This is a genomic window from Paenibacillus taichungensis (assembly GCF_013359905.1).
GTDB lineage: Bacteria > Bacillota > Bacilli > Paenibacillales > Paenibacillaceae > Paenibacillus > Paenibacillus taichungensis.
On the sequence record NZ_JABMCC010000104.1, the window covers coordinates 115,343 to 173,013 of the forward strand.

38 protein-coding genes (2 of these 38 running past the window's edge) are annotated in these 57,671 nt (G+C 48.5%); 8 read left to right on the plus strand and 30 right to left on the minus strand.

What is annotated here, in order from left to right:
* The 3 genes from HP548_RS08865 to HP548_RS08875 all read right to left on the minus strand — a co-directional run.
* A protein-coding gene (locus HP548_RS08865; protein ID WP_076287547.1) for a response regulator crosses the window boundary here: on the minus strand, window positions 1–804 show its 5' portion. It extends 297 nt beyond the left edge of the window; only the first 804 of its 1,101 coding nucleotides appear in the window; it begins with the start codon at window positions 802–804; its stop codon lies beyond the left edge, outside the window.
* Window positions 801–2,591: a sensor histidine kinase gene (locus HP548_RS08870; protein ID WP_076287546.1), complete on the minus strand. Its 1,791-nt coding sequence runs from the start codon at window positions 2,589–2,591 to the stop codon at window positions 801–803. Before HP548_RS08870 ends, HP548_RS08865 begins: the two co-directional genes overlap by 4 nt.
* 130 nt (window positions 2,592–2,721) lie before the next feature.
* Complete coding sequence (locus HP548_RS08875; protein WP_175381431.1) at window positions 2,722–4,725, minus strand: beta-galactosidase; 2,004 nt, start codon at window positions 4,723–4,725, stop codon at window positions 2,722–2,724.
* Between the two features lie 246 nt (window positions 4,726–4,971).
* On the opposite strand from HP548_RS08875, the gene HP548_RS08880 reads away from it, so the two are divergent.
* Window positions 4,972–5,946 carry an AraC family transcriptional regulator gene (locus tag HP548_RS08880; RefSeq protein WP_175381432.1) on the plus strand — a complete coding sequence of 325 codons (975 nt, stop codon included), beginning with the start codon at window positions 4,972–4,974 and terminating at the stop codon, window positions 5,944–5,946.
* 41 nt (window positions 5,947–5,987) lie between these two features.
* On the opposite strand, the gene mobA is transcribed toward HP548_RS08880, so the two are convergent.
* Window positions 5,988–6,584: a molybdenum cofactor guanylyltransferase gene (gene mobA, locus HP548_RS08885; RefSeq protein WP_246318005.1), complete on the minus strand. Its 597-nt coding sequence runs from the start codon at window positions 6,582–6,584 to the stop codon at window positions 5,988–5,990.
* A 96-nt stretch (window positions 6,585–6,680) separates the two neighbouring features.
* On the opposite strand from mobA, the gene HP548_RS08890 reads away from it, so the two are divergent.
* Window positions 6,681–7,907, plus strand: coding sequence for an MFS transporter (locus HP548_RS08890; RefSeq protein ID WP_175381434.1), 1,227 nt, complete (start codon window positions 6,681–6,683; stop codon window positions 7,905–7,907).
* A 390-nt stretch (window positions 7,908–8,297) separates the two neighbouring features.
* On the opposite strand, the gene HP548_RS08895 is transcribed toward HP548_RS08890, so the two are convergent.
* Window positions 8,298–10,037 (minus strand): glutamine--tRNA ligase/YqeY domain fusion protein, encoded by a 1,740-nt coding sequence (locus tag HP548_RS08895; protein ID WP_076287543.1) that lies wholly within the window; start codon window positions 10,035–10,037, stop codon window positions 8,298–8,300.
* Window positions 10,038–10,297: 260 nt separating this feature from the next.
* Between HP548_RS08895 and HP548_RS08900 the strand changes: the two genes are divergently transcribed.
* Together HP548_RS08900 and HP548_RS08905 are read left to right on the plus strand one after the other, a co-directional pair.
* Window positions 10,298–10,555, plus strand: coding sequence for a DUF2164 domain-containing protein (locus HP548_RS08900; protein WP_090808970.1), 258 nt, complete (start codon window positions 10,298–10,300; stop codon window positions 10,553–10,555).
* A gap of 31 nt (window positions 10,556–10,586) precedes the next feature.
* On the plus strand, window positions 10,587–11,135 hold the full coding sequence (locus tag HP548_RS08905; protein ID WP_076287542.1) for a GNAT family N-acetyltransferase: 549 nt from the start codon (window positions 10,587–10,589) through the stop codon (window positions 11,133–11,135).
* A 186-nt stretch (window positions 11,136–11,321) separates the two neighbouring features.
* Here the strand turns inward: HP548_RS08905 and HP548_RS08910 are convergent, their stop codons facing one another.
* Complete coding sequence (locus HP548_RS08910) at window positions 11,322–12,110, minus strand: SDR family oxidoreductase (protein WP_175381435.1); 789 nt, start codon at window positions 12,108–12,110, stop codon at window positions 11,322–11,324.
* 24 nt (window positions 12,111–12,134) lie between these two features.
* Entirely contained in the window at window positions 12,135–12,638 is a 504-nt protein-coding gene (locus HP548_RS08915; protein ID WP_175381436.1) for a GNAT family N-acetyltransferase, read from the minus strand.
* 237 nt (window positions 12,639–12,875) lie between these two features.
* On the opposite strand from HP548_RS08915, the gene HP548_RS08920 reads away from it, so the two are divergent.
* A complete protein-coding gene (locus HP548_RS08920) occupies window positions 12,876–14,153 on the plus strand; it encodes a methyltransferase domain-containing protein (RefSeq protein WP_175381437.1) in 1,278 nt (425 codons plus the stop codon).
* A gap of 127 nt (window positions 14,154–14,280) precedes the next feature.
* Here the strand turns inward: HP548_RS08920 and HP548_RS08925 are convergent, their stop codons facing one another.
* Window positions 14,281–17,682 carry a GH36-type glycosyl hydrolase domain-containing protein gene (locus tag HP548_RS08925; protein WP_175381438.1) on the minus strand — a complete coding sequence of 1,134 codons (3,402 nt, stop codon included), beginning with the start codon at window positions 17,680–17,682 and terminating at the stop codon, window positions 14,281–14,283.
* Between the two features lie 258 nt (window positions 17,683–17,940).
* Complete coding sequence (locus HP548_RS08930; protein ID WP_076287537.1) at window positions 17,941–18,957, minus strand: LacI family DNA-binding transcriptional regulator; 1,017 nt, start codon at window positions 18,955–18,957, stop codon at window positions 17,941–17,943.
* Between the two features lie 457 nt (window positions 18,958–19,414).
* On the opposite strand from HP548_RS08930, the gene HP548_RS08935 reads away from it, so the two are divergent.
* The 3 genes from HP548_RS08935 to HP548_RS08945 all read left to right on the plus strand — a co-directional run bounded on the left by HP548_RS08935 (window position 19,415) and on the right by HP548_RS08945 (window position 23,958).
* A complete protein-coding gene (locus HP548_RS08935; RefSeq protein WP_175381439.1) occupies window positions 19,415–21,064 on the plus strand; it encodes an AraC family transcriptional regulator in 1,650 nt (549 codons plus the stop codon).
* Window positions 21,065–21,160: 96 nt separating this feature from the next.
* Entirely contained in the window at window positions 21,161–22,168 is a 1,008-nt protein-coding gene (locus HP548_RS08940) for an ABC transporter substrate-binding protein (RefSeq protein WP_175381440.1), read from the plus strand.
* Between the two features lie 77 nt (window positions 22,169–22,245).
* Window positions 22,246–23,958: an ABC transporter ATP-binding protein gene (locus tag HP548_RS08945; RefSeq protein ID WP_175381441.1), complete on the plus strand. Its 1,713-nt coding sequence runs from the start codon at window positions 22,246–22,248 to the stop codon at window positions 23,956–23,958.
* A gap of 52 nt (window positions 23,959–24,010) precedes the next feature.
* On the opposite strand, the gene HP548_RS08950 is transcribed toward HP548_RS08945, so the two are convergent.
* The 21 genes from HP548_RS08950 to HP548_RS09050 all read right to left on the minus strand — a co-directional run.
* A complete protein-coding gene (locus HP548_RS08950) occupies window positions 24,011–25,591 on the minus strand; it encodes a hypothetical protein (protein ID WP_175381442.1) in 1,581 nt (526 codons plus the stop codon).
* 196 nt (window positions 25,592–25,787) lie between these two features.
* Window positions 25,788–27,080: an extracellular solute-binding protein gene (locus tag HP548_RS08955; RefSeq protein WP_175381443.1), complete on the minus strand. Its 1,293-nt coding sequence runs from the start codon at window positions 27,078–27,080 to the stop codon at window positions 25,788–25,790.
* Window positions 27,077–28,834 carry a sensor histidine kinase gene (locus tag HP548_RS08960; protein WP_175381444.1) on the minus strand — a complete coding sequence of 586 codons (1,758 nt, stop codon included), beginning with the start codon at window positions 28,832–28,834 and terminating at the stop codon, window positions 27,077–27,079. The genes HP548_RS08955 and HP548_RS08960 overlap by 4 nt, the downstream gene beginning before the upstream one ends.
* Before the next feature lie 92 nt (window positions 28,835–28,926).
* Window positions 28,927–30,576 carry a type 2 periplasmic-binding domain-containing protein gene (locus HP548_RS08965; RefSeq protein WP_175381445.1) on the minus strand — a complete coding sequence of 550 codons (1,650 nt, stop codon included), beginning with the start codon at window positions 30,574–30,576 and terminating at the stop codon, window positions 28,927–28,929.
* A gap of 27 nt (window positions 30,577–30,603) precedes the next feature.
* Window positions 30,604–31,473, minus strand: a complete 870-nt coding sequence (locus HP548_RS08970; RefSeq protein ID WP_175381446.1) for a carbohydrate ABC transporter permease — start codon at window positions 31,471–31,473, stop codon at window positions 30,604–30,606.
* A 15-nt stretch (window positions 31,474–31,488) separates the two neighbouring features.
* Window positions 31,489–32,454: an ABC transporter permease gene (locus tag HP548_RS08975; RefSeq protein WP_062836891.1), complete on the minus strand. Its 966-nt coding sequence runs from the start codon at window positions 32,452–32,454 to the stop codon at window positions 31,489–31,491.
* 444 nt (window positions 32,455–32,898) lie between these two features.
* Window positions 32,899–34,446 (minus strand): response regulator, encoded by a 1,548-nt coding sequence (locus HP548_RS08980; RefSeq protein ID WP_175381447.1) that lies wholly within the window; start codon window positions 34,444–34,446, stop codon window positions 32,899–32,901.
* A gap of 267 nt (window positions 34,447–34,713) precedes the next feature.
* On the minus strand, window positions 34,714–35,628 hold the full coding sequence (locus tag HP548_RS08985) for a class I SAM-dependent methyltransferase (protein WP_175381448.1): 915 nt from the start codon (window positions 35,626–35,628) through the stop codon (window positions 34,714–34,716).
* A 210-nt stretch (window positions 35,629–35,838) separates the two neighbouring features.
* Entirely contained in the window at window positions 35,839–37,062 is a 1,224-nt protein-coding gene (locus tag HP548_RS08990; protein WP_076287726.1) for an MFS transporter, read from the minus strand.
* A gap of 218 nt (window positions 37,063–37,280) precedes the next feature.
* Window positions 37,281–39,344: a molybdopterin-containing oxidoreductase family protein gene (locus tag HP548_RS08995; RefSeq protein WP_175381449.1), complete on the minus strand. Its 2,064-nt coding sequence runs from the start codon at window positions 39,342–39,344 to the stop codon at window positions 37,281–37,283.
* A gap of 473 nt (window positions 39,345–39,817) precedes the next feature.
* Complete coding sequence (locus tag HP548_RS09000; protein WP_175381450.1) at window positions 39,818–40,672, minus strand: formate/nitrite transporter family protein; 855 nt, start codon at window positions 40,670–40,672, stop codon at window positions 39,818–39,820.
* A gap of 213 nt (window positions 40,673–40,885) precedes the next feature.
* The gene (locus tag HP548_RS09005) at window positions 40,886–42,247 is read right to left on the minus strand and encodes an FAD-dependent oxidoreductase (RefSeq protein WP_175381451.1); all 1,362 of its coding nucleotides are present in this window, start codon (window positions 42,245–42,247) and stop codon (window positions 40,886–40,888) included.
* Between the two features lie 374 nt (window positions 42,248–42,621).
* The gene (locus HP548_RS09010) at window positions 42,622–43,104 is read right to left on the minus strand and encodes a glutathione peroxidase (RefSeq protein WP_076287522.1); all 483 of its coding nucleotides are present in this window, start codon (window positions 43,102–43,104) and stop codon (window positions 42,622–42,624) included.
* Between the two features lie 186 nt (window positions 43,105–43,290).
* Window positions 43,291–44,103, minus strand: a complete 813-nt coding sequence (locus HP548_RS09015) for a ferric iron reductase (RefSeq protein ID WP_175381452.1) — start codon at window positions 44,101–44,103, stop codon at window positions 43,291–43,293.
* A 90-nt stretch (window positions 44,104–44,193) separates the two neighbouring features.
* Window positions 44,194–45,081: an ABC transporter ATP-binding protein gene (locus tag HP548_RS09020; protein ID WP_063566910.1), complete on the minus strand. Its 888-nt coding sequence runs from the start codon at window positions 45,079–45,081 to the stop codon at window positions 44,194–44,196.
* A gap of 438 nt (window positions 45,082–45,519) precedes the next feature.
* Entirely contained in the window at window positions 45,520–48,690 is a 3,171-nt protein-coding gene (locus HP548_RS09025; RefSeq protein ID WP_175381453.1) for a GAP1-N2 domain-containing protein, read from the minus strand.
* Window positions 48,690–49,949, minus strand: coding sequence for a TRAFAC clade GTPase domain-containing protein (locus tag HP548_RS09030; protein ID WP_024632789.1), 1,260 nt, complete (start codon window positions 49,947–49,949; stop codon window positions 48,690–48,692). The genes HP548_RS09025 and HP548_RS09030 overlap by 1 nt, the downstream gene beginning before the upstream one ends.
* Before the next feature lie 44 nt (window positions 49,950–49,993).
* Window positions 49,994–50,641 (minus strand): beta-mannanase, encoded by a 648-nt coding sequence (locus HP548_RS09035; protein WP_175381454.1) that lies wholly within the window; start codon window positions 50,639–50,641, stop codon window positions 49,994–49,996.
* A gap of 20 nt (window positions 50,642–50,661) precedes the next feature.
* Window positions 50,662–51,945, minus strand: a complete 1,284-nt coding sequence (locus HP548_RS09040; RefSeq protein ID WP_163758177.1) for a vWA domain-containing protein — start codon at window positions 51,943–51,945, stop codon at window positions 50,662–50,664.
* A 226-nt stretch (window positions 51,946–52,171) separates the two neighbouring features.
* Window positions 52,172–54,703 carry a transcription initiation factor TFIID gene (locus HP548_RS09045; protein ID WP_175381455.1) on the minus strand — a complete coding sequence of 844 codons (2,532 nt, stop codon included), beginning with the start codon at window positions 54,701–54,703 and terminating at the stop codon, window positions 52,172–52,174.
* Window position 54,704: 1 nt separating this feature from the next.
* Window positions 54,705–57,671, minus strand: the 3' portion of a protein-coding gene (locus tag HP548_RS09050; protein WP_076287516.1) for a tubulin-like doman-containing protein. 423 nt of this gene lie beyond the right edge of the window; only the last 2,967 of its 3,390 coding nucleotides appear in the window; its start codon lies beyond the right edge, outside the window; it ends in the stop codon at window positions 54,705–54,707.

Sequence of the window (57,671 nt, forward strand, 5' to 3'; positions counted from 1 at the left end):
GCAGTGCTGCTCGATGTATTGCTTCACCTCATCCAGGTTCAGCTTGTTCTTGAATTTGCGCTGCGCAATCAGCTGCTCCAACGAAGTATAATAAGGCGCTGATATCCAGTCCACTGCTGATGTGATGGACGCCAGAGCAGTTGGCGGCGGGAGTACAGCTGCTACAGGTTGCTCGCATAAGCCGTTGGAAACACAAAGCTCGCCCAGCAGCGTCTGCAATTCATATGCGATCCGCCCCAGCTGTTGCGGTCTTCGGATATCACTGGTATCAAGTCGGTGCTCCAGCTGCCCGAACAGCTCATGCAATCCCTGAACGTTCAAGTCGTTAAAACGTAGGCGTGCCTGCTGCTGGAACAACGAGAACTCGCCAGAAAAAGCGGAAGGATAAGGTTCCCATGACTCCGGCCCGGACTCGGTCTTTTCCAATTCACGTTTACACTTGGCCAGAACGTTATTCAATTCATCGGGATTTACCGGCTTGAGCAGATAATCAGCGGCACGGTGACGAATCGCATGTTTCGCATAATTGAAATCATCATATCCACTAACCACAATCACTTTGATATGCGGATATTGTGCACTTAGCGTCTGAAGCAGCTCCACCCCGTCTTTACCCGGCATACGCATGTCTGTAATGATAATATGGGGCTGATGCTGCTCGACCAACCGGATCGCCTCTCCGCCATCCTCTGCCTCACCTGTTACCACCATGCCAAGCTCATCCCACGTGCCCAAATTGCGCAAAATATCTCTGTTCCATGGCTCATCGTCCACTAATAGCACTCTATAATGATCTTTGTTCACGTGATCTCGCCTCCTGTATGGCAAGGAATTCGAACAGTGACACTCGTTCCCTGTCCTTCCCCACTCTCCATGTTCATACCGTATGCAGGCCCAAAGTGCATCACGATGCGTGATGCGGCATTGACCAGGCCAATGCTGGTGCTCGAGCTCCATACTCTGTCTCCTTGCTGGGACAGCTTGGACAGTCTCGATTGCATCTCGGCCAACCTTTCTTGATCCATGCCCACCCCATTATCGGAAATGCGGATGGTTACCTCATGATCTAGCCGGACAACTTGAATGTTCAATTTCCACTCTCCCTGCTTTTTCTCCAGACCATGGACAAATGCATTCTCCACAATCGGTTGCAGGGACAACTTCGGAATGTAGCAGTCACTGAGCCCGCCTTCAATCTCCAGTTTATATTCAAGTCTGCTTCCAAAACGCTGCTTCTGGATGAGCATATAATGCTCCAGTTGGTCCAATTCGGACTGCAATGGCACGAGACCATCCGGCGCTCTGACAATATAACGGAACATCTCACTCAATGCACGAATAACTTTGTAACTGTCTGCCGGCTTCTGTGAGTACACCATACCTCCGATCATCTGCAACGTATTTTGCAGAAAATGCGGATGAATCTGAGACTGAAGCGCTTTGAGCTCGGCCGTCTGTTTCTCCAGATTCATGAGGTAGTTATCCCGGATATGCTCCCGAATGCGACTTGCCATACCATGCAGATTTTTCTCCAGCAGGCCAATCTCATCCACCCGACCACTGCGGACCACTTCCTTGTCCTTGATCAACTGGATTCCTTTCATGGAATTCGCCAGTCTGACAATCGGTTTAGATGTTCGCCAAGCCACAAATGCTGCCAACAACACCGAAACCACGGTAGCCAGCCCACCTACAACAAGACCATATTTCATCGTTTCCAGTGCACTCTCATTGATAACATGGGAAGGAACAATTTTGATCAGACGCATCCCTGACGGATCAATGGCATGATAGAATACATATTCCTTGGCTGTTCGAATGAAACCGGAACTGTCCTTCGTAGCTGCAAGCTTTTCCAGTGCCTCTGCTGAAGGCTGTATCTCCTTGTTTGGCTGATAAACCGGGCTTCCTGTACTATCCGCGATGTACACCGCATAATCGCCCCGGCTGTCCAGCAATTCCAGCGTTTGATTGAATTCGGCCCACTTGACTTCCAGACTGATTGCGCCGATCTGCGCCTGATCCTCAAAACGGTTCATGCTGCGGGTCATATGAAACTTTTCCGGATCATTCGAATCATTAATAATCGTAAAGTCCTTATGCTGCTCAAAAAGTTCATGGTATGCCGCAGGAATGTCCGGGACCGATCGAATTCGGCTTTCCATTGAGTTGAAGGTGAACAGCGTGTCCAGTTCCTTCAGGTATAATTCCACGCCAAATACATAGTTACCAGCTGAATAATATACACTGTTCAGCATGTTGAACATAGCCTTCTGCTCATCGAATCGACTGGCAGCTGGAGCATCCTGATTCAATGCCAGATACTGATGCAACTCATCACTGATCTGAATGGAATAGATGAGATTGTTCATCCGCGCGAATTGTTCACCCAAATAGATGGAGGCCCAATTCATATTCGCACGGTTGGTCTCCATGACCTCTTCTTCCATGGAAGAACGGGTATTTTCGGCTGCTACAACTGTCATGGCAATTACGGGCAGAATGGCCAGAAACGTCATGGTGAGGATTAATTTGTTGCGAATGCTGCGTTTGAACGGATCAGTAAGCTTCCGATATAATTCGGTAAACACGAGGCATCCACTCCTGAGCTATGAGCTAAAATAAGATAAACGCCCCAGCATGAAGCCGAGGGCGCTTTGGTCTTGGTATTCTTTTTATAATCATTGAAAACAGACTTGTCAATTCATTTATGATTTCCCATTATTGCTCAATAATGCAGAACCCCCATGGTTCAAGCACCATAGTCTGCTCTCCGGACACCGCTGTTCCTGCCAAAAGTTCCGTTCCGTCCCCGTAAGCATTTATGAACGAAGTCGCCTGATCGGAGTAGTTAAAGAAATACCGAATCGTCTTCCCTTGATCATTCACTCCGTTCTTAACGATAATTGGAAAAGCCAATTCCTGATCGGTTCCCCACAGTCCGGCTTCCTTCATGACACGCTCCAACACGTTGCGGATCACCGCGGAGCTGGTATAACATCCAACGTACGTTGCTTTGCCCTTGCCATAGGCATTCTGGGTAATTGCAGCATATTCTCCCCAGTGAGGGTGATCATACCAGGCCAGCACTTCTGCAGTTGTTGGTGTAATCAGTTCCATCCAGGTGTGAATCTGATTCTGTTCCTCTCCAACCTCGAACGGATCATCTCGAAGCGACACATTTTTCGGCTCAACGAACAGGTTGTAACTGATGCCACAAGCCTCACTGATCAGTCCAGGCTGGCGGGTAGAGCGGACCTTAATATGCTCATTGGCGAATCCGCTCTTGAAGGAGTAAACGACATGCCCACCATCCTGTACAAATTGGTTCAGCCTCTCAAGCAAGGCATCAGAAGCTGCGTACAAAGCAGGCACAACAATCACATCATAGCCTTCATAACTCTCCACGGACGGATCAATCAGATCACAGCCAATATTCATTTTGTATAATTCGTCATACATCCAGCGGATAACGTCGTTGTATTTTTTGTCACTCGTAAAATTAAATCCGAACCACTTGATCGACGTCAACGCCTCATTGCTGAACAGCACGGCTACCCGATTCGTTTTCTTCAAATTCACCAGTTGCGGGCTAAGTCTGGCAAAATCCCGGCCTATCGTTTTGGCCTCGTTGTACACTGGATTGGGTTCAAAATCATGGCTCAGCAATCCTTTCCAATACGTCTCGAACGAATTATGCAAGGAATGCCAGTGCCAGTAAGCAACCATGTTTGCTCCCGAGGCCAGGTGGCTAAACGCCTGAAGGCGAAGCTGTCCCGGATAGGGAACCCAATGCCAGAAAGCCTGCGCTTCCGTCTCCAGTACAAGATAGTTCGATTGTTTGGTGGAACGTGCCACGTCACCGCCGAATGAAATCTCAATGCCGGTCAGATCATCCTGCGACGGATGGTAGATGTCCACACTAGTGATATCAAAAGGTTTGGATGCGGCAAAATGGTCCACATCCCCCTGAATGCCGTACGAGTATCCACGCCAGTCGAAGTCAAAGTTCTGGGTGACAAACTGACCTTCCTGTTTGTACTCATTTACAATTCCGACCTGCCACGCCAGAAAGTTGGTTACCAGTTGGCGCTGGAATTTGGCAAATTCAGCTCCCAGACTGCCATTGATTGTACCAACAACAGACGGGAAATCCTCCCAGCTATTGATACGGTTACTCCAATAGTCGAGACCAAATTCCTTGTTCAGATCATCCAATGAGCTGAACTTGTTACGCATATATTTGACGAATTGCAATTGTACATTATCTCCGGCAGTGTTGTAATGCTTCGTTTCGTTATCCGTCTGATAGCCAATCACGGCAGGGTGTTTGCTGACACGGGAGATCAGCTTGCGAATGATGCGTTCCGCGTAGAACAGATACGTTGGATGTGTGATATCCATGATCTGCCGTGCTCCATATTTTCCCGTTCCCTGTGCCGTTGTTGCCAGAACATCCGGGTGCTCCTTGACCATCCACGTCGGAACGGCATACGTAGGTGTACCCACAATAACCTGAATGCCCGCTGCATGCATGGCATCCAGTACACGATCTACTGAGGAGAAGTCGAATACGCCATTCTGTGGTTCATGCGTACTCCAGGTTGATTCCGCAATCCGCACCACGTTGATGCCTGCATCTTTCATCATCTGAATATCCTTGTCCAATCGCTCATAAGGCATATATTCGTCATAGTAGGCTACCCCGTACAATAACTTGTCCATGTTAAAATCCCCTTTTCATCCGGAAGTATGAAGCTCTTGGCATTTATACAAAATGAAATGATGCAATTGAAAAATGATAACGTTTACATTATTATCTATTGAAGTACATCAGAGACTTAGCAATCTGTCGAACGCTCTCCTGTTCTGCGATTTTCAATGTTGGCGTTAAACTGATTATAATGAAGTATACTATGCGTGCCGATTGTACAAGGCGAGTTGTTTTTACCCTTTTCCGAGGTGAATGTCATGGATATCCGATCGCAGCTTCGAGAAATGCCACATCATACATTGGCTCACTGGTTGCCTATTATCGACTGTAACATTAAATTCTATGGAGCGCACAGCCAACAAGTTCCATACGGTTGGGCGATGCCGGAAGAATGCCATCCGGGCTTTGAAATTATGCTGATTATAAAGGGGACTCAGGAGAGTGTAATTCACGGGTATACCTATACGGTTGAGGAAGGTTCGATTCTGCTGATTCCACCAGGATTCAAACATACAAACCAATGTGTATCATCAGAGGGCATGACATATTTCAGTGCTCATTTCAATGTAGATGATCCCGTATTTACCCTGAAGCTGATGTCACATCACAGCCGAATCTATGAGGCAGGCACCACAGATAACATGCAAATGCGCCCTGTCCTGGAGAACTGGATGAACATGATCAGAACATCAGAGGCATACACTTCCACAGACAAATTTATCATGCAGGCACGCATGTTTGAATTGTTTGCCCTGCTGTCCCAGGCAGCTGACCGTGAACCGCTGCCTACCCGATCTGATGCTTCGCCTAATGCTCCAGCTCCCGCAGCCATGCATTATGCAGGGGCCATCGCAGAAGCCATCAAACAGGCGTTCCATACGCAGCTCCGAATCAAAGAGGGCAATGTATCCACCGTCAAAGTGGAGCAGATCATATCCTCATTTGGTATCAGTCCGGGATATGGGCTGCAGATCTTCCGCAGGGTGTACGGACAATCTCCACGGGCCTATTTATCCAGCCTGAAGCTGCAGGAAGCCAAAGTGCTGATCGAACAGCCGCAGCTCTCTTTGGGGGAAATCGCATGGAAGCTGGGCTATACCCATCTGTCGCACTTCAGTCGGCAATTCAAGCGATGGACTGGCCAGAGTCCACTTCAATATCGTAACGCCGTTCAGGATCTATCCAACGAATCGGGTCCAGTGGACCAGAGTTGGGAGATCAAACCGGACTGAGAAAGGTATGAGATAATGAATGAACTGATGGGCTGGCCGGATTATCGGTTACGAATATGCTCGTACTCTTCCGGGGTATTCATATTACTAAGCTGAATGGCCACATCGTGGACACCAGCGCTTTCCAACTCATCGACGTCGACATATCGGCAGCCGATCTCTTCAAGCCATTGGGTTACTTTCAATTTATTATCTATTAAGCGCTGTTCAAGTTGGGGAAGAACACGTCTATGATATGCACCTGCAAGCGGATGAACATGCCCTGCCAGTCGCGGAACGATCGCGTGATGCTCTTGACCTGATTCGACGAGCCACTTCATACCTTTGAAAAAGGATGGCTCTAGCAGTGGCATATCACAGGCGCAGATGAGGTTCCAGTCTGTTCCCGAGGCTCCCAGCGCGGCATGCAGCCCTGCGAGCGGCCCTTTTCCGGGGTAATCATCCTGAACGCAGTCGTAGGGCAATGCGTTGTATGCAGCTGTGTTGGTTCCTGCGGAAACGATAATACCATTCACAGCTGGTGCCATCGCTTGGATGACCTGCTCCAGCACGCTGTAACCATTCCATTCCAACAATGCCTTATTAGAACCCATACGGCGGGATAAACCTCCAGCCAATATAATACCTGTCCATTCCATCGTGCTCACGGTAATCCTCCTCGTTCAATAAACTTATTCTATACATTGAATACCCTTTCAACAAATGATACATTGAAGAATATTATTCTGAAAGGAATGGCTCTATTGGATAGATATGCACCCGGAAGAGGCAATCCCTCTTTGGTTTCGCTGAAACTATATAACTTTTTCATTTATGGAGCCATTTCAATCTTCGCCGGTTTTCTTCAGTTGTATTTGCAGGAAATCGGGATGACCAAATTGGAGATTGGCAGTCTGATGGCGATTGGTCCGTTTGTATCCTTGTTTGCTAATCCGTTCTGGGGCTTCTGGAGCGATAAATCACGCAATATTCGCATTATTCTGATGATGATGATGGGTGGCACCTTTGTGCTTGCTCAGGCCGTATTCTATGCGCCTACGTATGCCTGGATCTATGCAGCCATGATCTTTTTTTATTTTTTTCAAAGTCCGTTGTTTGCCCAAACCAACAGCCTGATTCTCGGTTATATCGATGGCACGAATCAGAAATTCGGTACGTTTCGGCTCTGGGGGTCGCTGGGTTGGGCTCTGACTGCTGCGGCTGCCGGACCGCTGATTGACCGCTTGGGAGCAGGCAGTGTATCGATTGTATTTGCCTTCATGATTGTCATTGCCTTTGTCTTTGCCTTGTTTCTACCTAGACAGCCGATCGCTTCAGATACACCTGTTGTGAGCTTTCGACGTTTCGGCAAGGTGATGTTCAATCCGTACTTTATGATCTTTATCGGGCTTGGGGTACTCGTTTCCGTACCCAACGCCATGAACAGTACATTTATGTCATTATACATCGTGGAAATGGGGGGCGATAAACAGATGGTTGGCTGGGCCATCTTCACATCATCCATCCTTGAAGTGGGTGTATTCTTGCTCCTGGACCGTTTTCTCAAACGCAAAATGGGCATGCTTCTCTCGTCGCTCATCCTGATCAGTCTGCTGTTCGCCATCCGCTGGCAGCTCATGGCCCTGGCGAACAATCCGTTAGAGATTGTGTTCATTCAGCTCATGCACTCCATTACGTTCGGCGGGTATTTCTATGTAGGGACTCAACTGACGATGCTGTTCATTCCAAGGCCGTACCGTTCCTCTGGTCAGGCCGTGTATACGATGGCCTGGGGCGGCCTCTCTGGTGTCATTGCCGGTCTGTTCGGCGGCTGGCTGTTCCAGAGCTTTGGTGCTGAAGTGATGTATAACATCGGGGTATTCTTCTCCCTGATCGGTGCTGTTGGCTTTGCAATCATGTGGTTCTCGAACCGCCGCAACGGCTATCAGCCAACTGTGCTGACGGAAATGGGTGAAAGATAATCTTTTGTTGGCAAAGGTTGAACCTTTCAAGATTTACACTGGAGCACTACGAGGACAGAACAATCTTTCGATCGCTGTTATCCCCCGATTTTTTTGGATTCCCTTTTTCAAAGGGTAAAATCCAGGGATAAAGGCGAACGCTACGCTTCTCCAGCTTTATTCTGTCCTCTCCGTTATGGTGTAAATAAAGTTCAAACAATCAAACAAAAGATTAAGAATAGTAGTAGTAAAAAGAAAGGCGTCTCCGTTGGCTTATTGCCCTGGAGACGCCTTTTACGTTTATAGATTGAAGTTTATTGATTTAGGTTTACAGCTTTGGCGTATAACCCTAACTTGTTTTCTCACCCTAAACCTCTAACTTTATCTATTGTTCTACCTCTATGCTTTACCTTAAGCTTTTGGCAATTGGAACGAGCTTTTCAGGGATACAACCCGGTTAAATACCGGACGGCCTGGCTCGGAATGTTTCGGATCAACGCTGAAGTAACCGTGACGGAAGAACTGGAATTTATCCTGTGCTTTCGCTTCCTTCATCTCTTGCTCCACAAACCCTTGAACGACTTCAAGAGAGTTTGGATTCAATTGATCCAGGAACGTTTTCTCCGGTTGCTCTTCCACAACCTCCACCTCAGCGCCTGCCACGGCAGCTTCTGGCTCGATATCGGCTTCCGGTGCTTCTGCGGCGATCAGAGGTTCATACAGACGGAATTCAGCAGGCACCGCTTGAGTCGCTTCTACCCAGTGGATTGTACCTTTAACTTTACGGCCTGTGAATCCACTGCCGCTCTTCGTTTCCACATCATAGGTACAATGGATTTCAGTCACATTGCCTTCTGCGTCCTTAATGACATCGTTACATTTAATGAAATACGCATGTTTCAGACGAACTTCGTTGCCAGGGAACAAACGGAAATATTTGTTCGGCGGATTCTCCATGAAATCGTCTTGTTCAATATAAATCTCACGAGAGAACGGAATTTGGCGATTACCCATCTCAGGGTTCTCCACATTGTTCTCTGCTTCGAGCCATTCCACTTGCCCTTCAGGGTAGTTGGTAATGACCACTTTGAGCGGGTGCAGGACAGCCATTGTGCGCGGAGCTTTCAGTTTCAAGTCTTCACGTACAAAGTGCTCCAGCGTTTGCAGGTCGATAACGCCTTGGCTTTTGGAAATGCCTGTTTCGAATACGAAATCACGAATGGCTTCCGGTGTATATCCCCGGCGGCGCAGACCCGAAATCGTTGGCATGCGCGGATCATCCCATCCATCCACATGTCCTTCATCCACGAGCAGTTTCAGCTTCCGTTTACTTGTCACCATTTGCGACAGGTTCAGGCGGCCAAACTCATATTGATGAGGTTGGTTCTCCATCTCACATTCGGCAATAACCCAATCATAGAATGGACGTTGGTCCTCAAACTCCAGGGAGCAGAGGGAGTGGGTTACTCCTTCAATTGCATCTTCAAGTGGATGTGCGAATGCGTACATCGGATAGATGCACCATTTGTCACCCGTATTATGATGATGTGCATGAGCAATACGGTAAATGACCGGATCACGCAGATTGATGTTCGGTGAAGCCATATCAATCTTGGCACGCAGCACTTTCTCACCGTTCTGGAACTCGCCTGCACGCATCCGTGTGAACAGGTCCAGATTCTCTTCTACAGTGCGGTCACGATACGGGCTGTTCTTGCCCGGCTCGGTGAGCGTTCCGCGCATTGCACGGATTTCGTCAGCGCTTTGGTCGTCGATATAAGCTTTACCTTTTTGAATCAGCAAGACCGCGCGGCTGTACATTTCATCAAAATAATCGGAAGCAAAACGTTTCTCGCTCCACTCATAGCCGAGCCATTTCACGTCTTCCTGAATCGATTGAACATACTCTACATCTTCCTTGACCGGATTCGTGTCATCGAAGCGCAGATTTGTTTTGCCGCCAAATTCGCCACCCAGTGCAAAGTTAATCCAGATCGCTTTGGCATGGCCGATATGCAGATAACCGTTCGGTTCCGGAGGAAAACGGGTAATGACTTCCTGGACTTTCCCTGACCGGAGATCTTCGGTAATAATATTTTTGATAAAGTTAGGTGGGGTTGTACGATTGTCCACAGGTATCAAACCTTTCATGAATTGATTGGAGCTTTCAGGAATTGCAGCAATTCCGGCTAAAATTCCTTTATAACGAAGTCATTTCCTGAAAAAATCTATTTTCTTGGAAAGTTTCGTACGCGTTTCATTTAAATATACCTTTAACGAGGGAGGAGTTCAATAAATAACGCCCCAAAATCAGGATCAGTTACACACAAGATAGGCCCAAAACCATTTTGACGGGTTCGCACGAATCATGTAGCATGATAGAAAAACAGAATTTAAGGGAGGGTTTCCCATTGAACGCGCTAAAACTGTCCAAAGAACAACAGGATGAAGCCATACGTACCATCCAGTCGTATTTCGAAGAGGAACGCGGTGAAGAACTGGGCGATCTGGCAGCTTGGGGTGTGCTGGATCTTTTCATGACCCAGTTGGCTCCCTTCATATATAATCAGGCACTGGGTGACGCCCGTACTACGGTGAATCAACGCATGGCCTCGATGGAAGAAGACCTGTTTGCATTGGAGCGCAAGCTACCGAAGAATTCCCGATAATACATTATTTCAAAGAAAGAAGGTTGCACTCATGTTTACCTATTCATTGGATGAATATACCGAACTCCGCCCACTTGCCATGGAGCACACCAAACCGTTGTTCGAACTCACGGACCGCTCGCGGGATCAGTTGAGGCATTGGTTACCGTGGGTGGACAACGTGACCGAGATTGAGCATACTTCGAATTTTATCAGCAATGCATTGAAACAGGGCGCTGACAACGGCGGGTTCACCGCAGGTGTCTGGCTGAAAGGCGATCTTGCAGGCATCATCGGCTTCCACGAAATCAACTGGACCAACCGCTCGGTAAGCATCGGATACTGGCTTGGCAAAGGTTTTGAAGGTCAAGGCTTGATGACCAGCGCATGCCGTGTTCTGGTCGACTACGCTCTCGTCACCCTGGATCTGAACCGTGTCGAGATTCGTTCAGCAACCAACAACAAGCGGAGCCGGGCCATCCCTGAACGGCTTGGATTCGTCCTTGAAGGCGTTATTCGTCAGGCTGAGAAACTGCCTAAGGGCTATGTGAACCATGCGGTGTATGGCATGCTGCAGCATGAATGGGAACTTTTACGCTAAATTAGACTTACATAATTTGAATGGTTGGAGGACTAGCTTCCATTACGAATGACGGCCCTCCACAATGCATACATCAACCCTTAAAGCCCCTCCTACTCCACAACATGTGGAGAATAAGGAGGGGCTTATCTTATTTTGCGCATTTGTGCATCCATATAAATTCGAATCTCTAGATCCGACTTCTTCTTAGAGCGCACGTACCATGCCACCATCCACCACAAGGGATGTACCTGTAATGTACGTATTCGCTCCTGATAAGAGGAAGACAACCGCTTTGGCAAACTCCTCGGGTTGACCATAACGTCCCAGTGGAATTTCCTTACGGAATTGTTCGGCAACCTCTTCCTCACTTATTCCGTTCTGCTCTGCACGCGCAGCATCCAGTTCAAGTATCCGATCCGTACCGATTCTACCCGGTGCAACCGTATTGATCAGAATGCCATATGGCGCAAGTTCCTGTGACAAGGTCTTGGCTAATCCGAACACACCCGTACGGAACGTATTGGACAGAATCAGACCGGGAATCGGCTGCTTCACAGAGGTGGAGGCAATGTTCACGATATGTCCGCCGTTCTCCTTCATGTAAGGAAGCGCACCGCGAATCAGTCTGACGTAGCTAAGTACATTTAATTCAAATGCACGTTCCCAATCTTCATCCGTCAATGACTCGAATGTTCCTGAAGGCGGGCCACCTGAATTGTTCACCAAAATATCAATCTGCCCAAACTGTTCGCCTGTCTTGCGAATCAGGGCATCAATATCTTCCTTGCTTGTCACATCGGTTGCACAATATTCGATACGTCCGCCGCCACCCAGCGCCAGCAGCTCCTGCTTCACCGCTGCAAGCTTCTCTTCGCTCCGGCTGGCGAGCATGACATCAGCGCCTTCTGCCGCCAATTGAGCGGCTACAGCTTTGCCCAGTCCTCGACTGGATGCAAGCACCAGCGCCTTTTTACCCCGAAGTCCCATGTCCATTGTTGTTCCTCCTTCTACTCTGTTCTATCCTTTGGCCTGGATGAAATAACTCATAAGAATATCGTCCACATACTTGCCTGCGATATAAAATTCCGACACGAGTCTGCCTTCCGTCACAAATCCGCACTGTTTATAAAAAGCAATCGCTCCTGGATTGCTGGATAACACCCGCAACCTAAGTTTGATGATGCCTTGTTCAAAGGCATGCTGTTTCATCGCATCCATCAGGGCTGTAGCAATACCACAGCGTCGATCATGGGGATGAACAGCGATGTTAATCTCGTATACATGGCGGTTAACAGGCATTCCTGTCGGCAGATAAAAGCCTACATAACCACATACCCGCTCTCCCTGAACGGCAATCAGCTGACTGCCTGGCGGACAATGCTGCAAATATTGTTGTCTGGATCGCCACTGAAACGGGGCCGGAGAGGTATGCTTATCCCATACCAATGCATCCAGTTCCATCAATTGGGCGGCATCCTTGATCTCGGATGGTCGAATGGTATACGTATGGCTGATAAGCATAAAAATTCAACCTTTCGTGCAATAGTCGATAACACTGCGCACAGCAGCGTTAGAAAAAATGTCTTATACCTTATTCATTTCAACATTTAGCAATTGAATACGATGCAAAATGCTCCTTTGCTTTATATTGTAGCATAGCCTCAGACTTGACTAAAATTTCACCCAGTGGAAAGAAATGAACACTTAACCTTGCCGTAACGTCATCGTTTATACTGAATTGATAAGGAGGTGCACGTGATGAACATCAAAGAAGCCGCGGACAGACTCGGCATATCGGCGAGAGCTATTCGATTCTATGAGGAAAAAGGACTGATCTCCCCCGTCAAACAGACCAGCAACGGATATCGTACATATACCGAGAATGACATCTGGCGTCTGCAGACCATTGCAGCCCTGCGTGAGATCGGAATGTCACTTCAGGATATCACCCAAGCGCTCGGAGAGATTGACCAGGGCAATCAGCAGCGGCTAGAAGAATATCTGGAGCTGCAGCAGGCGGTCATGTATGCCCAGTGGGTCGAGCTAAAGCGCATGCTGGATACAACCCAGCGCATGATTGATCTCAACCGCCAGGACGGGCCACTGGATGTCAGCCATCTGCATGATCTTGCAGACAGTTCGCGTCGCCTCAGGGAAGCTCGTCAGAACTGGCATGACCGCTGGAATTACGATATGCAAGCAGCCATCCACGATCAGCGCGTACAGGCGGCGAATGACCGTCTGCCGAGACAAACTGACTCAAACATCAGCATTGATTCGGGACCTGAAGCCATGCAAGCAACGGTTGAGTCGGATCGAGAAGACGGACCAGATCATAACGGCGATGAAGTTCGCAGCCAGAAGAATAGCCGGACAGCACACAGGTCAAACAGCGATACAACGTATCCAGAAGACGTAGGATCAGGATTGGAAGAATTGGGAGTAAGAGTAGGTGCAGGACCGTTCAATATATATGACAACTATGATGAGGCGCTGGAGCAGATAGCAAGCTGGATATCTCCTGTTGCTGGCGAAAAAGGACTTGATATCGGTACAGGCACGGGAAATTTGGCTGGCAGACTGTTAGAGCGCGGCGCAGCGATGACTGCCATCGATCAATCCCGGGAGATGCTGCGTACATGCCGCACCAAATATCCCGAGATGCATGTGAAGCTTGGCAACTTTCTGGCGTTGCCTTTCGCCGACCAGTCCTTCGATTTTGTCGTATCCAGCTTCGCCTTCCATCATCTGAGCCCAGACCAGCAGCAGTTGGCGTTACAGGAAATGCAGCGGGTGTTAACTGCACGTGGACGGATCTGCCTGACAGACCTCATGTTTGTTGATGCAGCTCACCGCAAGACGTATATCCAACAGGCTGAGGCAGCAGGTCATGAGGACCAGTTACAAACAATAAAGGAACGTCATTTCCCGCTGCTGGACGGCCTGTGCGGCTCGCTGGAGGACGCAGGCTATGTGACGAAACATATACGCCATAATGCGCTTCTGCACACGTTGCTGGCCGTTCCATTGCGTTAGAATGATCATCGTATCGTAACGAGTTCCCCCTGATCTGCCAATAAACCTTCTCAAATAAAAAAAGGTCACCCTGCCTGTTAAGGAGGATGACCTTCCACTCTAGTGAAACATCGAGCTTGTATTGAATTTACATATAAATTTCAACAATCGTGCGCTCCGAAGCATTACGCGCTTGTTTGAACTCATCCAGCGCGATACGAGCTCCACCTTGACGGTAACGGTTCGCCGTTTGCTCGGTGCGGATGTCCTTGCCATTTACCGTTACACGGTTAACCGAACCTTCGTTCAGATGGTAGATAAATGTTACTGGCTCTCCTGCATATTCGAATTCGAATTGCATGCCATTCAGCTCAGCCGGCAGTACCGGGTCAATAACCAAATCTCCGCCTTCCTGACGAATGCCAAGTGCGTTGGAGATCAGTTGGTTCATGTAGATTCCAGGGCCGCTGGAGTAGATTCTCCATCCACCTTTCACCTGTACTGTTCCTTTGCGTAGTTGGTCAAAGTGCTCCTGCGCCTCGTAGCGCGTGTTGAACTTGCCGTCGGAACTGCTGAAATACGCGTTCGCCTGACGAATCTCGGCATTAGGTACAACTTCGCCGATGCCAACCGGGTTGATCATGGCAAGACCATTCCACACCTGATCCGTCTTACCGAGCTTCGCCATCGCTTCAACGTAACGGATATGAGCGTGTACATACTGCAAACCGATCTCGCGACCGAAGTTGGACGCTTGCTCTGCCCGTTTGAAGTGAGTGCTCACACCACCTGCATATTGAGCTGGACGATTCATCAGACGTACCCCGTCCGGGCACAGGAACTGTTCACGAATCAGCGCATAATGCGATTCTGCCTGTTCTGCATTCAGCAATTCACCGATCATGCTGCGCGTCATCGGCAGAAGGCGATACTGAATGCCTGTCTCCGTATCTGTTGGGTGAAGCATCAGCTTCGCCTGATCCGCTTCTTCCATGTATACGAAACCTGGGATCACATCTGTACCCAACATGTAACGATTAAAGTCTTCACGGATGCCTTGAGCCAGAACATCCAGTTCTTGTGCAAATCCAGCATCTTTATGCTGCAGCGCCTGTGCGAGCACATTTACGGACTGATAAGTCAAAGCAACGGTCCAGCTGCTCACCATATATTGTTTGAGCTGTGCATTGGCTGGCTGGAGCGTATCATCCCAGTCCCCATCACCGTAAGAAGACAGGAATGTGTCGTGCAGGAAGTGTGAGCGGATATATTCGATCTCTTTTTTCGCGTGATCCAATACAGTCGCTGTTTCTTCCGTGAACCCGAAGCTATGCTTAACGGTATACGGTACTTTCTCATCCAGAATCGCATAGTCACGAGTCGCTGTCAGGTAGTCCGCCAGCACTTTCAGCGGCCATACGATGATATCACCGTGGCTCTCTTCCTGCTGAATTGCAAAGTATTTATCAAACATGAACCATTGCGGCCAGTTGCCATCATCTTCATATTGGTGGGTATATACCATTTTGATGATATCGCGAACCTGCTCATATTTTTGCGTTGCCATGAAGTATTCAACCGGACCTTGGCATACATCCCGAGTACCCCATGCTGCGCCGCCGTACTGCTCCAATCCGTGAGGTACGGAGTAGTGAACCAGCATGTTGTGTGTGTACCACCAAGCCAGTGCGTTCACTTTGAACAGATCCTCTGCACTTTGGCCTTCCCCACGAGACAAACGGAAACCGTTCATTACGCCTGCGAAGAATTCGCGGTACGCCTGAACTTCCTCTTCAAAAGTAAGGCTGGATCCTGCTGCTACAGAACCGTCTGCTTCGTTAGCTTGACCTTCCAATACGCCTTGTACCTTCAGCGTCCATTCTGCACTCTCTTCCAGACTAAGTGTAACCAGCGATGCAGATCCACTGCGGATGCCACTCGCCAGCAACGTTTCGTCCCCAACATTTACGGCTGCTCCATCCACCGACATGCGGTATTGCAGGTCAGGATACGTTCCAGCACTAATCGCTTGCGGATCAGCCTTGAAGATCAGCGTGTTGCCATCTTGCGTCATATGCAGCGGATACTCGTATTCATTTACATTCATCGTAATTTGGTTGGTTACCAGGTAACGATATGCTTTGCCACTTGTCGAGCGTACGTTCATGCTCACTTCAGTGGTGTGTGCTCCAGTGTAGTTGGTCACGATAATGGTATCCGATTCGGTTTTGTAGATCCAACGTACATAGTTGAAGCCAATCTCGAACAGCGAAGGCATCGTCAGCAGACGATATTGTCCATCCATTTCCACATAAATGCGTTGTCCAGCCGTCTTCGGCACGTTCAATGCGTTGCGGGCATTACTGATCATTTTATTAAAATTGGTGTTACCAATAACGAGTTGTGAGTTGAAAATACCGTACATATACGATGTCGTCGTAATAACCTGCGCACCAAGCTGTACATTGCCACCACTCATCAGGATATGGCCGTGCGGACGCTCTACGAGCAATTCTTTCGCTTTCAGGACGATGTGTTCATAACTGCCCGTGAAGAAGGATAACAGCGAATCACCGCTACGCTCTTCCTGATGGCGATCAGGGAACAGATCATTAATCTCATCTTGTGTCAAATCAAGCGCAGCAAGTGGTTCACCCAAGAAGGATGACAGTTTCACCTGTTCCAACGTCTCGCCTTGCTCCACAGTCAATGCTTGTACTTCGTTCCATGCTGCAGTCACTTCATCCCCGAATTCCAGTGCGGAGATTCCGGCAGGATGATCTGCTTTGGCCAGTCCGTAGAAGACCACTTGGGCTTCCCCATCCAAGCTTACGCGCTCCGATTGCAATGCTGTGTAAGCAAATTCATACTGGTACGTCTCATTTGCCAATGTATTATGGCTCAGGCTCTCAGGCTGGTTTGTTTCCTTGTAGGAAAGACCGAAGAATTGGAATCCATCTGTCGAGTAACCAACTGCCTTAGTCAGAGAACCTTGTTGCATGTAAGGGAAAGCACCGCCCTGAGGCTGGTTTTGACGCGAACATACCACATATCCCTTCGCTTCATCTTCGAACACCGTATGGTCAATATATTGTGACAGATAGGCTTCATTGCTACGTACTGCACCCGGATCAGCAAGACCTACATCTTGTCCATATACCACGTCAACGTTATGTTGTTGTCCTGTGAGCTTCACATCCCAGAACCAGACGCCTTGCGTTGTGGCTGTAAACACAACCTGATAGCCAATGCCTTGTTCTTTGCCTTCAAGCTGTACTGTACCTTCCCAGATCAGTTGATTGCTTGAATTCGCTTTGCTTGTAATCACTTTGCTGTTCGAACGCACACCCAGCAGTGGGAACGAGCTGATTTTCTCTCCCTCGTGTACACGCAGATACAGGTTATTCAAAGATCCATCGATCTGGTTGCTAAGCAATTGATTCAACATGGTCGTACCAGATTTAGCTTGGTACAGGTCCCCACTGTTCAAAAAGGTAAAGGATAAATCCCCGGCAGTCAGCCGGATTGGTTCATTAATCATCGTTGTCATACTATTCACTCCTTCAATTAGTATAAAATCGAAACGTTTCGATAAATCTGAAAAAGAATAGGGGTCCTCTGCGAAATGACCTTTGTCTGGCCAATTCGGACGGTGATCCCCATCATTCAACTCTTAATTCAAAGAGGGCCAATCCCTTTTACAACCACGCGAGTTAGAAAAGAACAACTTCACAAATCTATACAGACCGGATATGGTATGACTTCTGTAAGCAGTATCCAAACCATATCCCATCAGACGAGTTACTTCCTAGGCCGGCTGAATTCCTGACTCAACCTGTACCGATCGTACAGACTCGCGTTCAACCAGATCAATGGTTAACGTATACGATGTATTCACAGCTTCACCGTTCAGCATCTGGAAGAGCAAATGCCCTGCCAATGAACCTGCTTCATGCTTGGGCTGCCGCACCGTCGTAAGCGGAGGATGAACATATTCGGACAGTTGAATATCATCAAATCCGATGACCGAAATATCATTCGGTACCGAAATGCCGCTCTCTTCAAATGCTTTCAATCCACCAATCGCCATTTCATCATTCCCGTAAAATACAGCAGATGGAAGCTCGCCCTGCATAACCATCATCTTGGTTGCACTATATCCACCCTCACGTACAAAGTTACCGCTTAGACGCCATTTGGACTTCTCTTCAAGGCCCGCCTCCTGCATTGCTCGCAAATATCCTTGATAACGCAGAGCATTATCATAAGAATTGGATGGCCCGCTGATATAGGCGATGGTCTTATGCCCCTTCTGAATGAGGTGACGTGTAGCGAGGTAACCACCTTGCTCCCCGTCCACCAGAACGTTGACCAGATGGCTACTCGACAGCTGCCGATCCATCACAATGATAGGGAAACGTTCACCTGCAGATTCCACCAGGATATCATCATGGATGTTATGGGCCAGGATGATAGCGCCATCCACTCTTTTTTCCCGCAGGAAACGAACCGCTGTGGAGTCACGTCCTCCCATAGAGCTGCAAGCAATCAGATCATATCCGTTAGCCAGCGCTACGTCCTGTACGCTGCGAATCAATTCGGAGTAATACGGACCCGACAGATCAGTAAGAATCAACGCAATCGTGTTCGTCCGGCTCCGTTTCAGGTCCATGGCAAAGCCGTTTTTGCGATAATTCAGTTCCCGTGCTGCCGCCAGCACTTTTGCCTTGGTCTTGGCACTTACCTTGCTGTCCCCATTCAGTGCATAGGAAGCGGTCGAGAGCGCCACGCCTGCCAGCTTTGCCACATCCTTAATCGTTGCCATTCCACGTTCGCTCCTTCTAACTTTCTTGTTACCTATCATTTTATACTGTAAATGGTTGCAACAACCACACATTCCTATGCATTATCCATTAGAAATGGCATCAATTCTCATTTATCGAAACGTTTCGAAGTGTTTTCAAAAAAAATTTCTCTTCACGTCTTTTAAGCATCACTGCTGAATCATATACCCTTTTATTGTACATATAGCTTAGTCGATTGACAACATTCCAATATTAGACAAGAGGAAGAATTCATTATAAATCACAATGAACACGCCTGTAAACCATAGATTGAAACGTTTCGACATTTTCATTATAGTCGGTGTTGATAGCGATTTCAACCTCTTTATCCATTTTTCACAGAAATATGTGAAGTGAATGATTCGAAGGGTCCTCATTACACCTTTGTGGTATTATACTGCTTATTAGTCCAATCCTCTATAAGGAGTCCATTATGTTATGAGCAATCTGGATCTAAGCTTTCATAAATCATCCGTGAACAATCCCGGCCGCTTGCAGCAAATCACAACCGTGCCTCCCGCAATGTTCAAACTGTGTCATCTGGTGCAGCTCCATGATCGGGAAGCCTTCTCCCGTATCGATGAACTGTGGAGCAGCAAGCACGTTCTTTATGTCATCACCTCTGGTCAAGCAAGACTGATCAGTTCGAATGGTCAATTGATGGTAAATACCGGATCAGCTGTCGTTCGCCAAGCTGGAACTCTGCTTCAGCATGAAAGCAAGCGCGGCTCCCTTTCCCCGGTTCAGGGTATTGCAATAGCCTTTGATTTTGCAGATAACGAACAAAGGCTCTGGCCATTCGGACATCCTGTTCCCGTTACAAGCCGCCTTATTGCCGAGCTGATCTCCGAATTGGTTCAGTCCAGCTCCAAACGCGATGAGTCGGGACCATTCAAACCTCATATGCTGTTTTATCAGCTGCTGGATACGTTGCGAGATCACGCTGTGCGTTTGGCTCATGAAGATCATTCCTGGCTGGACATTGTCCTCGCCCGTATCCATGAAAGAGTTACTCATTCTTTTACACGTGAGCAATTAGCGAGAGAGGTTAATGTGAGTCCAGAGCATTTTTCACGAGAATTCAAGAAATACACCGGATTTACATTCGTGGAGTATGTTACCCGGTTAAGAATTCGAATTGCCCAGGAGCACCTGCTGTTTGCCAATCCCACATTGCAAGAGCTTGCGCAGTTGACGGGATACAGGGATACCTTTTATTTAAGTCGAAAATTTAAACAAACGGTAGGTTGTGCACCGACTCTCTATCGGAAAACGCCAAAAAAAATTGCAAGTCTTACATACAACTATACCGCTTCCTTGCTCGCACTGGGCCACATCCCGCATCTGGGTGCCGTTGCAGAATGGATGAAAAGTAGACTTATTGAAAATGGACAAGACCAATTTGATCAGTGCTATGAGCATGATCTTATTAATCATCCGGATCTAATCGCAGACGCTCATCCCGATGTCATCCTTGGTTATGCACCTCATTCCGGCATGGATGAATTACGGCAGATTGCACCAACGATTTTGATGCCTTTTGAAGAACTTGACTGGCAGGAGCAACTCATTCATTTGGGACGCATCACAGGCCTGGAAGCCAAAGCTCGTGCGCTGTTAGACCAATATGATACGCTTCAGCAAGAGGCCAATCGTACACTTGATCAAATGATGGGTGTGCGTGGATCAGCAGTATGCATATTCATGATTGGTGAGAGTGGAGCGTACATCTATGGTCACGGATGGGGTAGAGCTTCTCATATTTTGTATCACTCGCTTGGCTTCGCCCCTCCTGCAAGAATGGAAAAGGATGGTCAGCTGCTCACAGGTTACATCCATGTTCCGCTAAATGAAATTCATTTGTACGCTGCAGATCATATTTTTATTGACTATGCCAGGGAGCCATCGGAGCAAGATGCTGTGGACAAGCTGTTCGCTCAGGAGTCCTGGAACAACTTGAGTGCGGTCCGAGAAGGGCGACTGTACGAGATTGAAGCGAATATGTTTTATGGATTCGACCCCATCTCGATTATGGAGCAATTACAGCACATCATGCACAAACTGACATCACATCTGTCCATGCATTAGTCATCATAGATGTCCATGTACAAATGATACGTCATCCTCTATGTTAGTAATGAGAATAATAATCATTATTGATTAAATAACAGGGGGAACAATTATATGTTTGCTGCAAAAAAACGCTTTTCGGGCTTGCTGCTCATGCTCGCCATCATCATGATCCTGGCTGCCTGTAACAGTGGTACGGGTTCCGGCACAACGGAACCAACAGCGGCGGGTTCAGAATCGACAACAGCTTCGACCGAAACAAATAACGACTCTTCCGGTGCTACGCGGATCTACAAGTCATTAAGTGGAGATGTGGAAATTCCGGCTGAACCGAAACGGATTGTTACGGATATGTACGTAAGTGATCTGCTCGCACTCGGTATAAAGCCTGTTGGCGCTGTTCAATATTATCTGGAAAACCCGTTCTATGCAGATCAGGTGGAGGGCATTGAAAGTATCGGTGATCGGGCAGCGGTCTCGATGGAGAAGGTCATTGCCATGAACCCGGATCTGATCATTACCTACTCCGACCAGGCCAGCGAAATTGAGAGTTATCAAAAGATCGCACCTACCGTAGTGATTCCTTATGGTACATTCACCAATGTACATGACGAAATTCGGGGATTCGGAGAGCTGATGAACAAATCCGAAGCAGCCGAAGCTTGGCTGAAAACGTACGACGAACGGATTGAAGCCGCTCGTGCTAAGGTGAAAACCGTCATCAAACCGGAGGAAACCTTCTCCATCCTTGAAGTATCCGACAAGAGTTATTATGGATATGGAGACAATTTTGGTCGAGGAGGACAAGCGGTCTACAGTGCTTTGCAACTTGCCCCACTCGAGATCACCAAAAAAGAACTGATGGGTGATACCCAGTGGAAAGAGATTTCGCGTGAAGTTGTTGGTGATTATGCAGGGGATCATATCTTCTTGACCGTTGGGGAGAACAATAAAAATTATCAAGGCGACACCATCTGGCAATCCCTGCCGGCAGTGAAAAACAATCAGGTGTACGAATTGCTGGAAGACCGTTACTGGTACTTCGACCCGATTGCGATTCAGGGTCAGGCTGAAGAATTCGCTGATATGATCGTAGAACGTGCACAGCAAAATCGCAAATAACATATGAAAGATGCAAGTGTCTGGTCAGGCTATGGAACCTGTCCGGGCATTTGCGTTATATGGAGGAGGAGTTACATATGCTTCGCCGTTTTATGGCCTATTATCGTCCTTATCGGGGACTCTTTATATTGGACTTCTCCTGTGCCATTCTGGCTGCACTGCTGGAGCTTGCGTTTCCCTTGGCTGTAAACAAAGTTGTCGATCAGCTGCTTCCCGCAGGCAACTGGTCCATGATTTTATCAGCCTGTGCCGGATTGCTGGGCATCTATCTGCTCAGTTCCTTTTTCCATTATGCAGTCACCTACTGGGGGCATAAGCTGGGTATTAACATCGAATCCGATATGCGGCGGGAACTGTTCCAGCGTGTGCAGAAGCAATCCTTCCGCTTTTTCGATAACAACAAGACTGGGCACCTCGTCTCTCGCATGACCAACGATCTGATGGATATTGGTGAGATTGCCCATCATGGACCCGAGGATCTGTTCATTGCCCTGATGACGCTGGCCGGAGCCTTCGGCATAATGCTTGGTATCAACTGGCAACTGGCTGTCATGACCTTCATCATCGTACCGCTAATGATCTTCCTGTCTCTCTATTTCAGCCGCAAAATGTCCAAAGCGTTCAAGCGTATGTTTGCGGATATTGCAGACTATAACGCACGCGTAGAGAACAATGTGAGCGGAATTCGTGTAGTACAGGCTTTTGCCAATGAAAAGCATGAAGTGAAACGTTTTGTCGAAAATAATGAACGCTTCCGTCTTACCAAACTGATCACCTACCGGATTATGGCATGGAATTCCTCGCTCAGCTTCATTCTGATGAAATTTGTCTCGCTGTTTGTACTGGTGTGCGGTACGTGGTTTGTCATTCAGGGCAGCATGACCTACGGAGAATTTATCGCCTTTGTCATGTTATCCAATGTGTTTCTTGGACCGATTCAACAGATTAACTCCGTCATCGAAACCTATCCCAAAGGCATTGCCGGATTCAAAAGATATCTGGAGCTGCTGGAAGCCGAGCCCGATGTGGATGATACACCACAAGCCAAATCCATCCCACATGTGAAAGGCGACATCGCCTTCCATGACGTTTCATTTGCTTATGGGGAACACAAGCCAACCTTGGATCAGGTCAATCTGGAGATTAAGGTAGGACAAACGGTAGCGCTGGTTGGACCTTCGGGTGCAGGCAAATCTACGCTGTGCAGTCTTATTCCACGCTTTTACGATGTGGATGCGGGGCATATCTCTATTGATGGGATTCCGGTAAAAGATATGACACTGGAGTCACTTCGCTCCCATATCGGGATTGTACAGCAGGATATTTTCCTGTTTGATGGGTCAATCCGTGAAAATATTGCCTACGGCAAACTGGATGCACCTGATGAAGAAATCTGGCAAGCCATCCGCAGGGCCCAACTGGAAGAGCTGGTACAATCCCAACCAGATGGACTGGACACCATGATCGGTGAACGTGGCGTGAAATTGTCGGGTGGACAGAAGCAGCGTCTATCCATCGCAAGAATGATCCTGAAAAACCCGCCTATTCTAATATTGGATGAAGCCACTTCCGCACTCGATACCGAGACGGAAGCCGCCATTCAGCTGGCCTTATCCGAGCTGGCGCAGGGACGTACAACATTAGTAATTGCCCATCGACTGGCGACCATTAGACACGCGGATCGCATCGTAGTGGTGGAGAATGGCAGCGTCACTGAACAAGGAAGTCATGAAGAGCTACTCGCGCGCAAAGGCTCGTACAGCCGACTGCATCAAGCCCAGTTTGGATAAATACAACGACAAAACAACCTTCCCTCAGAACTAGAGGTGAAGGTTGTTTTATTCATTTCAGGTATCCTTTTGATTTCCAGAATCGCTTCGCAAATGATTCAGCAGCGTACGGCAGCTCCCCATTCAGTAAATCCTCATTTGCTTGAATGAGCACTTGGCGTCCACGTTCGAGCAATTGAACGGCATGTAGTAATTGAGAGCCGCCTATATAATGAAGTTCAAGCAACACCGGTTCTTCTTCCTCACCCTCGTCCTTCTGAGCCGAGTATTCGATCAACACACTTTCCGTGCCGTCCTCATGTTGGTGCAGGGTATAATAGTATTTCTCCACCTGCGTCTCCCCTTGAGTATCCTTATACTCTCTTCCAATACGTAGCATAGCTGGCTGGGGAACACCATCACTCAGCTGACCTGCTTGTCGAAATGCATAATACAAGTCTCCAATCCACAGCCCATGCCGGTCGTCATCATAATAATCGTCATATGGCTCCACGATCGGCAAAGCTAATAAATCACGGATCAGTTGATGCGAAATTAAGGAACGGGCATACTGATAATTCGATACAGACTGCAACAAGGTGCTCCATCCTTGCTCGCTTAACTGCTGCATATCAGCAGGTGAGTTCTCCGAAAATACGTTCCATTCCGAATTCTCATTGTGCAGATAACGATATGCACCTGAGATCATCCAGACAGGTTTACCCGGTTGTAGGATATGTTTATCAGGAGAGTTGGAACCTTGATTTGATGGCTCCATCTTAAGCAACAATGCACAGTTATGGTCATCCTGAAAATACAGACTGCGGAAATACCCCTCCGTGTGCTCATCTCCATAGACCGATACTCGGCAAAATTGCTCGTTCAACCAAAATTCATAGCTGTTGAGTAACTCATCCTCCTCTCTTACAGGCAACAAAGATGGATGAGTAAGACGCTCTATGTTCTCAGCGGTAATACGATGATCTTCGAACCAATCCGGCACATCTGGCTCTGATTCATCAGCGTGAATGTACTTTCGGTTGATTACAGGTCGTCCTTGCTGCAGCCTCTTTAACATTTCTTCTCGCCAAGGAAACGGCTCTGTATCTTCATCAATCACACATTCAGGAACCAATAACGCCAACATGTCAAAGCCCCGCCATGGTCCGAGATCCTCCCATTCTTCAAGCTGACGCTTCACATTACGCTGTCCTTGAACCTGAATCATATATTGCTCCGTACTTACCAGCAATCCACCTTCTACATTCCCTCTCACTGTCAATTCTCCATGGTTATAATCCCCCCAGAACATATCCTCCACATAGAGATTACCTGTAATATATATTTCCTGCCCACCCACGATCATATAGGGCGTTATGAGATTCCCAAGTACAACCAGATTTGAACTGGCCGCGTCGGAACTTGTATTTCCAATATAACGATCCACTGTCAGATTTCCTTCAACCAAGATCAAAAAAGGTCCTTCATCCAACAACAGTTCACTGATATGAAGGTCACCAGAATGTAACCATACTTCCTCGGCTTCAAATTCACCGTTGTGCGCTTCATTCTGAGTGTACATCCAACTTTCCTGAGGCAACTTCGTTTGTATATCTGCAAAAGACACCTTGTGACCTATCTGATGTATGGACATGTCCTGACACTCCTCATCCAATAATATATGGATAGAATCTATCTGATCTACAGATAGACGACTACCCATTTTTATTATACTAGAGGAAATATACACCATTCCATAACAAAAACCCTTACTCGAGTAGAATGAAGGTTGAGCTTGTGAACGACAACAGCCCCAAGGCCATTATATACATATATGATCTAGTCCATTCTTATAACTGCCCACCCAGGATGACATTCGCCCGCTCACGGAATTCCTTCGCCGCCTGCTCCGGCGTAATTTTGCCAAACAGCAAAAGATCATACAACTCACGCAGCACCGCAGTAACCTCGGGTGCACCTACAGGATCAGGCGGATCCATCTGGCTGCTGTGATCCGCAACCCAATCCACATAGTCAAACACCTGCGCCAGCTCTGGTTCAACCAGCAGCTTCATCCGCTCTTTGACACGGGATGAGACGGGCACCCCCCGCTCGCCTTTGAGCAGCAGATTGGCATCCAGATCATTAACGAAAAAGCTGATGAACTTGGCAGCCTCCTCCTTATGTCTGGAATTGCCCGCAATGGAGAAAAACATGCCTGGCTTCAGGAACAACCCTTCTTGGCTGTTTGGCCCAGGCATCGGGGAGATGGTTAAGGGTTTGCCATAACGCTGAGCGGTGCTGATAAATTGGTTGGAATACCCCCAGCTAAACAAAGCCTCTCCCAGATAAAACGGGTCGTTATCAGGCTGGCCAATATCTGAGGTCCAAATATCCGGTGCAAAAATAAGCTTCTTCTCTGCGAGCTGCTGCATCCTACCAAAGTATTCAATAAACAGCCCATCATCCTCATACCCCAACCTCTTGCCATCCTCCGCGTACAGCTTGGAACCATACTGTCTCAAGTAATACGCAAAAAACTGTTCGGGCGTAAAATAGGTTCCCAGATAGATGCCTTTCCCGAGCAATTGCTCGCCCATCCGGTCAAAATCCGCCCATGTCCACGTATCCGTTGGCAATTCAATATCATTAGCCTTCAACACTTCCGGATCATAGATGCTGAGCATGGCGTTAACCCCCAAACTGAGACCATAGGTTTTTCCATTCAGGCTACCACTCTCTAGCTGTTCCTTCTCAATATCTGTCGTGTCAATCAGCCCGCTCTGCATGTACGGGGTCATATCCTCCAACAGTTGCAACGAACTGTATTGGGACAGATAGGAGATGTCCATCTGAATAATGTCGGGCAACGCATTGCCTGCTGCATGTGGGGCAAGTTTTCTCCAATACTCGTTGAAACTGCTATATTCGTACTCAATGTTCACATGTGGATTCAACTTCTCATACAGGTCGATAACGGCTATCGTTGCATTGTTGCGGAACTCCCCACCCCACCAAGCGATGCGCAGCGTAATCGGCTCTTCGTCCACAATCATACCTGGTCTTTGATTCAGCTGGTTCACGCAGCCAGGAAGAGTCAGCATAAGGCAGATCATGCCTATGGTTCGCAATAATCTTCTCACAGCCTCTCCTCCTTACCTGGTGATGGGGGTGGCAGCAATACCGTTACTCTCGTTCCAATCCCTGGCTTGCTCTCCAGCAGTACATCATATTCTTCGCCAAAAGCCAGACGCACCCGCTCCCTGATATTCAGCAGGCCAATGCCTGTTCCTCTGGTTTTCACTTCTCCGCGAAGCACTTGCTCCACATATTCGGGCTCCATACCGGGACCGTGATCCTCCACGATAAGGGCCAGCTTGCCACCTGATATCTCGGCAGACACTCGAATGAGACATGATCCAACCTGTGGTTCCAATCCGTATTGAATGGCATTTTCCAGCAGGGGCTGTAGGGTCAACTTGGGAATGGCACACCCCAGATAGTCAGCGGGCACATCCAAGCGGAAATCCAGTCGCTGCCGGAAACGGTAGGTTTGAATGGTGATGTAATGATTGACGATCTCCAGCTCTTCGGCAATGGTAATGATATTTTGCTTGAAGCTGATGGAGGAACGTAGCAAATATCCGAGTGATAGCACCATACTGGAGATTTGCTCCTGCCTGTTCTTTTTGGCGAGCCAATGGATTGAATCCAGCGCATTATACAGAAAGTGAGGATTGATCTGCGCCTGAAGCGCCTTGAACTCGGTTTCCTTAATGACCAGCTGGCTTGCATAATTTTCTTTGATCAATGTATTAATATGTGTAATCATCAGTCGATACGTACGCTGTAGTAACCCCAGTTCATCCATGTGCTGGTGTGTGGGAATGGTCAGATTGGCATCTATGTTCTCCAGATCCCCATACTGCACTTCCTTCATCTGACTGATGAGCTGCCTGATCGGCCTCGTCAGACTGCGTGCGAACACCATACCAAGCGCGAGAACAACCAGAATGGCGATAAGATAAACGACGATCAGTATATTTTTCAACCATATAATACGTTCAAAAATTTCATCATAAGAGGCCATATTGTAATAAACCCAGCCGGTATAAGAGGATTTCTTCTGGGAAAGGAATATCTCCCTCCCATCCAGATTTTTGATCTCATATCCCCCACTGCCTGGAAGTGGATTCAGTCCGGCGGACACCGCTTCCGGAAGCTGGCGATAAGGATAGACCACCTCACTGCCTGCTTTTAAAATAATGTCACTGTCCTGGCTATCAATGCCCGCATACTCCTCAACGAGTCGCTCGATATTAATACGCAGAAACAGTATGCCTACCGGTAACAGAGTCATCGGTTCGTAGGCTCGCACTTGACGCACCATAACCAGCATCGGATCATCATCATCCGGGTATAGCCACCTTACTGCACCATTCGCCTGCTCCGCAGCCTCAATCATCCGATCATATTTTTCCGGGGATACGGTTAGTGTTTCGCCGTACTTATTCACTCTTCCCCTCGAATCAATCAGATGAACGGACTGCACATATCGTGCAGCCCCACTAATATGCTCCCATAGCCGGTCTGTGATCTTCTTCCGTTCAATAAAGCTTGAATATGCGCTATCATCATCCAGCAAGGACTTCAAGGCCCTTTGAATTTGAGTATCGGAGATCATGTTTAATGATAACGCTTCCAACTTCTGAAGTTCAACATCCACTGTAGACGAGGAAAGGTTCAGCAGTCGGGACGACTTATCAAACAGCTGTTTGTCATACACCGAGTACGTATAATACAAGGAACCAAACGCCAGGATGATAATAAACGCCATCATGAACATAATCATCAGAAACATTTTCATTTTGATGCTCAGTTTGCGGTAGGCTGTCATGACCAAAGCGCTCCTTTGAACCACGTGATACTACTAGGTATATCACATGCAGGAAGGTTTTCCCAAAGTTTTAGCGCTCGATTTCTCACGTATTATTTGGACTGATATCGATCATAGGCCGCCTGATGAACCTCAATCGCCCGGTCAATGCCCATGCTCTTGATCGTTTCGGCCATGGTGTCAAATTCGGTGATTGGCTTCTGTCCGCTAATGATCGCAGTCATTGTCTCATTCAAGTACGTATTCACCTGGCTCATAATGGATGTACTTGTGCTTACCTCATCTGTTGACAAACGAATTGGCGGAAGCGTCAAGGCAGAGCTTGCTTTCATCCATTCCGCATTCGCTGCACGCTGTCCATCGTCAAAAAGTAATGCATCCAGATAACGGCTATCCTGATTGATTGGACCGTCCATAATGGATAAAGCGTAGGAAGCCAGTGCCTGGTCATAGGTCAGACCGTTCGGATTATTAATGATGGTATCTGAGAATTTGACACCGTCCCCGTCGCGAACATAGCTGTCATTTTCGATACCGAAGTTGAACAGATCACTACCCTCTTCGCTATAGTTGTAGTCCATCCACTGCACAATATATTTCAGTTTGTCTTCGTCTGCGGAAGCCGTAATGGCCTCACCATAACTCAACACTTTGGTGTCCATATTAAATGTCGCATAGGAAGTCCCATCCGGAGACACAGGCCACGGCACACCAGTCACATTAAAGCTCGGATCGGTATCTCTCATCAGATTAAAATATTTACCCATACCGCTGAACACACCGCCCTGATATGCTCCTGCGAGATTGCTGGTGATCTTATAGTCGAACGCCTTGCCATCATTGGTCATAATCTCAGGATCAATTAGCCCTTCCTTATACCACTTGGCCATCGTCTCCAAAAAGTCACGGTAGCCCGGCTGGATGGGTCCAAACTCCACCTGGTCTCCATTCAGCTGGAAGCCCCCAATCACGCCAAAGGCCGCAGCAAAATCATGGAGCTTGGTCAGGTTGCCCGGCCCCCAGTTTCCGGTGAACGGCAGCTCATCTGGCTTGCCATTACCGTTAGGGTCCTGTTCCTTGAATGCCTTGAGGACAATATACCACTCATCGATGTTGGTAGGTACCTTAAGGTTGAGTTTATCGAGCCAATCCTGGCGGATAATCAAACCGGAGGTGGCATTCAGCTTCAAAGCATCCAACTTCAGGAGCGGGAACATATAGATCGTTCCATCGTCGAGAGCAATCTGCTTCTTCACCTCCGGATCGGATTCAATAATCCGCTTCAGGTTCGGTGCATAACTGTCAATCAATTCATTCAACCGGATGATCCGGCCGTCCTTGATCATTTTTTCCGGTCCGCCAACCGCATCTGCCCAGTTATAATAAATAACGTCCGGCAGCTCCTTCGTGGAGATCAGCAGATTGAACTGGTCCCGCTGTTGTCCAAGCGGAGGATGCGTGAACTTCACTTTGATACCTGTAAGCTTCTCCTTTTCCTTATAAGCGGCCATATCGCCAAAATTGTTCAAGGAAGCTGTCAGTTTGGCATCATTGGCGCGCCAGTAATCAATGGTAAATGGCTCACTTGTAATCGGTAGCGGTATCTCAGTCAATGCCTGAACCGCAGGTTCTGTCCCCTCCGCTGGTTCTGCATTTCCTGGCTCCTTATCACCCGTACAGCCTGCCAGTAAAGACATGGTTAGTAACGATGACAACAGGATGGACCCCATTCTTTTATTCACGCAATTCGCCTCCATAGGATACATTTTTTATTGTTTCACAGCACCGATTAAAGCGCCCTGAACAAAATAACGTTGGATGAACGGATATACCAGCATAATCGGCAGGGTAGAGATAATGATGGTTGCATATTTGATGTTCTCCCCAATGGCAAAGCCGGTATCGGCGCCAGCGCCCATGGCCTCCGTACTGCTGCTGATCAGAATATCACGCATAATAATCTGGATCGGATATAGCTCCTGACTGCGCAGGTAGAGCATCGGTCCGACATAATCATTCCAATGGTCAACCGCATAATACAGCATCATGACCGCCAGGATCGGTTTCGACAAAGGCAGTACAATCCGGAAAAGAATCAGAAAGTCATTGGCACCATCAAGCTTCGCCGATTCGATCAGACTGATCGGAATGCCTTCAAAGTTTGTTTTCATAATGAGGAAATAGAATGTACTGATGGCACCCGGAATAATAAGCGCGAAACGGGTATCCACCATCCCCAGATTCTGAATTAACAGAAAAGTCGGGATCATTCCCCCGCCGAAAAACATCGTAAACGTAATTAATTTCATCAGCGTTTTTCTGCCCATCAGATCACTGCGTGATAAGCCATAGGCTGCCAGCGAAGTCATGAGCAGATTGATGGCTGTGCCGACCACAACATAGAACAAGGTGTTCATATATCCGGTATAGATGCGAGTATCCTGAAATACCGACTTGTACGCTCCCAGCTGGAAGCCTTCAGGAATGAGCATCAGTGACCGGGAACGCAGCATCTGATCCGGATCACTAATTGAAGAATTGAACACGTACAGCATCGGGTAAAAACATAAAATCATGATCACCACGAGCAGCAGTGTATTGAATACATCAAAAACTCGTTCCCCTATAGACTGTTTCATCGCTTCACCTTCCAATTACCAGAGACTGGTTGAGTTAAGCTTTCTGCTGATCGCGTTCGCGATAATGAGCAGCGCGAAATTAATGACGCCGTTAAATAGTCCGATGGCGGTTGAATACGTATAGTTCCCCTCCAAAATACCCGATCGATAGACAAAGGTGGATATGACATCCGATGTCTCATAGGTCGGTGCCGTTTGCATCAGCAATATTTTCTGAAAATCAGCGTTCATCACTGCCCCCATGCGCAGAATTAACATGATCACAATCGTTGGCATGATACCCGGTAATGTAATGTGAAGCAGCTGTCTCCAGCGGCCTGCGCCGTCAATTTTGGAAGCCTCATACAACTGCGGATCAATTCCACTAAGCGCTGCCAAAAAGATAATGGAGGCCCACCCTGCCCCCTGCCATATGTTGGACAGAATATACATCGGACGGAACATATCCTTTTCCGCCAAGAACATAATCGGCTGCAGATCGAAAAAGTCACGAATGACATTAAACAACCCACCGTCCAAAGATGAGAACGTTTTCAACATTCCGACCACGACAACAACCGAGATGAAATGGGGCATGTAACTGATCGTCTGCACCGTGCTTCTGAACCACTTTTTCCGTACTTCATTCAGTAACAGGGCCAGAATAATCGGAGCCGGGAAACCAAACACAATACTGTAAAAACTCAAAATCAGTGTGTTCTTAATCAGTCGCCAGAAATAATAACTTTCAAAAAACATGGTGAAGTTGTCAAAACCGACCCATTCGCCTGCCAATATTCCTTTGACCGGGCTGTAGGATTCCTGAAATGCCATCAGCAGCCCGTACATCGGCCCATAGCTGAAAATCAGATAATAGGCTACAACAGGGACGAGCATCAGATACACGTATCTGTTGCGGACAAGCTCCTTTTTCACTGAACTCCATTTGCCAGCTGGCTTCAAACGCCCAGGTTCGATCCCCCGGCTTCGATTCAGCTCCATCCACTCAACCTCCACTCTCGATGTTCATTCATTAACATGACACCTCTAATGATAGAAGCGAGCGCCTTTTCTTCCCATGCTCATTTCCGTTAAATGGATGTTCAAAACCGAGTTCCGTCCGACAAAAAAAGACCCTGCTGCCGATGAAAGGCAAACAGGGTGGTATCGTAGATCGGATATAGAGGTTGCTATCTATATAAATCGAGCTAAAGAATATTTACACTTGCCACTCCGATGACAGAACAACCCTCTGATCGCTGTTATTCCCAGATTTTTATGATTGCCTTTTGCAAAAGGGAAAATCCGAGGATAGCATATGCTTACGATGTAGCTTTCTTTTAGAAAGCTTTTAGGCGAACGCTCCGCTTCTTCGTGTTATTTCTGTCCTCTCCGTTTTCGTGTAAATGTTTAGTTCAATGCTGTATAAGAGACAGCAACGCTGTCCTAGGGAACTTTTTTATACTCGGAAGGAGAGAAGCCGGTGTATTTCTTGAACATTTTGCTGAAATACGGCCAGTTGGCACCAAACCCCGTCTGTTCAGCGAGCCAGGATACGGTGCAGTTCCCATCCTGCTCCAGAAGCTCTAACGCTTTGCGGATGCGGTAACTTAACACATAGTTCGTAAATTTCTCACCGGTTTCTTTTTTGAACATTTTGCCGATGTAGTCTGGATTCATGTATATTTCCCCGGCGATGGACTGAAGTGTCAGTGTTTCGTCCCTGTAGCGCTTCTCCACGATCTGCTTCACACTGCCCACCATCTGCGATTGTCTGGAGCGGTGTTGTTCGTAGCGGCGTAGCGTGATTTCCTTGGCGACGGCAAGCAAAAACTGTTGAAAAGAATGTAAGGTGCTGGATTCAATCATGCCTGGCAACTGGTCCATATACCTTTTCATCTCGGCAGAGCCGCTGAGCCGAATGATTTCCATAAACATCTGAATGAGATAGGACTTCGTTTGGGATATATCGTATCGTAAGTCAGCGAGCTGCTGAAACATCCGGTTCAGTTCTGTTCCGACTTCCTGCCAGTGTCCAGCCTTAATTGCAGTAGCCATCCGCTCTGGATCATATTCGAATTCGGGAAGAGTGCGCTCTCCGGGAGAGTACACATCTCGCTCCATAATGAGACTGCCCTCACCGAGGTAAAAGCGGTAATTGAGATACACCAGCGTCTGCATGTACAATTGTCGTGCCTGTGGAAGATCCCCTGGTTCGCTCAGCGCAATCGTGAGATCATCATGATAATATCGGGTAAATGTGGCGCGGATCTCATCGATATTATGGAACAACTGTGTTTCAGACAACTTGTCCTCCATCATCAATAACACATGCCCACCAACCGTGGTACTTAAGATCGGATTATGAAAAATATCCTCGGCAATGTTCTTCACCGCGAACAAGTGCAAATACTCATGATCCCCCTCAATCTCTACCAACAGCAATCGCACACGTTGATCCTGAAATTGTACATCGAACAATTCCTCGAAATATTTCCATTCCTTGAGGCCGTACGTTCTGTTGGTGACCAGCTCTTTCAGAAAATATTCCTTGGCATGCGGCAGTACACGCTCCAGATTATATTGGATCGACTGCACAAAACACTCCTGATCGGTCAACTCTCGCTTCTCACTGACCAATTCACTAATAGCCTGTACGAGATGCTCTTCACTGCAGGGCTTGAGCAAATAATGCTTCACTCCATAATGCATGGCCGTCTTCGCATATTCAAACTCCGTAAAACCCGTAAGCATAATAAACGAGATATCCTGATACTTCTCCGCCACAGCTTCAACCAGCTGTAACCCATCCATTCCCGGCATGCGAATGTCCGAGATAATGATATCCGGGCGTTGCCGCTCGATCGAAGCAAGCGCTTCCAATCCATCTTGAGCAATGCCGATCAGTTCTGTTCCTAATCGGGACCAGTTCACGACGCTGGAGATCCCGTCCGAGATCATAAATTCATCATCAACCAACAAAACCTTGTACATCGTATGCATCCTCCTGCCTTTAACCAGTTCCATTCTATTATATGGGCATTATGCACAAATAGAGGGAAGAACGTTGAATGACATGGAATTGAAGCATAACAAGTCGGATATCTGAACAGTTGTATCATATGCGAAAATATTGACTACCGAATCATGGTCTATGTTGATCCTTCGTTCTAACTAAACAACCCTCACCCTGACTCAGGATGAAGGTTGTTTGGTTTGCAAATGTGGGCTATATAAGTGACCATACATGCCCGGATCGTTTTATTTTTTAACTGCGTGAATAAAATGTATCGTTTCAAATGACCTTAGATGATCGATTCGATCCTGGAAATACTGTTCCTGAATCGCCTCCGGAGTCAGATGCTCATAGATAAGCAGTCCTGCTTCATCCAGCAAGGCCTCCATCTTCCCATAGGCGTACCCCGATTTCATCGGCTCACCGCCAGCCGCAGCCATCTGGATCATATGGTCCACGCGATTAGATATGCCCTTCGTATCAAAAAGATGTTCGTCAGCGTAGTCAAAAACAATTGAACTCCCGGAAGGCAGTTTCGTAAACAACACTTGCAACAATCGGGACAAGTCTTCCTTGGTCAAGTAAAAAGAGACGCCAAGTAGACTTACAAAGGATTTCTCGCTGCTTAACTCTTCAGTCACGAGCCTTGAAAGGGAGCCCTTATCGGTCAAATCCATAGCCACAAAGTGCAGATTGGATGGAATAGGTAGTTTCGCGGACGACAGCCGACTGCGTTTGAATTGCTGTGTGACCGGGATATCCACTTCAATGATGTTCAGCCTATCCTTTAATTCCGGATACCGAAACGCAAACGTATCCAGACCGGCTCCAAGTATTACATATTGCGTGCCTCCCAATGCCACTTCATGAAGCAGCACCCGTTCGCAATATGCGGCACGTGCCAAGGGAGTTGGAGCAAGCTGAGTTTGTACAATCCACCTCAGTATTTCATCCGGGTCGTCCTTGATCAGATGAGCCATGTCCGGGTTGAAAAAATGGATACCTTGAATCATATTCTCGCGAATACCCGCAAACTCTTGAGGAGTGATAAGCTCTTTGGCTAAATAATCATCGAAAATAAGAGGTGTGTCGTATTGGCAGTGGTAGGCTCGGCCAAAAGCCGAAATCAAGGATGTGATGCTGGATTCATTTTGCTTCATATTTCATCCTCCCGTACAAACAAAAATAAGATTCCCCCTGGCCAGGAGAACCTTAGTATATACGGAATATTTTTATATGTAAATTATAGCATAAAAAGATTTTTTTGTCAATCTAAATCTACAGGATGATCCGACAGATTCAAGTGGCATTCTTTGTCCCTCCACTCCAATCTGCCCTCTTCCTCCTTCATACCACTCAACCCGAAAAGGCTAAGCGTCCAATCCGTACTCCTTCACTTCACGGTTGCGGTTCAGCACCGCATGCAGTACAAAACCAAGCACCGCAATAACCGCCGTGCCAGTCGCCAGCCACGCTACAGGGATCAGTCCCTGTTTGTCGTACATGACCCCCATTGCATACGGCCCGATAACCCGTCCAACCGCACCGATCCCACCGGAGATCCCGATGTAGAAAGGTGCCGCTCTTCCGGCATGCTCTGAGATGAATGCCGGCGTAGCAGGTGAGATCAGCATTTCCCCAAAGGTAGCCAGTACCATTGCAAGCACCATACCCGGATAGCTATACATGGTGATCATGACGATGTAAGCCATGCCATAAAACACCGCACTTGCAGTCATCTGAGCGGTCGATGTACGGGCCATCGTACGCTTAACCCAGCTGGTAAAGGGTTGTCCCACAAAGATCAGCACCCCATTTAGGGTCCAGAGCAGACCGTACATTCTTTTCTCCATACCCTCGGAAATAATATACGGAGACACACCCGTATTCCAGATGGAATTACCGAACAGCAGGAACAGCACGCCCAGGCTCATGAACAGATATAATCTGGTGTTTCCTAGCAGCGCCCAGACGCCTGGCCCATCGGGAACCGTTTTGCGCTTGGTCAGATGTACTTCGCCCTGATCGGGCTCCGCCCGCGACAGATAATACCAGAAGAAAATCGCAAACCCGGCAGAGGTCACCCCGTTCAGTACAAAGCTGAGATGATAGGAAAAGTCAGCCAAGAAACCACTGAGCGCCGTACCAATCGCCACACCGATATTGTTGGCGACATAGATCACATTGAACAATTCCCCGCGTCTCTCCGCAAACCGGAAGCCAATAAAGGCTTGAATCGCTGGTAACGACAATGAACTGAATAGACCGATCCAGCCCATGGCACATATAAATACAACCCAATACGCGCTAATCCACGGCAGAGCAAACAGCCCTACCGCATTTAACGCCAGCGATCCGATGATCAGCTTCTTGACGCCCACCCTGTGGTACAATGCACCGCCGAGCAATTGCCCGAAGATGCCGCCCAGCGACTGAATCAGAATAACAAACCCCGCGTTCGCCATCGTGCGTCCAAGCTCGTCAAATACATACATCGTGGTCAGCGGCCACATCAAGGCACTACCTGTCGCATTGACCAAACTTGCCAGCAAAAATATTTTCACTTCTTTTGGATACGTATCCAGCCATCTCATCATCTTGTTTATTCTCCTTAGTACCTTCAAAAAGCATATTGCCATAAAAAATAGACCCTTGCCCTGACGGCATATTTAGCCAGAGCGAAGGCCACTTGAATTTAGAAATTTGAATTTATTTCTGAATCTTGCTCTTTGCATTCTGCTTCCGATCTATTCATTGCTTACGATCTATCCCTTGTTCATCTTACCTGAAAAGATCCGATCTGCAAGCACATTCATTGACGCTTCACTTCGACAGTGGCCGAGAAGAATGTTGCCCCGTTTCCCATGTCGGACAGACGATTGGACGTGAGGGAGTTCGCCCGCTGTTTTTTGCCATTACCATCCCACCATAAGCCTTGACTGATCACCGTTCCTGGCAGCATGGATTCACTCACCTTGGCGGTTAATTCGATCCGGCCACGGTCGTTCCATACAACTACCGCATCCCCGTCTTCCACCTGTCTGCGGGCAGCGTCCTCCGGATGCATTTGCAATAACGGCATCTTCTCCAAACGTTGATGTTTGGCCGAATTGGCAAAGGTGGAATTCAGGAAATTATGATTTGGCGGAGACAGAAACATCAGCGGATATATATCCGCAGGTCCAGCCGGGTTTTCCCCGTCATACCCCTCAACGAGAGCACTATACGTAGGTAAAGGAGGCAATCCCTTCTGTGCCATCGTTTCCGAATACAGCTCAATTTTCCCCGAAGGCGTGGGCAACTGATCCAAATAGGAGTCATGTGCAGACATATCCAGCTTGACGAAATGATGCTGCTTCAGCCCCTCCAAGGTTACACCGTTCATGTAGGGATTACCCGTACCCTGAAGTGCTTCCTCGATCATCTGTTCCGGTGTCTCCCCGAAAATCTCCGGGTCATACCCCATCGCCTGTCCAAGCAAAGAGAACAATTCAACATTGCTCTTGCTCTCACCCAAAGGCGCAATGACTGGCTCTTGCAAATGAACATACTGATGCCAGTAGGACGTATACAGATCTGTCGTTTCAAATGAAGACGTCGCAGGCAGCACAATATCCGCGTATTTCGCCGTATCCGTCATGAATAGGTCATGGACTACCGTAAACAGATCTTCCCGTGCAAAACCTCGCTCCACCCGCTCGGTGTCTGGTGCCACCACCAGTGGATTGCTGCAGTAGACCATCAACGCCCGGATCTGCTGCTCCGCTTCCAGCAGTGCTTCGCCAATCCGGTTCATGTTCACCACGCGCGGCTCCGGGTTCTGCCGCAGCTCAGGACGCTCGAGCGCATCGCTATTCGTGCTCGCGTAGCTGTTGGTACGAATAGCGCCCCCGCCGCGCTTCAGCCACTGCCCTGTAATGGCAGGCAGACAGGCTACGCTGCGGACGTTCATGCCACCGTTGTCGTGATGCTGGAGGCCATTGCCGATATGAATGTGGGCTGCCTGTGCGTTGCCATACAGCTCAGCCAGCTTCACGATGTCCGCCTCCGGCACGCCTGTAATACGTGCAACGCGCTCCGGGGTGTAGCTGCGGACATGATCACGCAGTGCCTCATGGCCCACGGTATATTTTTGCATAAAAGCCTCATCCGTCAGTTCCTGCTCGAACAATACATGCATTAATCCGAGTGCCAATGCACTGTCTGTACCGGGGTAAAGTGGAATGAACCAGTCTCCCCATTGGGCGGTCCGATTGCGATGGACATCAATAACGACGATTTGGGCGCCCTTTTTGCGGGCTTTCTCGGCCAGAACAACCTGATGCATATTGGTGCTGACGATGTTGCCTCCCCACACCAGAATGACATCCGCATGCTCTGTATCCTCGGGCAAGGTTCCCCGGTTCGCACCCATCGTATATTTCCAGCCGGTATTTCCCGCTGCATTACAGATAGTCTGTTCCAGCTTGCTCGCACCTAGCGCATTGAAAAATCGACGATCCATGCCATCCACACCAAGAATGCCCATGTTTCCATAGAAGCTGTAGGGCAGGATGCTCTCCGGTCCGTAGGTATCTGCCAGCGAACTAAATCTCGCCGTAATCTCTTCGATGGCTTCGTCCCAACTGATTCGCTCGAACTGGCCTTCGCCCTTGGCTCCGATGCGTCGCATCGGATATTGCAACCGCTCGGGGTGATACACCCGCTCCGTCATATTTCGGACTTTGTTACAGATGGCGCCTTTTGTAATCGGATGGTCCGGATTGCCCACTACCTTCACGATCTTACCGTTCTCCTTATGAAGCAGTAGGCCGCAAGTATCCGGACAATCGAGCGGGCAAACTGCCGGGAATACGCCATTCTCCTGATCGATCATATACAAGTTCCTCCCCCTTCAAAGTTATCCTCATATCATATCTTCTTCATGGTAATCGCGTAAAGAGAACAGTCTTTTTTACTGCCACAACCGCTCCAAATTTTTTTCAAAAAAAATCTTTTTCCCCTTGATTCAATCTCGAAATTCAAGGGTAAATTAAAAATAAGGCATTAGGCTAGTGTTTCCCCACTTCCTCCTCATGCCATATCATGGACCACTCCCGAAATTCGCCATGAACAGGTTTCGTTCCCCCGAACCTTGTCATGGCGAATTTATTTTGCGTGCATACTTTTACATAAAAAAAAGCGACTCCTCTCCCGCCCATCACAGCAGACAGCCATGACTTGAACGAGATTAGATTCGCCAATTTCTGTTGCTATTTTGTTTAACTTCCCTGTTCCTGTTTAACTTCGCACTCGTCTTTGCTGGCTTATCGTGGTTACAACGCTACTCGATTACTCGAAAAAATGTCGCTACGCCTGCTTGCTCCACATCGGTCTGGCTTCTGTCTCCACAGGCTGGGCCACCGCCATTGCCACCTCAGGCTTCACTTCCGGCTCATGCTTGCGCAGGTACACCATCCAGTAAGCAGCCGCCACAAATAGCGCCCCTCCCGTCAGGTTGCCAAGCCATACCGGAATGAAATTCATGATGTATTGCCCCCACGAATAATGCCCTTCGAAGATCGCCGCAGGAATCAGGAACATGTTGGCGACAACGTGCTGGAATCCAATAGCCACAAAGGCCATCGTTGGGAACCAAATGCCCAGTACTTTTCCACTCATCGTATCCGATGCGTAGGACAACCATACTGCGAGAGCTACCAGCCAGTTACACCCGATCCCGGATATAAAAGCCTGAAGGAAGCTGTCGTCCAGCTTGTGTCCAGCCATATCCACTACTTTGGTCAAATAGGCACCTTCTGCCGTCAGACCGAGCACATGCCCAAACGCATAGGCCACAAAGAGCGCCCCAAGGAAATTACCTATCGTTACTAAGGTGAGATTCTTCAACATGTTGCCTGCGGACAGTTTACGTGCAATCGTCGCGAGTGGAACAGCCATCATATTACCTGTCAGCAGTTCCCCGCCGCCAATCAGCACCAATATTAAACCTACCGGGAACACTGCTGCACCAATCAGATTAACCAAGCTGCCCCACTCGGCCGGAGCAGAAGCAATAACCCGAATATCCAGCAGAAATCCAAGCGCAATAAAAGCGCCTGCCAGAAAACTGAGTATTAATACGGAGGACACCGGATTTTGAGCTTTTTTCATCCCCGTATGCGCCGTATATTGTGCAACCTCAAGAGGTGTTTTTGCTGCCATAACGATCCTCTCCTTCACAGTTCATGAACATCATAATTCAACCTGTTTTGTTGATATGTTCATTGTATCGCGAAGGTTTCAAGAGGTTTGTTACTTTTATCACAAAGTCTGAAAACTACATTTTAATATTTCCGTTGTATGTTGCTTGATGTGCAGAAAAAATAAAAAAAGAACTGCCGCATAATGAATGCGGCAGTTCTCAGATATTTATGGTTAGACCATCGCTGGTGTTTTTACTTCTACTGGAGGCAACGCCTGAAGACCAGCCGAGTTCAGGAAGTTCCATGGTTTGTTGTAATGTGGTTGGAAGAAGAAGTCGATGAAGGCCAGCTCATCTACCGTCATGTTGTTCTGGATGCACACAGAGATCGTATTGATCGACTGTGTCAGATCAGCTTGTGACATGACCTGCGCACCAACAATGCGGCGCGTAGCCTGTTCATAGATTACTTTGAGCAGCAGCTTCTCTGCTGTTGGCATGAACTCTGGACGGTAAGCATCTTCAAGCGTTACAGCTTCAACCACCATACCCTCATCCGCAGCAGATGCTTCCGTCAGACCTGTACCTGCAATATTTTGCTCATAAATTTTAATACCTGATGTGCCTTGTGTACCCATGTACCGTGTCGTAGGACGAACCAGGTTCCGTGCTACGAGTGTACCCATCCGCACCGCGTTGGTTGCCAGTGGAATGTACGCAGCCTTGCCGGTTGGATTGTAATGAATTGCACAGCTGTCTCCAGCAGCGAAGACGTCTTTTTGGCTGGTTTGCATATATTTATCCACGATGATTGCGCCGTTTGGCAGCATATCCACTTGGCCTTTGAGCAGTTCCGTATTTGGACGGAAACCAATGCACAGAATAACGAGGTCTGTATCAAACTCTCCTTTGGATGTAATGACCTTGTTCACTTTGCCATTCTCTCCGGTAAACTTCTGAACCGTTTGGCCCAGTGCCAGCTTGATGCCGTGTCCAGTCAACGTTTCTTCAATGGCATCCGTGAACTCGGGGTCGAGATATTTGTTCAAGATCCGGTCCACGCTATCAATCAGTGTAACTTCCTTGCCGTTCATTTGGAAAGCCTCCACCAGTTCAATGCCGATATAACCTGCTCCTACCACGGTAATACGTTTGGCATGTTTGGCTTTCTCAATAATCGTGTTGGAATGGTTGTAGTTTTTGCAAAGTAAAATGTTATCCATCTCGATGCCTTCCAGCTTCGGTACGACAGGCCATGAACCCGTGGTCACGATCAGCTTGTCGAAGGTATCTTCGAATTCTTCCCCGGTTTTCAAGTTTTTAGCCTGAAGTTTGTGACCCGCAGCATCTACTGACGTCACTTCATGAAGCATTTTGGTAACGACACCGAGCTCGGCCAGTTGGTTTGGCGAAGAATAGAACAGTCCGTCTGGATCTTTCACCACGCCACCTACATAAAGCGCAATGCCACATGATAAGAAGGAGATGTTGTCATTGCGCTCATACACTGTAATGGTAGCATCCGGGTACAATTTGGCGGTGTTAACGATGGCTGCGGTTCCTGCGTGTGTACATCCGATAACTGCGATTTTCATGATAAGGTTCCCCCTTGGAGTATATAAATAAAAAATTGAATATAACGTCATTGTGGTTGTGAAATATTTCACTTCTAAACGAACAGCGCTTATGTGATTTATTTCACTTTGTACACTCATTATAATGTGATATTTTTCACATTGCAATAGGTTAATCAAAATAAATTCGTCGGATGTGGTTTTCTTTACGATCAAGCCAGTCATCGACTCATCTTCATTGACTTCAGTTTTCCCTGCTTATGGCTGGTTTATGCTCAAAATAAGCGTAGTAACTACCGCGGAGACAAGTATATGGAGAGGATGTTTCGTACTAAAAATTGTATCAAAAAAAGCCTGTCCTCCAATCTGGAGGCAGGCTTCTTCGTTCATTCATTTTATACGCCAAGCAGCTTTTCAATCTCTGCAGTCATGGCTTCAGGGGATTCTTTTGGTTCAACACGCCCTACAACTTCACCTTCACGATTCACGAGGAACTTGGTGAAATTCCATTGGATGCTATTGTCTTCGCCAACACCAGGTTGCTGCTCACGCAGATACTTGAACAAAGGATGTGCATCTTCACCATTTACGTCGACCTTGGCAAACACCGGGAAATTAACACCATAGTTGATTTGACAGAAGGATTCTGCTTCCTCACTGGTACCCGGCTCCTGGCCGCCAAACTGGTTACAAGGGAAACCCAGTACAACCAAGCCTTGATCACGATAGCGATCATAGAGCTTCTGCAATTCACCGTATTGTGGAGTCAGTCCACACTTGCTAGCAGTATTGGCAATCACCAACACTTTGCCTTGATACAGATCGAGTGGAACTTCCTGATTGGCGGTCGTTACCGCCTGATACGAATATACGGACATGACTGATTCCTCCCATGATTATGATGTAGGTTGGGCTGCTGTATGTATGTACCCAATGACCATGCGGCACACAGCCTGTCTCTATATTATAGACCTGAGGCGATTAATTACCAAATCTGTGATTAAACCCTGACCGAGTTCATTGGCAGGAGTAATCCTCATCCATCAACTTGGACATATTCCCTTTTAGCCTGACTTCGCCGCCATAATAGCATCATAACGCTCTTGCCGCTCTGCCTTTGTCAGTTTGGGACAACTGTAGCAATAGTTCTGACCGCCATACACCTGATGGTGTAAGCAGCAGACTGATTTCATCAGCATGGTTTCTCCAGGTTGATGCGGATTATCAATCTCCACCGGTTTGAAGGTTAGCAGGTTCTTCTTCAACCCCAGAATCTCTGGAGACATTGCGATTACATGCTCATACCCTTGTATAACCGCTTCACGTTCCGTCTCCGTGATGTTCATCTGTAACGCTGTCGTTTTGAACCATCTCAGCATGGATGCGAGTTGTGCCCACATCTGACCTGGATTTGCTCCTCCAGCAACAGCCACGCCTTCAATCAGTGGACGCAGCTGCTCACCGTAATATGCGGTTAATACATCATTACGCCAGGAGGATGGAACGACTTGAGATCCGTCCATCAGATTTGGATGTGATTGCTCGATTGTATTGTTCAGTTGAAAACCAATCACCGGACGGCCATCCTTTAACTCCAGCTTCATATCTATATTCTCCAGAGACAGATCCAGATAGGTGTCACATAACGCCGTCATGTAGTGAACCCCAATCATCAGGCCACGAACCGAATGCATAAAATATACTGCCGCTGAGCGAAGAGAATCGGCCCGAAGATGCTCATTATAAGCTTCCAGCATAAGTTTGGCCTGCTTCGGATGTTTCAATGCCGTCAAAGGCATGCCAAAGACCGATTCATCGATCGTCCCGGTTGTTATTCGTCCATATTGCTGTAACCAGGTGTAGTTGATTGCTCCCATTCCTGTAGACCTCCTAGAATGCGAATGAGCCGCGTGCATAACGCACAGCGGCTTCATTCTATAGTTTAGGACCACATATGGCCCGTTTCATTAACTTCCTGTCGCGTGACGAACGCGTTGCTCTGTCCGTCCTCCAGCATGAACCATTGCACTGTTCATGAGCACTTGTTCTGGAGGTGCTGATTGCTGACGTTCACCCGCAAGGGCGTAAGGCAAGCAGAGCGGTACACCGGAACGAGGATCAATCACGATATCAGCTTCAATGTTAAATACTTCGCGCAGCACATCGGAGTTCATAACCTCTACAGGTGAACCTGTAGCGATGGCTTTACCTTTTTTAATACCAATCATGTGATGCGCATAACGGGAAGCATGGTTCAAGTCATGCACAACCATAACGATGGTACGGTTTGCTGTGGCATTCAGTTGCTCCAGCAATTGCAGTACTTCAAGTTGGTGAGCCATATCCAGGAACGTTGTTGGCTCGTCCAGGAACAGAATGTCTGTCTCTTGTGCAAGAGCCATGGCAATCCAGGCACGTTGACGCTGTCCACCGGACAGTTGATCGATTGGACGATCATGGAACTCCGTCATGCCTGTCACTTCGATAGCCCATTCAATCATGCGTTTGTCTTCAGCACGCATCGAACCAAAACCTTTTTGATATGGGAACCGTCCGTAGGACACTAGTTCGGTTACAGTAAGTCCTTCAGGAGCTGTTGGATTTTGTGGCAAAATCGCAAGCTGCTTGGCTACTTCACGCGTGGACTGCTTATGGATGGACTTCCCGTCGAGCAATACACTACCTGCTTTTGGATTCATGATCCGTGCCATTGTTTTCAGGATGGTAGACTTTCCTGAACCATTGGCTCCAACAAGTGCTGTAATTTTTCCTTGGGGAATTTGAATATTCAGATCTTCAACAATCAGTCTTTCCTCATAAGCGATATCCAACTTGGACGTCTCCAGACGAAACATGCGATCATCCCTCTCTCATTTATCCCGGTTATGTATTCCGGCTATGACAACGAAAACGAAATTGTAGTTCAGCGTATTTCCGGCGCAACAAGATCTTATACTCTAAAGATACTGATAATCATTATCATTTGTCAACAGTAAATACCATATTCCATGACGGTTAAGAGCTATTTTTGAAATGTTTTACTAGAAATCGGTCAGATTGTCCGCACTTTATGTGAGAGCTTTTCTCATCGTGTACGTGCATTTCATCGCTTTGCGTATGTTCATCCTTGCCCAACATCTGAATAATGTGTCCGAATTGTGAAAAATAGACCTGTATTGATTCATTTTTATATTTGTCATCCTCCATCGCTTGAACAAAAACAAAAATACAGCCCCTACGAAATTCTTCGAGGTGGCTGTATTCAAATTAATAACATATTCAATTAATGCCACTTAGAGCTTCGGTTCCGGGACTAGGTTGATCACAGTCGTTCCACTCTGGACACTCACGATGTCCTTCAGATCAAAATCGGCCGGAAGCTCCACTTGGTGCCCATAAGGATATAGACGATCTGCTTCGGCAACAGTCAGGTTTTCCACTGAAGATGAATCTGCTCCCGTAGACTGAGATGGATCTGAAGCCGTGCCGTCTGCATTTCCCTGTCCTGTGCCTTCATCCGTAGAATCAGAGGTGGTGCCAGTACCTGCATCCGTCGTGCTCCCTGCTGCTGGGTCTGAAGTGTTGCCCTCCGTTGAGGCTGAATCTGCCCCCTGCTGAGCTTCTCCGCTCTGCTGAGTATCGTCCACATTATCGGTAGAGGAACCTGCTGAGCTTCCATCAGGCGTACCCTCTGAGCTGTCACCAGCTATACCTTCGCCATCGGGCTCCTCATTTCGGTTGAAACTCTCCCATACACCCTCAGCATTGAGCTTCTGTGTAGTACCATCTTTCAAGTTCCATTGGAGAGTGTCCGTTTGCAAAGCATTGCTGTCCGTTTCGTCTCTGTAACGGATCACCAACTGGGCAGGCGTCTGTGTACCGTCGTCCGCTTCGGATGCAGGAACGAGGTAGGCGATCTGTTCAGCGAGCTCCACCACCGGTTCAGCGGGAACAACGGGCTCCTGTGTCGGTGGAGGTGTTGCCGCAGGTGTCCCCGCCTTATCGCTCATCAAAGCGTACGTGCCTCCAGCTATACCAAGAATCAGGATGACAATGACCGATCCTAGAAAAAGGTTCTTCCTTTTACCTGTCAGCATGCGCACCAGCGGGGAAGCCAACTCTGTTTTGGCGCGGTCGTAGGCCGGCTTCATCGTCTTGCTTGCTCTGGCATAATAGGGTTTGAAAGCTGACTTTGACTTGAAAGCTTCGCGATCATGGGACTTGAAATAAGCCACGATTGCATCCGAGTATCCCTTATGTGCGTTGGAGCCGCGAATAAACAAACGTTGATTCCCCGACCACTCCATAAATTGATACAACACTTCTGTGCGTCCTGAACTACTGTAGATAAATTCAATCAGGCCTGGATAATCGAGTCTGTTGCTGCCGCTACCACCGCGATAGAAAGCCAGTGGCAGTGCTTCAAATGAAGCCGTATCCGGGCGCTCGCGAAGCTCTCCGGCAAGCCAGCGACGCGTCCAGCGCTGGAGCTCATTACGTTCGGCCAAAGAGAGGGATTCCAGTTCCTCTTCCTCACGCCCTTCACCGCTAAGCCATGCTCTCGCTGCCAGCATCATGTTTGTACGCGCAGATACATCTGAGCCCTGGCGAGCAGCCCAGTCCCGAACCTCGTTTCCGTGCAACAAAATATCAATGCTTAACAGCTGTTCACGGTTAACCCGCTCCAGATCGAGATCCTGGATCATAAACAAGTTAATAACGTAAGCCAGCTTATCTGCGAGCCGGGTTAAATCCTCCTGATACGCTGGTGGTTGGACAGCGGGCCCAGGTCCACCTTTCTGGTTAGCGCGAACTGAAGCTCCAGACTGTCCAATCCGGGCGGTAATACCCGTGTCTAGGGAGCCTGCAACTGGTACACGATCCAATACACTAACCCGCTTAAGTGCCTCATTGGCAGACTGAACAGGGTTGGGTGCAGAACACAAACGTTCACGCAGCTCGGTTGAAGTCCGTTCCAGCAAGAAACTATTGTGAATGGCAGACGGGTGAGATGTAATCCATCTCTGGATCACTTCCACAACATCCGCAGCTGATTCCGTGCGTTTCAACTGATTATCCAAATAGGGCTCAAACAACAGTTTGGTCAGTGATTCGTTCGCGAGCACTTTGTCGAAGAAAGCACGGCTTAACAGGCTGTCCCGATCCAGCAAGCCGTACAGTTCCTGCACGGCACGCATACGTTTCTGCGAACGGGCGTTATTAATGCCATAGATGAAATAATCCACAATTCGGGACTGTACGACTGGCGCAGCGACCCGAAAATACTCCCCGATGCGTGCTGCAACTGATTCCTCAGGTACATTCTCCCGTTTGACGCTGTCCAGCTCACGACTAAGCAACGTCAGGAACAACTCATTCAAGCGTGAACGTTGATGCGCTCCGCCTTCCGGTTTCAAGTAGGTGAGCAATCCACTTAGGACATCGCTTTTGTTATCCAGGTACAACTCTTCCATCCCCTGCTCCAGACGATAGAACATAGAAAGTTCCCCGTATGCTTCAATGGAGAGCTCCCGTCCAGGTTCCATTCCAGTTAGCATCTCATCCGCAAAAGCATAAAATGAATCGGCTGCCGCAGGTTCGTGCAGCAATGACCAAGCGAATTCCGCATATGGAAGCTTCGCCACAGATGCATCTGCATGGGTAACTCTGCCCGATACCAGATCAAAGGTGAAATCCTTCTCCGTATTCCGATCTTTCGGACGCAACGTACCCCGCTCTACAAACTGAACGTGAATGCCTTTCTTGGCCTGCGGCTCCTTGGCAAACGTCATGAATCCCAACTGCCGCCGGAATGCGTATGGTAAAGCCGTATATAACAAACGCAGCAGTCCCTTGGCTCCGGCAGTAACTTCCTCAGCGGGCACATCCAGCGCTATATATACCTTCCGACGTGTCGCTACAGCTTGCATGACGGCGTAGAGCAGACGCTTGAATACCACCTCGTCCATTTTCAGAGCACTAAGAATCTGGCTTGGGGAGCTTTGTCCAACACCAGCTGCACGTGGCAATTCAGTAAGCGCAGGCAGCACTGTGCCTTGTTCGATGTCATAGGACGTGGCGAACACAGCATCCAGCCAGCCGCCTTGCTTCACCTGCTCTTCCGAGCGTTCGGGAGACAAGACGTAATTATGAGCGAAAAAGGCACTGCGCAGCCCGGTGAAATCCGCCGACTGGTACACATTTTGCCCAAGGATTGTCTCCCCACTCTCCAGATGAAGCAGGTGAATGGCAGCCGGAAACTTCTTCTCGTCCTTCTCGCTACGGCCTGTTAGCTCCGCTGGAGCGTCATAGACACAGTAGGGGTGAAGCACTTTTTTGATAAAAGAAGGGTCCAGTCCCGGCGATGCGGCAACCGTATCGAACCCCTCCGTTGTGCGGAACACCCCGCGCCGCTCTCGAGTATACAGCTGTTGTTCAATTGGCGGGGTTACGGAAGAACGCATCATCCCACTCTCCCCTCAATGTACTTCAGCTTGTACAACAGCCAGAGGAATGGCTCATCGACACGGATTGGGCTGACCACGCCTTGCAGCTTCATATCTACCGGATTGCTTCCCAGCGCTGACACCGCAAAGTAAGCCGTATCCTTAAAGTACACATCCATCGTGCCCTTGAACGGACGGTCCACCTTCTCGATAAAACGCCGGATCTCCCCGTCGATATTTTCGAACTCAGTTAAGTCAAACCAATCGCGGTGCACCATGTTGCGGAACACGTTACTGTTCGATTTGATATAATCGCCCTCTTCGTCCTTGAGGGAGTGCAGCATGTCACTTTTGGTGAGTACAACGGCTGTCGGAATATTCGTCTTGGCTTTGTCCTGGTACGCGATAAAGTCACCGAACATCGTTAACACCACATCACGCGGCTCATCGTATCTTGGCGTCCACTCGCCTGGCTCGTTGCCAAGGTTGATGCGGATTTTGTCCCGGATGGAACGAATCTGAAGCGGGTCCACCATGAATAGAATACCTGCCGAGTTCTTGATATGCTGCCCGTGAAGTCCAAGATAGTCCTGCTCCACCATACCTTCACCAGCGACGTCAAAGAACACCAGTGTCAGCGGGGCTTTATCTTCATCCTTGAATACAAATTGGAAAATAAACGGCTCCTGCAGTTTCTCCTTCTGCGTTGAATCCAGCAAATCGCCCCGCTCGAATAGCGGTTCTTCATAATCGGCTCGAAACCGGCGGCTAATCTCCGCATTCAGCGGCATGCAGGCCGCATCAAAATGATCGGCTGTGTAATGCTGCAATGTATGAATCAATGAAGTCATGTAGACGGATTTACCCACCTGGGATGCACCGATAATGGAAATGATATTGCTTGGTGCTTTGCCTGCTGTGACAGGCAGCTCGTTATGGCACTGTGGACACAGCCGACGCCGTGTAACCACACCATAACGATCGTTCAGGCCCATCACAATATTGTCCGAATAAATGCGATGTTCCTCAGGTACATCATGCGGAGCCAGCACAGCCTCCATATCAAACACCGTATCCAGTCCAAACCGTTCGCGATATCGATTGAGCTTCGCATCTTCCCCAAGTGCGTAGTCCTCATCGTCGTCGCGATGATGCGCAGCCCGGAACACAACCTCCTCCGGTGAAAACTTGCTGAAGCAATACGGACATACGATATCGTAAAACAACGGCCGCTCTTCCGGCTGCTGTCTCTTCAAAAATCGACTAAAAAAGCTCATAGCCGCTCCCCTCCCCTGATCAGTTAGACAAAAAGCCTAACTATCTAGTCTGATATAAGCCTATAGGCGGCTCCATACTTTGGTCCGTCCGTGAAGAATAACCTCACGTAATCGTCCTTGGCTACCTCGATGGGTGGCATCTCATTTCTCCCGGGAGCAAAATCACTCACAAAAGGGTACACCGTGCCATCTTCCTTATTCAACGGAACTCCGCCTTGCTTGCGAACATAACAGAGCGCCTCCTTCGGAACAGGTGCTTCCGTTGTAACGGTCATCAGTACACTTTTTCGTTTCTGGAAAAAACCGCTCTTGTACCGGATCGAAAAGCGAATATCCGCCTTGCCTGCACTGGCAACTACCGTGTTGTCTCCATCACGCTGACGCACCAGAACTGGCCCGTCCTCCTCCATCTGACACACATGCACCGTGTAACGAATTGCACCAAAACCCGTGATTCGATCCATATATCCATTGCTCGCCTTATATTCTTCTTTTGTGTATAACTTCAGCTTGCCCTGTGCAGCCTGCTCCCCGGTACGATCATCACCCATCATATCGAGCTCCAGCCGTTCAACATATACAGCTTCCACGCTCTCTGGCCATAGCCAGCGAAGTGTACACTGGCTCTCATCCACTGCAAGTGTCAGTCTGCGAATCAGGGGCGCTGAAGGGTCTGCATCCGTAAAACGCATCTATCGCCTACCTCCAGACGTTAAAATCCTTTGCTGCGCGAATCTCTTGCCCGCTGACCGAATCCTTCCACCGAATTGGTCCCTCCACCAGCATCGCGGCGTCCACGCGTCTTCCGCGGTGTATTCTCCTTGATCGGAATGATCCAGCTGAACAGGGTTAACACACCAGATAAGATGAGCATCGCTCCGAATCTTACAAATGTATCGCCAACCGTTGATCCGTCCAGGCCCCATTCGAGCAGAAGTCCTGCTAATAAACCAGACACGGCCCCACCAATTCCGAAACTGAGTGCGAGATGACGATTATCGAATACAAGTCCTAGCGACACGCCCAGTGCGACACCAATCAACAGTAAGGCAACCACTCGAAAAATAGCCAGATACGTACTGTGCTCCATCATGCCTGTACGTTCGGTCACCAGCGTTCGTTCATCAATCGTATCGTAAATTTGCTGGAATGCCAGATTCAGTCCCCCGGAATCCGGTACATCATAGTACATACCGCCCGTTTGCTGTGCGATATGACGAAGCAAGTCGGTTCCGGAAGGGTCCACCAGACTCAGACCTACCGTATTGACGGCAATCTGTTCATTCGCATACTCAGACAAAATGCTGGATGTGTCTGCATCACTGAATCCATCGGATAACAGGATTGCTACCGTTCCGCGTTTCGGGTCCTGTTTGCCCTTAATCTGCTCCATCGCTTCCCGTAGTACTGCATCGAAATTAGTCCCGCCCGAGGTCGTCACGATGCTGTCTATTTTGCTGTACACCTCTTTTTTAGCAGCTTCGCTGTCCAACGGGGTGAACGACTGAAGCAGCTCGGGTTGATCATCAAAGGTAATCACAGCCACCTGTTTATCGCTTTCCATTTGACTGATCAGTGTTTTGGCCGCTTCAAAGCGACCGTTATCCGGGTCTGTCTCACTCATACTGCCTGAGTTATCGATCATCAGCACGATATCCTTGACTTGCTTCACACCGCCTGGGTTAATCTGATACAGCAATTGCAGGGCAAGTCCGACGACAAACAACAGCGCCAGCGTTGCTGGAACAAGCAGTTTCCAAGATAGTCCCAGATATCGCAGCTTCCAGGAAGCTCCGTTCAGCTTTGGCGAGATCATCTCTGCGAGTAAACAGAATAATCCGACGCTAAGCGCCAACACGCCAAAGTATAGTCCCATCAGCAATAGACGGGGCATTTCCCCGAGCCATTGACGCAGCATGATTTCTCCAGCCGCAAAGCCCACAGCTCCGCCAATTAGGCTGAACAGGACCAGGAGAAGATTAATTTTTCGCTGCATGTTTGCATGCATCCTTTCCAAACCAGCCGATGAACGGCTGAATTAATACGAAACCGGATGAAGAAAAACAAGAAATTTCATGTTCATGAACGGAAAACAGATCGACGACGTCAAGCCACTCCCGGATACAGCGAGCCAATAAGATGCACTTTGCCCGGCTTCAGGCCCCTGGTTCCGTCGTCCATCTGTACCTCCCTTCCGTCCATATAAGATACAGCCTTATGTTTTAACGCATGGGTGACAGCTTCTCGGCCAGATCGGAGGGATGGAGCTCATAACCATTCTCCGTATACGAATCGTAATACACCCGACCATTGCGATACACCATCAGGTCTTCCAGATGGAAGCCTCCCATCAGATTCAGCTTCTCCACACCACTGCTCCGTTCTTCGTATACCACACCCAGCTTATAGATCCGTGACGTTTCTTCGGCATGCGCCGCATAGTCCATGAAGGCACTATGATGATCACCAAAGAAATATTTTTCTTCATAACGATGTTCCTGCGTATAGTCGAATACTCTTACCCGAACGACTGCCTGTTCCTCCAGTGTGCGATACAATCGGCGGAACAGATCATCACGGGTCAGTACATTTTTGTCGCCATACGTAATGGTAACATTCGCCCGTAACAGCAATTCTTCTTCGAAAGGTACCCGGAGCGGTTCTGCTGTAAGCAGCATCACATGACATACCTCCATCAGGCGTTGCAGGAGTCGCTCGTTTCCTTCTGTGGCAAGCCGGTTCATGTCCCCCATATAGCGGTCCTCGAACCAGACATCCCGTCCACGCTTCGCTTCCAAATCTGCGATTAACACTTCCGTCACTTTGCCATAGTACTCCATTACGTTCTGACCGATATATTCATCTGCAGACGCTATGCTCTCTACCGCTGTCTCACGCAAAACACGCTCCAGCGTTGCCAGTGTTTCCGTCACGCTGCGGCTGAACGTATGCAGCTGTTCCATCTCTGTGTCATAGACACGAAGCAGCTGCAATTCATTCTCCAGGCGCAGCAATTCAACTTTGGGCACATACACGCGCTCCAGCAAACAATCGATTAAGTTGCGCACGTTCTGTTTGTCACGGAACAAGGCCCGTTTGAACGATTGATCCTCTACCCGCTCCTGCTGACGCTGCTCAAGCAAGGCACGTGCAGATTCAAGCTGCACCGATTTATCACGAATCAGTCCAAGCAAAGCCTCACGCACGCTGCCGAACCCATTGTCACTCCAGGCGGCCCACTGAAAATAGCCAACCTCAGGATGCTCCGTACGTGATTGCTCAGCTTTACGACGAAGGGAGTCTTCTGTGCTGCGCTGACGTACTCGTTCCTCGGCAAGACGGACCACGTTATCACGGAAATACGCCTCTGCGCCTTGCCCAAACAGTGCTCTCTCCGCTTCACGCAGCGAGAGCGGCTTCAGATCGGAGAAGCTGACGTTATGCGTCATAATGCCGCTCATGCCGCTCACCAGATCCTCATCGGGAAGAATCCCTTCCACTTTGCGCTCTACCGAAGCCCCATCCAGTCCGAAAAAGGCGAGCTTGTCCTTGATGCTCCACTCAGGTTCTTGCTGCATCCGCTCAAGCAAATAACGATACAGATGATACAACACCGCGAGTGCAATAGGTTTGTTCGGCCGTCTAATCTCGGCAAAACCTGCACTGGCATAACCATGCTGATCCGAGGTCGTACGAATGTTATTTTTGAACGATGTATTGTTATACGTGTTGGCCCCTGTGCTTGTCACTGAACCAGAGTTATTTCCATCCTGCTTCCGGTTCTTGAGCAGGCAGATTCGGCAGATGATCTGGGCATTTTCGATCCACCCGCCAGGTACGCCAGTTCCCCGCTCGTTTTTGTCTGACAAAATATATACGAGATCGAATAGCGGAGAAGCGGGATGTACAACCGGAATGGAGATACCGTCCTCCGTAACCAGCAGATTGCCATTGAACGTATAGTCCAGCCCCTGCATGTAATCCAGTTCCCGCAGAAAAGCGAGTCCCGCCGCGCTTGCATATCCAAAGGAATCAACCTGCTCCATCTCGCTGACCAGCACATGCAAATCGGTCTGTACCGACTTGAAGGATTGAGCCAGTATCGTCTCAGTTAGCTTGGTAAGCTCCGGCAACAATACATTCAATGGATCATCTGCTCTGGTCACAACGGTCACGTAGATTCGATCGAACGATGAATATAGGCGTCCATATTCGGCAATACGATTACTCACCCGCCGCAAGGTACGATTCAGACCAAAGAGTGCCTGATCTGAATCGTGAAAACTGCGATGCACATCCTTGCGAAGCGTTTTGGAAGGTCGATCTGTCTGTATGGTGGACAAGGGAAGCACGTGACGTGTCACCTGACCATCATCCGAAGTGCTGCCATTCCTTGCATCACTTAAGCCGTTAACACGCGCATATCCTGAATGAGCACCTGCACTGTAATGGTCATGCTTCGTTTGTGCGGGGTCATGGTCACGATGTTGGGCATGCTCCTGATTTTCCGTTCCAATCTGTACATAGACTACACCTTCTCCGTTATCCCACTTCAGCCGGTTGATTTCCTGGACAGCAGACACTGCCGGAGCGACCTGGTCACCCACAAACAGGAACAACGCGGGGTAATGGATGCTGCTGCGACCATCACCCAGGCTGCCTTGACGCTCCTGCTCAGTTGCATACTGTGCTGCATACTTCTCCAGATTGCGTTTCAGAGCATTGTTCGAGCTGAACTCCATCCCGGCCGCCATCTTACTTCAGCCTTCTGCGAATGTCATTCAGTTTCGATGACATCGTTCTGTAGAACTGGTAGATATCTTCCCCGTTCGCCAGTTCCACTCGCTCGTATTCCAGACGATCACGGGACTCCATGAACAATGCAGCCAGATCATCCAATTTCGTAAGCAATGGCGTGATATCTTCGGAAGCGGTCAGGTCGTTATCGCGGCGGGACGCTTTGCGCAGCAATGTGCTGCGATCCTTCTCTGCCAATCCACGGAAGTTGCCAAACACTTCATATTCGGCAAAGTTGCGGCTCTTCATCAGGTTCGCAAACGGCTCCCACGCGTCTTCTTCCGGATCACGATCATAGACGTATAGCGCGCCTTTCTTCACGATGGTATCGGTGTATAGTGCTTCGATGAAGCGGTCATACCACTGCTCCTCGTCCTGATGCTGGGCGAGAATGCCTTCCAGCTCGGCGACTTTGGCCGAGATGGCGTTCATCTTCGCCAGTTCTTCACGTACCCGCGCGATCAGCTGCGGGGAACGCACAAGGTTTTCTTTGGCCATATCTTCATTAATACTTCCGAAAATGTCCTTCACCGACACCCGTGGCAATCCTTCGGATTGCAAGCGTTTCAATTCCATGACTGCCCGCTTCACTTCACCCAGGTTCGGGGTGGTGGACGTCAGGCGCATGTCGTAGGCACCCAGCTTCGCAGACAGGTCAAACGGTTCTGTTGTCACAATTGCATAGCGGTTGCTTGTATTCTCATCAATGGATTTGGCTGTCACAATGTTGTATCCAAGCGCCTGCTCGAATTCGGTACGTACACGGGCATTGTACTGCTTCACCCGGGCGTTCTCGTACACATCTCCCCATGACTTTTCTGGAATTGGCGACGGCAGATAGGTCCAGTTATTCTTTTCGGTTTGCACCAGATGGCGTCCGATACCTTCTTTGTCCAAAATGGTACGTTCATAACTTTCCTCATATACTTTGAGTGGTGTGTACACAAACAATGGTACCCCGTTGCGAGTGTTCAGCCAGAAGATCCGGTTGCGCACTTCACTTTCCTTAACGGTAAAATGAGATTTGCCCACCGCATTATTCTGATAATTGCGAATCCCTCTCAGAATGCCCGGCGCCTGTGCCGGCACCGATACGAATCCCCAGGATGGGAAATGCAGACTGCCTGTGCTGTTGCTCAGATTGAACACCGGAACTGCCTCATCATCCAGTTTGCCTGCAATGAAGCGTTCCACGAATTTCTCTACCGACTCGTCCTGTCCATATTTGATAACCAGGAAGTCCTCCATCGAGCGGGTAATCAGATCTCCGAACTTCTCAGTCAGGAAATCAGAGATGGAGCTGACGATATCGATCTCGTTTTCTTTCACCCACTGGCTGGAGTTCTCCAGCAATTCACGCGAGAAATCACGGATCAGATCATCCGTATCGCGCTTGTCCAGCAGTCCATCCACCACACTGACGATATCCGGCACACTTACAACGTTCCAGTAATACGTTTTGTTGCCTTTGTGATCGGACTGTTCTTCGCCGCGTGTCAGGATATCCCCGTTTTTGGAGAAGATCGAGCTAAGTGCGTTCAGCGTTTCAGTAAATACGTTATAAATGCGGCTGTTCTCCTGGTTCAGCAATTCGTACAGGTCCTCGTAGAATTCGATCATCTGATCATTGCGTTCCACATCGGCGTGCAGCCAGTACTCATGAATTTTTGCTTCAATATAAGCATTCTTCTTCTTCTCTTTGGAGACAAACGCACTCTTCGCATCGCCCAGCTTCTCTTCGGACTGCTCCTGAGCGGCCTCAATGTCACGCGGAATGCGGAAGGCATTCTCACGCAAGGTTTCAATGTATGACTGAATCATCTTCAGCACACAGAAGCCTTTTTCCGTGTAGATCAGACGGGAGACATAGAACGGACCCTGTTCGGGATGCAAAAACATACGCCGGATCTGTTCGGTGAACTGACCCGCAATTTCTCCCGGCAGTTGCTTCTTCGCCTTGATATATTCTTCACGGGCACGAGCCAGGAAGTTCTGCTCCAGTTCAGTGTCCATGTTCACGACCTGTGATTTCACCACATTGCCATAGGACAGACGCTCACTGTTCTGATAACCTGGCAGCGGCTCCGGCACACGGGCTTCAAAGGACTTGACCACACTTTCGAGATCAATGCCGAGCTTGCGGGCAAATTTCTCGGTATCCTCCTGGTTTGGCGCTTTGGAGAACATGGTGTTCATTTTGTCGAACATGCGGTAAGCCAGATAAGTCGTCATTTCTTCAATCGGTAGTACCGCTGAGGATGCACCGATAATGTTGTAATCATAGTTGGCCGGATAGGCTTTGTTCATCTGTGCAATGTTCGTGCGAATGTTGCTAATATAATCGTGGATGGCAAACTCCTCGCCGGATTGCTTTTCCTCACTCGCCATAAAGTTGGTGATGTTCTCGGCGGTGACGTTCATGCAGTAATCATAGGCGTTCTCCAGCAGTTTGCCTTCCGTGTTGGTTGCGGAAATCAGATGACACAAGTTGAACGGTGGCAACGGTGAATTCACCGTCAGAATGTTGCCGTATTTCTGAGAGAAACGCTCCCCCCGGCTATCCACGTTCATCCAATAATCCAGTTCCTTGAGCGCAGCGTATCCATTCTTGCGGATGTACTCACGAGTGTGCTCACTCAAGCTTTTGTTGGACAGGTTCACGTCTGGGGTGAACAGATATCCAAGCGTGTTCACGCGGTCAATCCCGGCAGAGCCGTGATCGCGTTCGATAATCCCGCGCACAATATAGGAAATATCGAGGAAGCAACCACTGCCCGTACCGCCGGAAAGACCTGTCAGCAGGAACACCATCAGTTTCTTGTTGGTGCCTACAGATAATGTTTTGATCTTTTTGTCGATCGCCTGCACGACCTGGTTAATCTTCGTGAAAAGCAGCAGTCGTCCAGCCTGGCGCACCCCTGCGGC

What these genes read in the sequence shown, in the direction of transcription:
- HP548_RS08875 (WP_175381431.1), bottom strand. Translation starts at nt 4,725, where the DNA reads ATGGACAAGTTATTGTACGGGGTAGCCTACTATGACGAATATATGCCT.
- HP548_RS08880 (WP_175381432.1), top strand. Translation starts at nt 4,972, where the DNA reads ATGGATATCCGATCGCAGCTTCGAGAAATGCCACATCATACATTGGCT.
- mobA (WP_246318005.1), bottom strand. Translation starts at nt 6,584, where the DNA reads ATGGAATGGACAGGTATTATATTGGCTGGAGGTTTATCCCGCCGTATG.
- HP548_RS08890 (WP_175381434.1), top strand. Translation starts at nt 6,681, where the DNA reads ATGGCTCTATTGGATAGATATGCACCCGGAAGAGGCAATCCCTCTTTG.
- HP548_RS08895 (WP_076287543.1), bottom strand. Translation starts at nt 10,037, where the DNA reads ATGAAAGGTTTGATACCTGTGGACAATCGTACAACCCCACCTAACTTT.
- HP548_RS08905 (WP_076287542.1), top strand. Translation starts at nt 10,587, where the DNA reads ATGTTTACCTATTCATTGGATGAATATACCGAACTCCGCCCACTTGCC.
- HP548_RS08910 (WP_175381435.1), bottom strand. Translation starts at nt 12,110, where the DNA reads ATGGACATGGGACTTCGGGGTAAAAAGGCGCTGGTGCTTGCATCCAGT.
- HP548_RS08915 (WP_175381436.1), bottom strand. Translation starts at nt 12,638, where the DNA reads ATGCTTATCAGCCATACGTATACCATTCGACCATCCGAGATCAAGGAT.
- HP548_RS08920 (WP_175381437.1), top strand. Translation starts at nt 12,876, where the DNA reads ATGAACATCAAAGAAGCCGCGGACAGACTCGGCATATCGGCGAGAGCT.
- HP548_RS08925 (WP_175381438.1), bottom strand. Translation starts at nt 17,682, where the DNA reads ATGACAACGATGATTAATGAACCAATCCGGCTGACTGCCGGGGATTTA.
- HP548_RS08930 (WP_076287537.1), bottom strand. Translation starts at nt 18,957, where the DNA reads ATGGCAACGATTAAGGATGTGGCAAAGCTGGCAGGCGTGGCGCTCTCG.
- HP548_RS08935 (WP_175381439.1), top strand. Translation starts at nt 19,415, where the DNA reads ATGAGCAATCTGGATCTAAGCTTTCATAAATCATCCGTGAACAATCCC.
- HP548_RS08940 (WP_175381440.1), top strand. Translation starts at nt 21,161, where the DNA reads ATGTTTGCTGCAAAAAAACGCTTTTCGGGCTTGCTGCTCATGCTCGCC.
- HP548_RS08945 (WP_175381441.1), top strand. Translation starts at nt 22,246, where the DNA reads ATGCTTCGCCGTTTTATGGCCTATTATCGTCCTTATCGGGGACTCTTT.
- HP548_RS08950 (WP_175381442.1), bottom strand. Translation starts at nt 25,591, where the DNA reads ATGTCCATACATCAGATAGGTCACAAGGTGTCTTTTGCAGATATACAA.
- HP548_RS08960 (WP_175381444.1), bottom strand. Translation starts at nt 28,834, where the DNA reads ATGACAGCCTACCGCAAACTGAGCATCAAAATGAAAATGTTTCTGATG.
- HP548_RS08970 (WP_175381446.1), bottom strand. Translation starts at nt 31,473, where the DNA reads ATGAAACAGTCTATAGGGGAACGAGTTTTTGATGTATTCAATACACTG.
- HP548_RS08975 (WP_062836891.1), bottom strand. Translation starts at nt 32,454, where the DNA reads ATGGAGCTGAATCGAAGCCGGGGGATCGAACCTGGGCGTTTGAAGCCA.
- HP548_RS08980 (WP_175381447.1), bottom strand. Translation starts at nt 34,446, where the DNA reads ATGTACAAGGTTTTGTTGGTTGATGATGAATTTATGATCTCGGACGGG.
- HP548_RS08985 (WP_175381448.1), bottom strand. Translation starts at nt 35,628, where the DNA reads ATGAAGCAAAATGAATCCAGCATCACATCCTTGATTTCGGCTTTTGGC.
- HP548_RS08990 (WP_076287726.1), bottom strand. Translation starts at nt 37,062, where the DNA reads ATGAGATGGCTGGATACGTATCCAAAAGAAGTGAAAATATTTTTGCTG.
- HP548_RS08995 (WP_175381449.1), bottom strand. Translation starts at nt 39,344, where the DNA reads ATGATCGATCAGGAGAATGGCGTATTCCCGGCAGTTTGCCCGCTCGAT.
- HP548_RS09000 (WP_175381450.1), bottom strand. Translation starts at nt 40,672, where the DNA reads ATGGCAGCAAAAACACCTCTTGAGGTTGCACAATATACGGCGCATACG.
- HP548_RS09005 (WP_175381451.1), bottom strand. Translation starts at nt 42,247, where the DNA reads ATGAAAATCGCAGTTATCGGATGTACACACGCAGGAACCGCAGCCATC.
- HP548_RS09010 (WP_076287522.1), bottom strand. Translation starts at nt 43,104, where the DNA reads ATGTCCGTATATTCGTATCAGGCGGTAACGACCGCCAATCAGGAAGTT.
- HP548_RS09015 (WP_175381452.1), bottom strand. Translation starts at nt 44,103, where the DNA reads ATGGGAGCAATCAACTACACCTGGTTACAGCAATATGGACGAATAACA.
- HP548_RS09020 (WP_063566910.1), bottom strand. Translation starts at nt 45,081, where the DNA reads ATGTTTCGTCTGGAGACGTCCAAGTTGGATATCGCTTATGAGGAAAGA.
- HP548_RS09025 (WP_175381453.1), bottom strand. Translation starts at nt 48,690, where the DNA reads ATGCGTTCTTCCGTAACCCCGCCAATTGAACAACAGCTGTATACTCGA.
- HP548_RS09030 (WP_024632789.1), bottom strand. Translation starts at nt 49,949, where the DNA reads ATGAGCTTTTTTAGTCGATTTTTGAAGAGACAGCAGCCGGAAGAGCGG.
- HP548_RS09035 (WP_175381454.1), bottom strand. Translation starts at nt 50,641, where the DNA reads ATGCGTTTTACGGATGCAGACCCTTCAGCGCCCCTGATTCGCAGACTG.
- HP548_RS09040 (WP_163758177.1), bottom strand. Translation starts at nt 51,945, where the DNA reads ATGCAGCGAAAAATTAATCTTCTCCTGGTCCTGTTCAGCCTAATTGGC.
- HP548_RS09045 (WP_175381455.1), bottom strand. Translation starts at nt 54,703, where the DNA reads ATGGCGGCCGGGATGGAGTTCAGCTCGAACAATGCTCTGAAACGCAAT.